Consider the following 57,671-nt stretch of genomic DNA (forward strand, 5'->3'; position numbering starts at 1 on the left):
AGGTAGCATAGTCATTATTGCACAAAAAAATGTTACAAATAATGCTCCTGATAAAATCTGATCTACTATACTTGTAAATAGAAGTGTTGTAGATACCATAATTAACATTGCCATAAATCCTATTGTTACATTCAATAAATACTGCTGTAAGTATGTTAAATTGTAAGGACAAAACAAATAACTTACACTACTTTGAATAGGTAAACTAGCCCCTTTAAATCCAAGTATTAATAGTTTTGAAAGTGAAAAAATTAATACAGCTGTAATATAAATCATAGCACCTACTTCAAATCCTGTTATTATTTTAATTTTAGCTAAAGTTTTCTTTCCATGTTTAGTTGCAATGTACAGTTGTCTCATTCTCGTCTTTGGGTCCTTTGCAAATACAGGTAAAATAATAAATGGTATAACAACTATAACAACTGTAACGAAGTCTACCATATCATTATTTAAGTTCTTCCACCCCTCTGCATATCCTAGTCTTAAAGGTGTATTAAGTTTTTCACCCTCGGAAGCTAACTTATCTATATCTTCTATATAACCTGCTCCACCTATATTCTTTTTTACATTTACTATTCTCTGATTGTAAAAATTTTTTATATCATCACTTGTAAGTTCTTCTATTTTTTTTTCATAATTCGAAGCAACAAGTATAAATAAATTTGAATTGTATAAATACTTACTTTTATCTTTGCTCTCTACAACATCTTTTATAGCCTTTTCATCTAATAATATTTTATGTTTATCTAGTTTTGATTCTTTTAAATTATCTTTACTAGACATTATAATATTTCCTTGTGAATCGTATACATTGTAATTATTTAGAGACATTATACTACTAAAGATAGAAAACATTAAAATAGCTGCAGAGAGTATAAGAAAGTTTCTCAAGCTTAATATTCTTTTTCTTTCAACTCTTATAATTTCTTTCATTTAATTTAACCACCTAATTTTTATTTTTAATATGCTGTTACTATAGGGTTCCAAGTTAAGTTTTAAAGTTATTCATTTACCAAATAAGAAAACTCAAATTAATATTTTATCAATAACTAACAGATTATTTTAGTTAAAAGTTAAGATTGAATAGTTAACAGTTATGGTTATTACTACTCACTTAGTTCCTAGTAATTCTCAATGTACCTTTTTATAAATTAGCAAAGCAAATTATATTGATATATTTTTTAAAATCATTTTCAGAAAGTGGTTGCTACTTTCATCCTAAATTATTAACTCTTATGTTTTAACTATAGTTGTATTTATTTTTCTCAACGTATAACAAAGATTTAATTTAAGCTTGTCTCTATATATGAATCAGTTAATTTAACTTATATCTCTTATACTGCCTTATTGTTAAAATTCTAATTACTAACATGTAAATAAATGCTATAGCTATAAATGCTAATGAATATGGTATCATTATATTTCCTATAAAATAACAAATATCAAACTCTTTAAAAAAACTAATATGTTTAGCGAAATAAATAGGATTAAGTTGTAATTGTAATGGATTAGTTGTATTCGCTAATTTTAGAAGTACCCATATACTAAATACAGATATAAACGTTGTTAATTTTGAATATTTAACTTTCAATGATATTAGCATAATTAAATTTGCAACTATTAATACCCCTAATAATCCTTGTAAAATCATAATTACTATACCTGTACCTACACTTATATTATATAAACAAGTGAACCATATAGTTTGTATAGATGTACTCCATCCATGTAAAGAAGCTCCAACTCCAATTTCTATTAAAAGTGTTCCTATAAATATAGCGTAAATTACTACTGAAAATATATTTCCTGCTATGATTCTTGCATTCATATTTTTCTTTCTTCCAAACTTAGAAGATAGTGTAAGCTCATCTATTCCATTATTGCTATTCTTTGAAAATAATGAACTTAAAGCAAACCCTATTACTATAAGAACAAGATAGTATTGTGTTCCATATTGCCATACAAAATAACTTAATCCTCCATTATAATCCACCTTGAAAGGAATTTTTAATTTATTTATTTTTTCATTTATATTATTCATATGGTTATCTGTGTATTTAAACCAATTATCACGCTGATTGTATTCTTTTATAGTATCACTTACAGATTTTTTATACTGATTATAAAACTTTTTTTCCGATTTTATAAAGTCAAAGTCTAGTCCCTTGTTAAGATTAGACGCCTTCGAACCATAATTAGCAAAGTTTATAATTTGATTTGTATAATTATATTTTGTAGAATATGCTCCAAGCAATTCCCCAGCCTTTTGTTTTTCTTTACTTGAATTGAAATTTTTAACTAAATTATCTAAATACTCTTGATTCATTACTCCTTGTATATCTTTTGATTCATTTCTTATTGCTCTACAAGATTTTAACCCATTAACTTCTTTACCTTCACTAGTAATAGCCTCAGAATTAAATAAAATTATAAAGACATTAATTGTAGATATTATAACAAGTAATACTACAGATACTATGGTGAGTTGAGTCCATATCTTTTTAAATTCATATTTTACTAATTCTTTCATATTTTTAACACCTACTCTTTATAACTGTTTCCATGATGTATTACTTTCCATGGACTATCCTTTGACTCTCTTACTAAAATTAAATAACTATATACATCCTCTTTTTCTGTTTCATATTCTTCAATATATATATTTTCATTATCATAGCCACTAGCTACTCCTTTATCTTCATCATCGTAAATTGCATTCATTCTTGGATCCATACACTGTGATACATTATGTATATATACTGGCTTTTCAGGAATTTTTAATTCATTTTCAATATAATTATTAGCAATACGTGAAAGTTCTTCCATTTTCTCATAACTTTCATTGCTAAAATCAGGCATATTTTTACTTTGACCTGGTACATTAATACATGGCTCTCCAATAGATAATGTACCTTCAGGAGTCTCTTGAATACTTTCTTTTCTTGCCTTTCTTCTTCTTGAAAGATCCTTATCAATTGCTGTATCCTTTTGTTCTTCTGGAAGTCTATCTATAGCATCTCCATCTATATTATTTACATCATTACTTCGTGAGCTGCTTATACCAGTACTTCGCGAACTACAACCTACAGAAAATGTCAAACTCATTAATATAGCTCCAATTATCATTAAACTTTTTCTTCTTTTCATTTTAAATCCCCTCACTTTGTTAATTTTTTAACTAATATAGTTATTATAATGGTTTTAAAATATACTTACCTTTACATTTAAATTATTATAATTCTATCTAAAGGCATGTAGATACATAATAATCTTCTAAGCTTGGTTCTAATGGTTTACTTGTAACACCTTCATATTTCTCACCTACATATCTTACACGTATGTTTTGTTTTTCTTGTTTTCTGTGAATCACTTTTCTATCTTGGCTTATTTTATTAAATGTATCTTGATTAACGATAGTTTCCCAAACTTTTCCTCTTATTTTTTCTACTAAGTTATCAATATTATCAGCTTCTACTAATTCCCCACTTTTTATTATTATCAAATCATTTGCAATTGCTTCTATATCAGATAAAATATGCGTTGATAATATAACTATCTTATCTTTTGACATTGAACTTATTATATTTGAAAACCTTATCCTTTCTTTTGGATCAAGTCCTGCTGTTGGCTCATCCAGTATTAATATCTTAGGGTCATTAAGTATTGCTTGTGCTATACCTATCCTTCTTTTCATACCACCTGAAAAAGACTTCACTTTTTTATCTGCTACATGTTCTAAGTTTACAAATTTCAAAACCTCTAGAATTTTTTTATCTAACTCACATTTTGGAATACCTTTTAATGCACCCATATATTCTAAAAAATCCTTTGCTGTAAAACTTGGAAATACATTATAATCTTGTGGCATATAACCTATAATATCTCTATACTTTTCATCTAAATTTATTATATTCTCACCATCAAAGGTTATCTTTCCTTTAGTTTGAAAATCAACAGTAGTTAAAATTCTCATAAGAGTACTCTTACCTGCTCCATTTTCTCCAAGTAATCCATAAGTACCTGACTCCATTGTAATGTTTATATTTTTTAATGCTTCTTTGTTTCTATATGATTTATATAAATTTTCAATTTTTAATTCCATTTGCTCCTCCTTTATAGATACTAAATAACTATTTAAGCTATTTAGTATCTGTATTGTTTTAATATTATAATGAGCTATGAGCTTGGCAATAATGCATATGCTAATGAAAAATTCGATCCAATTGTTACACTGCTATATTTGCCAGTTTTAAAAAGGACTAGCCCTAACTGCTTTTCTTCTTGAGTTAAATTCTCATACTCCCTATCTTCATAAAGATTTATAGTATTTCCACAAAGATTTATAACGTTTCCATTATTCATAGATTCACTACTATATAATGAAGTTTCACCTGCTTGAACTACAATTGTATTATTAAATGAAATTACTGATAATGCTGAAATAAATAATAAAAATACTACAATGAAAGTTCCTTTTTTTCTCTTTTTACAACTTAACATTGACTCAACTCTACCTTTAATAATGTCAACCCCATTTGTATTGAACTGAGATGAAAACATTGTAGTTTTAAGAGTATTTCTATATCTTAATGTATTTACTAAGACAAACGCATATTCCTTTATTTCATCTTTGCTAAATCTTTTAATTACTTTTTCATCACAAGACAATTCACATTGCTCACCAAAGTATACTTTTAATATCTTAACTAATGGATTAAACCAATGTATAGCACTAGCAATCATTAAAATTAACTTTAACAAATTATCTTTTCTTTTAAAGTGAATTAATTCATGTCTAAATATCCACTTTAATTGTTCTTTGTCATAATCATTATTAGGTATTATTATTTTATTTTTTATAATACCTATCAAAGCAGGAGAAGAAAGTCCATCTACTTTAGATATATTAATATATCTTCTAATATTTAAAGCCTTCTTTTCTTCTTCTAAGATTTTAATTATCTCAGTATCAATAACTATGTGATTTATATTTTGTATTTTCTTATAGAATAAAATTTGTTTGCAAATATTTTTTATAACAATATATATAACTCCAAATAGCCAAATACAAAATATTATTTTAATGTAATTTACTATATTATTAGTTCCTGACTTTTTTATAGAATGTACACTTTCTAAAATAATATTATTTTCAAAAGGCAAATATATTCCTATACTTGATATAAAAAGCATTCTTATAGTTATCAAAATACAGATTATATAGTTTAACCTATGAGTATACTTACATAAAATTTTATTTTTTAATAAGGCTATCAATATAATTGGTATACTAATACATATACTTGTTTTTAAAAGTTCAAACATTAAATAGTTCATAGCATCACCTATTTTTTATCCACTCTTCTAAATCTTTAATATCTCCTTCTGATATATCCTTAGAATCATCCAGAGCTGATATAATACTTGATAAAGAGTTATTATGCATAAAACTAAAAAAATCTTTAGTTTCAAATTTTAAATACTCTTCTCTATTAATTAATGGTAAATAAAATGTTTGTCTACCCTCTTTTTCTTGCTTTAAAAATTCTTTTTCAACTAATCTACTAAGAGTCTTAGATGTAGTTCCTTTTGACCAATCATATTTTTCACTCATAAATTTTGTAATATCTACAGAAGCAACTCTACAAACTTCTTGAGCCCATATAAACTTCATAACCTGTAGCTCTGTTCTAGGAATCTTTTTCAACTTTAACACTCTCCTCTTTGCGACACTTGTCTACTTAATGTTTAAAATGTATTGCGACACTTGTCTACCTTGTATATTTAGTATAATACGGCATTTGTCTACTGTCAATATATTCATGTAATTAATTTTATTGTAATCTTCCTAAAACCTTTAAATCTTTTATATTTATTACTTAAATAAACATAAAATGACGATATTAAACTATTTAATATCGTCATGAGTCTTTAAAAGTATCTCCTACTTATCATCTATTCTTCATATAAATTTATTCTAAATTCCTAACATTCCACTTAATAAACAATATAAGTGCAACATTTAACATTGCTATTACTAGTAAAATTATTCCTATTGGCACTCCACTTTCTATAACTTGTCCAAATAATAATTGTCCTGGTGCAACACTTATTGTGGCTACTGCTGTTGAAAATGCTGATACACTCCCTAACATGTATACTGGTAATTCTTTTTGCATGAATGTTAAAGTTAATACATTTGATAATGTTAATGATAGCATTATTGCCATACCACCAATTGCAAAGATTCCTACGAAAATATAATTATTTGCTTTTATAAACCCTATGGTAGACATTAAAATTACACCTACTATCATAGGTAAATATGTATAATATAATTTTTTCATTGAAAACATTTTAGGTTTCATGCTTATTAAAAAGCCCCCAAATATCATACCTAACACACATACTCCTTCTACCATTCCATAAACCTTAGAAGAAAGTCCTAGTAATATGTTTATAAAATATGGTGTAATTATTGATATTATTGGTACTAAAAATATATTGCAAAAGGCATAAGAAACTATAATTCCTAATATGATTTTCTTTTCTTTTTTCAAGTAAATAAAAGTATTTTTCATATCTAAAAAAGATTGTTTTATAAATTCCATTGATAATAACTTATTATTTTTATTATATTGTATATCTTCATGTTTACATACATCTGGAATGTCTAGGAATAGCTCCATTATTGCTGATATAAAAAAACTTATTGCATTTATTATTACTATTATTTTTATACCTAATATTCCATAAAAAATCCCTGCAAATATTGGGCCTACAAAGTTTACAATTGATCCTACTTGATTTATTATTCCATTGGCTGAAGTAAGTTCATCTTTCTCTACTATTTGTGGAATTGAAGATACTGTAGCTGGCCCATATAATGTGGAGCAGACTGATAGCATAAACATAACTATAGCAACTATCAATTCATTATCTCTTCCACTTAGCAACACAAAAGCATAACATCCAATTATTGCAAAGCAAAAGAAATCTAAATATACCATTATCTTTTTTTTATTTACATTGTCTGAAAGCCTTCCTGCTATTGGTGCAAATAAAACATAAGGTATTGTTGATATTGCTAATATGTTAGCAAAAACAGCTGCACTACCTGTAAACTCTAGTAAATATAAAGACATACTAAACCTTTGAATGGCATTTCCAAATAGGGAAATAACCTGCCCAATCACTATTATTATAAAGTTTTTATTTTTCATCTACCCTACCTAAAAAGCTCATACTCCATGCATACTGGATACTGACCATTTTCACTTTCTTTAATATTAGCATTTATTCCATATATCTCTTTTAAAGTACTATTATTAATTACCTCTATAGGCTTTCCCTTACAAACAATTTTTCCTTTTTTAAGACCAATTATATTATCTGCAAATCTACAAGCATTATTAAGCTCATGAAGAACTATAACCACTGTTATGTTCTTTTCTTGGTTAAGCTTTTGAAGCACTTCTAGTACTTCTAACTGATATGACATATCTAAATAAGTTGTAGGCTCATCAAGCATTATAATCTCTGTTTCTTGAGCTAATGCCATAGCAATCCAAGCTCTTTGTCTTTGTCCACCAGATAAATTTTCAATCTCTCTATCTGCAAATTCACTAAGAACAGTTTCCTTTATTGCCCAATCAATTATGTCTTTATCATGGTTATTAAGGCCACCTATAATCTTTTGATGTGGAAACCTTCCATAAGCAACAAGTTCCCTTACTGTAAGTCCACTTGGGCAACTTGGTCCCTGTGGTAGAAAAGCAACTTCTTTAGCTATATCCTTTTCTTTTATGCTTTTTATATTTCTATTATTTATAAAAATATCACCGTTTTTAGGCTTATTAATTCTTGCTATAGTTTTAAGTAATGTTGATTTTCCACAACCATTTGCTCCAATAATTATGCTGATTTTTCCCTTAGGTATGTCCAAATTCATATTTTCAATTATAGTATTATTTTCATATGCCACTGATAAATTTTTTACGCTAATAGCTTCCATAATTATTTCTCCTTCATCATTAAATAAATAAAATATGGTACTCCAAATATTGATACTGTTATTCCCACTGGAATCTCAATTGGAGAGAATAAATTTCTTGAAACTGCATCTGCCAAAATTACTATTATTACACTTATCATTGCCGATATTACAAGAAAATTTTTATGATACGGTCCAACTAACTTTCTTGCCATATGTGGTGATATAAGCCCTAAAAATCCAATATTTCCTGCAAAGGCTGTTGCTGTTCCTGCCAATATAACTACATAACTTAAAAGCTTTTTTCTTTCCTTTTCTAAGTTTAAACCTAATGATATGGCAAGTTCATCAGAAAGATTTAATACATCTAACTTTTTATGATTTAATAAAACTAATATAAACATTATTGATACTATTGGAATAACTACTTTTGCATAGTTCCATCCAGAACCCCAAAGACTTCCTGATGTCCAAACTAATATTCTATTATAATCTCCAACTCCACCTCTAAATGTAATAAAAGTTATAAAAGCATTTAATCCTGCATTTAGTCCAATTCCTATTAACAAAAGTCTTTTTGGTCTTATCCCATTTCTACTAGACATCATATATATTACAAAAGCAGTAATTCCTGCTCCCAATATTGCCATAAATGGCAGAACAAATATTGAAAACTCTCCAAGTTCACTATAATAACTTCCAGTTTGATATGTAATAAATAATACTGCCACCACTGCTGCACCAGCATTTATACCTATTATTCCTGTATCTGCTAAATCGTTTTTAGTTATAGTTTGAAGAATTGCTCCTGCTGTTGATAATGCAATTGCCACAAAAACTCCAACTAAAATTCTTGGGAGTCTAATATCTAATATTGCTGTATTTTGGGCTCTTGTTCCATTGCCTAGAAATGTGTTTATAACATCTATAGCAGAAACTTTGTATGTACCCCAACATAATGTAACTACAAAGGATATAGACAATAAAACTATTAGAATACTCAAAACTACTTTAAATCGTTTTTTATCCATTATCCTCTCTCCTTTCTAGCTACTGAAATAAAAAATGGTACTCCTATCAGTACTGTAAATACTCCAATTGGTGTTTCATAAGGATTAAATAACATTCTTGCTGCAATGTCTGCATAAGTTAAAAGAACTGCTCCAAATAAAAATGAACATGGTATATTTCTTCTATAATCTTCTCCTAATAACTTTCTAACTATTTGTGGAACTATAAGACCAACAAATGCTATATTCTTACCAACTGCAACTGCTGCTGCAATCATTGGTATCACTACCATAAGAGTTTTAAATCTTATTTTTTGTGGATTTTGTCCAAGCCCAATGGCAACATCGTCTCCTAAATTTAATATATTTATTTTTGATGATAATAAAATTGCTATAACAAGTCCTATAATTGCAAATATAAATACTAATTTAAAATCTGCCCAAGTGGCATTTCTAAAACCTCCAGATACCCAAAAGGCTATCATTTGAGATTGATTTGTTAATAATCCAATTATTGTAGTTAAAGAAATGAAAAATGTACTCATAGCTGTTCCTGCTAAAAGTATCTTTGTAATAGAATTATTATTTGCCTTTTTTGATATAAATGCTAAAACTATAATTCCAGTTATAAGTGCTCCTATAAAAGAAGCTATCATTACATTTTTAGTGTTTATTGTAACTCCTACTGCATAAAAAATTGCTATTATTAAAGTTGCTCCTTGGCTCACCCCTAATATAGACGGTTCTGCTATTGGATTTCTTGTAACACCTTGAACCATTGCACCTGTTACTCCTAAAATTCCTCCTGTTAATAAAACAGAAAGTGCCCTTGGAATACGTACATCTCTAACTAACATAAGTTCTAAAGTTTTATTATAATTAAAAATGCTATTCCAAATATCCTTAAAAGTAATATGGACAGATCCTAGTTTTATAGCTAGAATCAGTCCCACTATTAGAAGTAACAAACTACAAAACACAAAAATTATTGTACGTTTATTACTTAGTTTCATTTAACATCTCACCTATTTCATCTACTAATATGTCTCTTCCAATTGAGCTGTACCCTTGATTAAAATAAGGTGATGCTTCTAATACAATAACATTACCATTCTTAACTGCAGGTAAACTGTTCCAAATTGCATTGCTTTCTAATTGTGCTAAATCTTCTTTTGTTGCCATTAAAAATATGTAATCAGCTTTAATTGATGCTAATCCTTCATAAGTTACAACTGGAAGGCTTATATCACCTTGCTTTGGCATTCCTTCTGGTTTGTTAAGACCCATATCTTCATATAACACGCTACCAAAACCAGCTCCATCAAATATAAAAAATTGTCCTCCACTTGCCAAAAATGAAAGGTATGTTTTATCTTCTCCAAATTCTCCTTTAACTTTATCGCCAGCCTTTTTAGCCTTAACTTCGTAATCTGCTAGCCATTTATCTGCTTTATCCTCTTTATTAAATACCTTTGAAAAAGATTTAAGATCTGCTTTCCAATCTAATGCATCTAATTGAATCATAACTGTTGGTGCAATTTTATTTAATTGGTCATACATTTTTTCTTGAACTGTTGATATAACTATTAAATCTGGTTCTAAATTCATAACTCCTTCTATATCCATAGTATCTTGCATGCTATATCCTAAAATCTCTGCACCTTTTAATGTATCCTCTAAATACGAAGGAAACTTAGTGTAATCATAAGCATCACTATTTGCAGTTCCTATAACTTTATAACCTAAAATTGATAAAATATCGCTATTACCACTTAAATCTACTATTTTTTCAGGATTTGCTGGTATTTCAACTTCTCCTCTTACATCTGTAACCGTTACAGTGCTTTTTGCTCCGTTCTCTTCTTTTACCTCTTTATTTGTTCCGCATCCCACTAAAAATATAGTCGTTATGCAGATAATTATTGTACTCTTTAAAAAACTTAAATTCATATTATTCCTCCTTAGTATTGCTTCCTATCTACTTTTTGTGTTACTATTTATCTGAACTTATTGTATATGAGTTTCATTCTCATTTCAATCCTTGCATCTAATTTAATAATTTTATCATCTATTCTAATAATTATTATTTAGATAGCAAAAGCTTATATTAAAAAATATTATGTCCAAAACTAAGCATAAGATTTATAAAAATGAGGTATATACTATGATTTGCAAAACAACAAAGGAATTTCAAGATAAAGTTTTAAATAAAATGACCTTTACACCCTATCCAAATGAAAACTACACAATATATAAAAATGAAAATAGACCTGAACTAGGATATTTTATTAAATATAGTAGAGATAAGTATTATGAATTTGGAATTGGAGACTATACAATTCCAGAAAGTTTTTCGCTTGTTTTTGACCATAATGAAGAAATATTAAGGTTTGGAACTGTTTATAGTGGCGAAACTAAATTTAAAATTGAAAATAATCCAGTATCTTCTTTTAGTCCATCCTCATTTTTTGTATCTGAAAAAAACATAAAAGGAAATCAACATTGGAAAAAAGGTCAACACTTTCATGGTGCAGAGATAACAATTTATAAAAAATACTTTGAAGAAATAATACATTCAAACTTTCCAGAATCTATAGTTTTTGATAAATTCATTAACAACTATACCTATAATTATCTACCTCTTGAAGTAGCTTCTATTATTCAAAAATTAAGAAGTTTAGCTGAATCTAATAAATTGACTTCATTATACTTAGAAAGCAAAATTTTAGAATCAATAGCGTTACTTTATAATGAGATATCTTCTTCACCTGAAAATGTTTTTACTAATCAGCTTAATTATGGAGATATTAAAATAGGGAATAATAGATCTATTACTCTAACTGCATCAGATATAAATGCAATCCAAAAAGCCCATGATATCTTAACAAAAGAAATATGTAATCCACCTACAATAAAAAGCCTAAGCAAAATGGTGTTTTTAAATGAACAAAAATTAAAGGCAGGATTCTCTGCAAAATATCATATGTCAATTAGACAATATACTAATTCACTTAGAATGACTACAGCAGAAAACTTGCTATGTACAACAGAATTAAGTATTGATGAAATATCTAAAATGGTTGGATATAATTATAGCGGAAACTTTGTAAAAATGTTTAAAAATGTACATGGAAAAACGCCTTTAGCATTTAGAAAAATGAAGTTATAGAATTTATATAAAAAACCATCTTGATGCTTAAAATTCAGTTTTAAACATCAAGATGGTTTTTACATTCTCTTAAATAGTATATTCTACTTACTAAAATCTCTTATACAGGATTCAATGAAATACCTATCACTATCTTTGATTGACTTTCCAAAACACTCTAAAGCTTCCCTTAACCCCTTTATTTGAATATTACTAGGAGCTATAAAGGATTGATTATATTTCAATTTCCACCTTTCAAGTGTTCTTTGCCCAAGCATTGAAATTTCTTTTTCTTTATTATTACATAATTCTAAAATATATCTTATAGAGTTCCATTTACTTAATGAACATAAAAGAATGGCAGAGTTAACTTTCACATGGTAATATGTATCTTCTTTAAAGATTTTATATATATTATCTATATCATTAGCATTAATCTCTTTGCCTAAAACCTTTCTTGCAGTCTTAGATATGCCTACTCTTTTATGGTTTAAAAACAAAAGAATTTTATCCTTATAATCTTCCATATTTAATCCTGCTAAAGAAATAATTGATGCCTTTACTATTTTAGTGATATCCGAATCTATAAACTTAGCAATAAATTTTGAATCATTTTTATTACCTATTTCTCCAAGTCCACAAATACTAGAATATAGTTTATCATTTTTCTCTATTCCATCATGGTATATTGCTGCAAAATCATATTTTTTATTTTTTGAAAGCAAGTATCGTGATAACTCCCTAACTGCTTGATTGTTATCAAATAAACTCTTTTCTAACATATTTATAGCTTCTTTAGGTGCAAAATAATATAATAATTCAAGTCCAATAATTCTGATTTGTGAATGCTTATCATTAATCAATAACTGTGAAATATCAATAAATTCCTCACCTGTTATTTCATTTTTTATATTTCTAAGTACAAATAACCTATTGTAAGGATCACTATCCTTTATTAAATATTTTATAATACTTTTATTGTCTATAACTTTTCTTTCAAGGATTATCTTATAACAAGCTAACCTCATTTTTGAATCCGTTGATTGAAGTCCACATATTAATTTTTCAGAACCTTCTTTAGTAGTCATTATTGAAATAATTTTATCTATAATATGACTATGTTCATCCCTTGAACATTCCCTTAATCTTAATACTAAAGGTAAATTATCTACAAAATCCGTAACATATTCTAGAGTTGTGTATCTTGCTAGTTGTTCTTTTGAAGTGTCTCTAACTTGACTTACCCAATCATTAAGCCTAATTAAGATGTATGGTATTTCATTTCCTGTTTTTATATTCGAAAGAGCAAGTATTGCCTTCTCTCTAAAATATCCATTTGGATGAAAACTACTTAACCCTAATATTGTAATCTTCTCCTCTTGTGACATTAAAGGATGAATCAGATCATTAGGATTTTTATTATTCCAATCATAATACCATTCAAAGGAAGTCCTTTCCCTAAATATTGTATCCATCTTAACTAACTGACTAAAACTTAATGTCCTAACAAAATTATTGAGAATTTCTGCAACCTGCAACTCCATTTTTTCATTATTACTAAGCAATAACTTAAATACATCTGGAATAGCTAATAATGTTAAATCATTAGCTAATAAGTCTCTAAATATTCTCTCTTCCCTTATGTTAATTTTTTTAAAATCTATTGAGTCATCTACCTTTACTGATTTTCTTTTATTATAGTTGGTTATTCTTTCTAAAACTTTTTTAATCATATTTATAATCACTTTCTTTCAGCTCTTGTTAACTATTTAAATTCGTTATAATCTGGTACCATACACCTATTAATCAAATCATTCAAATCTTTATATACTTTAGTTTTAGGATATGCTTCACTTTCTTCTTTACCGGAAAATGTTAAATGCACTACTGCAAATTTAAAATCTATATTGTCAATTTCAAATAGAAAATCATCACAATCATAACGCCTTCCTATTATTGATACTTTTTTATTATATAAAATATGTTTTTTCCCTAATTCCTTATGTAGTTCTTCCTCAAATAAATTTTCGTTGATACATAAAGAATTCCATGGCTCTAACCATTTAATGTTCCTATACAAATTAATCATCCCCACTGTAAAAATATAATTTATTAATCTAAATGCACTACACTGTACTATTTATAATAAATTTAATTTATATCATAAACATATACATCTATACCCCTAAAGCATATATTTTTATTTATTAATTTCTCAATTTCTTCCCATTTACCACCTGCAAGCCCACATCCAATTCTAGGCATATGTATAGTGGCATTTAATTCTACAGCTTTTTCTCCTACTTTTTCTAGACATTTATCAACAGCTTCATATCTAATAGGTGGGCCTGATTTGCCTCTTTTTATATCTCTTTGTCCTATCATATTAGCAACATATATATCTTCTGAAACTTGTACATACTGAACTTCTCCAAGTTCAAAATTAGACTCATCTTTATACCACTTTCTATATTCCTTCTCAGGTTTATTCCATCTTTTAGAAAGAGCTAATACAAATCCTTTACCCCATGCACCAATATCATTGCAAATATGGGCAATTATTTTATTTCCGTCTATACTTGGAGTAGTAGCATCGCCTTTCAAATATATAATTTCTTTTTTCATTTTTCTTTCCTCCTAAATATATCTAGTGCATACTTCTATACACCCATTTATTTTACTTGCTTTCTACATAGACTATATAATCTATGTTAATGTAGTTATACACAGAAAAATTGCTGTATATAACTTATTAATACTTCAAAAAATAAGAATATTGCGTTTGTTAAAATTAATGCATATTATGATTATTTTATTGGCTTATACCTGTCACCATATTTTTCTTTTGCCTTTCCTGTATATTTTAAAATAAAATCAGACTTTGCGTTTGTATAGCCATCTCGGTCATGCTCATATTTCTCTATCAGCCCTAGTTTAAGTTTGCCATATTTATCAGCAACTTCTTTATGCTCTAAAAGGTAATCTCTGAAATATAATTCATTCCAATTGCCGTAGTAACGAATATGCAAGTGATATACTTTTTCAGCAAATCCTTTTTTTGTATACCCTTTACAGAATGATAGTTGGATGTAGGGATTTTTTTGAGAGGACATCAATCCCCAACCGTTTTGTGTTAGAATACTTGTCAACTTTTCAATGTCTGTTTTATTATCTATTTCTAATAAAATATCTACTGTTGGTTTAGCAATCAAACCTTCAACTACACTGCTTCCTATGTGACTAATTCGCTTAATATTTTTTATATCAATATAATTTAAAAGTTCTTGTTTTTCAATTTCATACCAGTCTTTATAATGAACATTATGTTCTTTTAAGATGATAGGAAATAATTGCCACAACTCTTCCAATGTCATTTCTGACAGTTCTTTTCCCATATATACCTCCATTAAATTTAACAACAATTATTTTTTAACACGTTTGTATCTGGTAATTTTGTTACATTGTTATATAGGTAAACTTCTTTCAAATTAAGTATCCTTTGAGAATTCTATATCTATGCTTGTACCAACATTTAGCTTACTTTTTACATTAATTTTTCCTTCATGTGCTTCTATTATTTGCTTTGCAATTGCCATTCCAAGTCCTGAACCTTTAACATTTACAGTGCTATTGGTACCCCTATAATATCTTTCAAAAAGCTTTTTTAATTCTTCTTCGCTCATTCCTTTTCCATTATCTTCAATTTTTATATATATTTTATCCTCTTCTTTTATAGAAACTTTTATTATAGTATCTGAGGCATTATGAATTACTGAATTACACAATAAATTAGTGAACGCCCTCTTTAAAAGTGTATTATCAAAATTAAAGTTTACCCTGCTTTCTGTACAGTTAAAAATAATATTTCTCTTATCATATTTTGGATTGTTCAATATACTTATAATTACTTCTTTTAATAAACGTGCTATGTTTCCTTCTTTACGATTTATAGGAAACATGCCATTTTTAAATTGATAAGTAAAATTCAAGTTTTCAACTATGGTTTCCACATTTTTCGCATTTCTAAGTATTATTTCTCCATACTTTTTTACAGCCTGAGGAGTAACAGTATATTCAGAATCAGTTAATATTTCGGCATAACCTTTTATTGGCGATAATGGAGTTTTTAAATCATGAGAAATATTAGCTATCCATTCTTCTCTTAAAGTTTCATTCATTTTTCTTTCATCTTCACTAGTTTTAAGCTTACTCTTCAAAAGATTAAGGCTATAAAACACATCACTATACATTCCTTTTTCCTTCATAGGAACATAATCATTTGAAGCAAGTCTTTTTATACCTACTATTATATTTGATAATGTACGATTCATCCATATACCATAAAATGCAACTAGGAGTATACTGAGTATAAATAAGCCCAGTATAACAAACTTAATATTTAAAAAGTTGTCGTAATTGAAGTACATAGTTACTTTTGATATTTTTGCAGGAAAACCAATAACATATGCCCAGTTTTCACCATTATCATTAACATTTCCAACAAACATAGTATAATTTGGAACGCTGCCTCCAGTTTTATATAACTGAACCATTTCTATAGGATCATAATGCTTTGAAGCCCCAGTAGGCTCATTATATCCTAAAGTTACATTCCCATCTTTATTAACAATTTGAAAACAAAGCTTGTACTTTTTTAAGTCGCTTATTGCTAAATCCGTTAACTGTGGTTTGCCTCCTTGGAAATTAATTTTTTTAGAGAAATTTAATGTAAAGTATACAGGCCAACTGCTCCAGTTAGCATAACTATTGTCGCTGCTAATACTAACATTTAATAAATAAAACCCTATTCCTATAAAAATTGAAATTAAAACAATAAAAACAATAAAAAATTTATAATATACATTGAATACTATTTTGTATCCTGATTTCTTCATTCTATTCACTACTCATTCCCTTTTACAAGTTTATATCCAAGTCCTATTACAGTAACTATTATTTCTGGTTTAGAAGGATTTTCCTCAAGCTTTTCTCTTAAATGTCTTACATGAACAGAAATTGTATTATCATATCCCATATAATCCTCTCCCCATACAACCTCACAAAGTCTTTCCTTATTAATTATTTTATTAGGATTTTCTGCTAAATACAAAATGAGTTTATATTCCTTTGCTGTAAGTTTAACTTCTACACCCTGCTTATATACCTGACTATGCAGCCTTTCAATAGTAATATTTCCAACATTTATCGTCTCATTTCTACTATCACTAACTTCCTTTCTACAGTCATACTGCTGTCTTCTGAGCTGTGCCTTAATACGAAAAGTAATTTCCCTTGGACTGAAAGGTTTAGTAATATAATCATCTCCTCCCATACTTAACCCAACAATTTTATCAATATCACTATTTTTTGCAGATAAAAATAAAATTGGACAATAAGAAAACTGCCTTATACTTTTACATACCTCTATCCCATCAATATCTGGAAGCATTATATCAAGTACTACTACATCGGGCTTTTCATCCTTACATAGGGTTATACCATCTAAACCACAATGTGCCTTTCTAACATTCTTAAAGCCTTCTTTTAATAAAACCTCCTCTATTAAGTCAGTTATATCTTTTTCATCATCTATAAGTAATACTTTTTTATCTGCATCATTTACTAAATTCACGTCAAAAACACCTCTTTATATTATTATATTCCAAATATTCTATTAACTTGGAATGTAATTTTCAAATTATATATCTAGTATACAGCATTTTTTGTTACAATTTTCATATAAGATTTAACAGAGATAAAATAAAAACATAAATAAATTAATGCATATACTCCCATGGTGATTCCAACCCATTCCATTTGTGACATTGAAAAACCAGAACAATATTTTATAAAGGCTATAAGTGGAAATATGCTATGAAGAATACCAAATAAAAGTGGCATTACAAAAATAAATCCTAATTGCTTTGATACGATTCTAAAAGTTTCTTTCTTAGTTAAACCTATCTTTGAAAGTACAGAATATATATTCTTATCCTCATAGGCTTCTGTTAATTGTTTATAATACATTATACTTCCAGTGGAAACAACAAAAAGAATCCCTAGGAATGCGCCTATAAATACATAGCTACCATACAAAGCATGAACCTCCCTATACATATCATAGTAAGAGGAAAAACTCCTGCCCCTTGGGATTGTTTGGGCAAGCTCTGTAACAACACTTCCACTTTTTAATGCATTATCAAAATTATATGCTCTTATAACAGTTGTATTATTTCTATTATCATCTAAAAGTTTATTAAAAAATGTATCTGGCACTACTATAGTTGCTTTTTGAAATTTAGTTCCTAAAACACATCTTACATCTGAATCGGAGATATCAAATTTATAATCTTTCTCACCAATAGTTGAATTAAGTTCATCGCCAGTTAGTCTTCCTCTTCCTTTAGCTAAACTACTTACTTCAATAAAAAAACACTGATTTTCTTTATTGATTTTAATATCCTTAGCTCTACCTGTAATATCTGTACCATCATTAAACCCTGAATTATTTACAATATTCTTATATTCAGATGCCGATATTACAAACATATCAAAAGGAGCTTTTAAATCTTTTCCAAAGGGACCTCTGTATTTTTGTGTAAGTCCACTTCCATTTATCATTACAATATCTGTTTTATAAGTTGTTTTAATTTCTTTATGATTATTAATAACAGTTTCAACCCTTTTATTCAAATCCTCATTGCCACCTTGATACATTATTGAATAAGGGCATCCATTTGGTGCAACTTTATCAAGTGTCAAATCAAGACTAAAAGTAAAACACAGTGCTGTGATGGCAACAGCAGAAATAACAGCTATGGTTGCAAGCAGATTAGAATTTCCTTTAATTCTGTATACTATTTGAGATACTCCTATTAAATTTTCGCCTTTATAATAAGCTTTTTTATTTTTCTCAAATAGCTTAAAGACATAAATTATTAAATTATTAAACAATATATAAGTTCCTACAACAACAAGCAACATTACAATAAGAGCCTTATACAACATTTGGATGCCTCCAGACTCTAAATTCATTTTTAATGTAAGGAAATATCCAGAACTCACCATTATTATGGATAACAATGCTAATATTTTAGAAAATTCAGGTCTCTTTTCTCCTTCTTTAGCCGCATGCATAAGTTCTATAAGCCTAAACTTATATATTATTCCATAGGCCTTTATAGAATTCATCAAGAATATAATCATAAAAATAAAAATTGTCATACCTACAGATCTAATATCAAAATTATACTGTATAGGATTATCCAACTTCATACACATAGTAAGTATTTTTAAAAATAATTTTGATGCAACTGCTCCTAAAGGCACACCAGCAATTAATGCAAGTATTCCTAAAAAGATATTTTCAAAGAACATTAATGTACCTATCTCCTTCTTTTTCATGCCAAGCAGTGAGTATATAGCAACTTCCTTCTTTTTATTTTTTATAAAAAAGCTATTGGCATAACCTATGAAAATAGCTGAAAATATTATAACTACAAAAGCTGCAGCTTTAAAAATAGCTCCAACCTTAACCTTCTCCGAACTAAAGGATTGTATTTGATGATTATAATAAATAGAATAAAATATCATAAGAATAAAAACTGAAGTCAATGTACTTATAAAATAGGAAACATAACTTTTAAAATTGTGTTTTACGTTGTTTTCTCCAAGGTTAAATAATGTCACTTTCAGCACCTCCTATGGTAGCAAGAGTGCTTAATATTTCATTGTAGAAATCTTTTCTGCCTTTTGTTTTTTCAATTTCAGTATGAAGTACCCCATCTTTTATAAATATAATTCTGTCACAATAACTTGCTGCAAAGGCATCATGAGTTACCATAACAATTGTTGCTTTATTATTTCTATTTAGTAAAGAAAGATTGTTTAAAAGTTCTGTCGAAGACTTTGAATCTAGTGCTCCTGTAGGCTCATCTGCAAAAATAATTTCTGGCTCTGTTATTATGGCTCTTGCTGCTGCTGCTCTTTGCTTCTGACCACCTGAAACTTCATAAGGATATTTTTCTAAGATATCTTCAATATTTAAAATGCTACTAATCTTTTTTAATTTTTCTTCCATAGATGCAACATCTACCTTAGATAAGGAAAGTGGTAAAATAATATTTTCCTTTATGGTTAGTGTATCAAGAAGATTGTAATCTTGAAAAATAAACCCTAGCTGTTTTCTTCTAAACATTGACAATTCATCTTCATTAAGATTTAAAAAACTTTTCCCTCTTAGTAAAATTGTTCCTGACGTTGGACTATCAATAGTTGATATTACATTTAATAATGTTGATTTACCTGATCCCGAAGGTCCCATAATTCCTAAGAATTCACCCCTTTGAACAAAAAAGCTTACTCCATTTAGTGCCTTTGATTCACTTCCAACCTGTTTTGAGCTATACACTTTTTTCACATCTTTAACTTCCATTATATTCATAAAAATATCCTCCTTATACTATACTGTAAAATTATTAATCTTACAGGCTACTAAATTTAACTTCAGTTAAATTATACATATATGATATTAATCTGGATTTAAAATCATCTTAAGTTCATCTTAAGTTTCCTTATAAATAAAACTAAATTTAATTACCACATACCAAAATATTTCTTTCTCTTTGAGTTAGCCACATATATGTTTCATTATTTTTAATCTTAAATATAAATAAACCTCTCTAGCCTAAAACCTATAAAACAACTTATAGTATTTCATTTGCTTGTATAATATTGTAAATTGAAATGAAAGTACACCTTGTGGGCCTATGCGGAAGTGGTGCTACACCTATAGCAATCATTGCAAAAAATAATGAATTTGATGTTTCAGGATATGATTTAAATATCTCAATCTATTATAAAGATGCTCTTATAAAAAATAATGTAGAAATTTTAAAATTACTTGTTCTAAAACTTGGATACTCAAAATAGCAAGACATGCTAAGAAGTGCCTTAATTTCAGTAACAATATTTCCTTGCTTTGTAATACTTCTAATGAATAATATATTAAAATTGAGAGCTAATTAAAACCAACTGTGATGATAAGAATTTTTTTCACAACATAATCATCTTCAAAGGACACTTTTCCTTTTATTAAAGATGTGATATGTTATATAATGTCGAAACTTGTATGGTGTTTTTAAAGGAGTGATTATTATTGAAAACAGATATAGTAACTGAAAAAGTAATAAGAGGAAAGAAAATTTATATTGTAGCAAATCATCATGAAGTTATAATTCCATGGTCAGAATATGCTTCTAATAATGAAACTGCACCAGTATTATTAACTTTTGACCATCATATGGATACCCGTAGTGCATTTTACAGGCATTCTTGTAAGGTTGCTGGCTTAGAATGGAAATCTGTAAGAGAGAATTTGATAGCAAATGCACATATAAATGAATCAAGTACAATTGCATCATCATTAGACAAGCTTTGCAATGATGAACATATAGATTTTGCATTACAAACAGGAATGATATCAGATGCAGTAGTATTTAGCCTACTGAGTGCAGGCATTTGCAGAGATTATGCCAATAATAAAATATACTACATAGATCCTTGCTGCACTAGCAAATGTAAAAAGGGTTCACATGATGATAAGTGCCAAATTGATGTATATGATAATGTAATAGAAGATGGGGAACTATTGTTTAAATTAAATCAGATAAATAATTTTATTCCTGGTTTTTTTATCTCAAATGAAATAAATAAGAAATTTATTTTAGATATTGATTTGGATTGTTTTCATACTAAAAAAGCTATCAATGCCGTGGACATGTCTGTTTTTAACTATTTAGTAAACAATGCAGAAATAATTACTATAGCAACTGAAGGAGATTATGTTGAGTTAGAAAAAAAGGATAATGATATAAATGAGCATTATCTTTTAGAAAAGTTATTAGTACATATAGAAAATGCTATAGAAATAGAGGAAGATAAATTCTCTACATACACTAACACAATAGAACTTAATACAGTATCTTAAATAAGTTATTGTATTACAATGTATTGTTATTAAAATCACAAGTGAGGTGAAGAAAAATAGATTTTTAAATTGAAAAGTCTATCCTCACTGTGAAAACAAACTAACATAACCTAATTCATTTTTCGGTATTTAATTTAACTATTCTTAACCTTAATAACCTCTACTCTAGTTTAATTTATAATTATAGTGGTTTTATCTAATACATTATCATAAATCCATTCAGCATTTTCTACAGCTAATCGAATACATCCATGGCTCAACGCCATCCCAAGTCTATCATCAATTATTTTAGTTCCTGCTGCATTAAATAAAATTGAATGATAGTAGTAACTGCCTCGAATTCTAGTAGCGTATTTTACTCTATAAGTATCAGAACCAAAATAAGGCTTTCTACCGCTAACATAAAAAGTACCCTTAATAGTTGGTGTATTAGGTTCACCTATTGTACATGGCCACTTATACAGTAAATTCCATGAACCATCATAATTTTTTTCAAATATATAAGTAAGCTTATTTTCTAAATCTGTTGTAATTAAATTTATAGTGGGACTTTTAATTTGATTATCATTTACAAACTTTGTCATATCCGTATAAAAGTACTTAAAATCATATTCTTCAGGTGGATTTCCATCATCAGAAAGGAAATAACTAAATATATATCCTTCTTGATCATCGTACATAGCATGACTCCAGTCTCTATTTGTAGATAACACTTGTACTATAGATTTTGGAGGAATTATAGTTACTAGATTTGACTCAGCAGATGGATAAGACCTTAAAGTAACATCTGTCCATGTATATTTTGTTTTGGATAAATAATTACTATATACATACCCTGTTTGTCCATTATATGATACTTCATACCAATCTTCTTCAGCTTCGATAACTTGAACCTTAGACCCTGACGGTATTATAGTAATTACATTTGAAGAAGTAGATTTTTCTTCTCTTAAATTAGTATTAGCCAAGGTATACTTATATGAACTTTGTTGTTGTCTTTCATATGTTTTCATGCTTCACCTCTAAATTTACTTTTTATAATATCCTATGAGACTTTTTCTTTATTTAGCACTATTATACTCAAGACTAGCTAATACACCATTTTTAATTATTCAATAAATCTCCTATTAGTGCAAATTACGAAATAATGTTTAATTTATTTTAATTATAATGGATAAAATATCTTGTATTGAATTTGCACTTCCGTTACTTAATTTAGGATTGTCAGAAATCATAGTATCAATACTACACTACTCTACCCTTTATATATTTTCTTTTTAAAATAAACTATTGATTAAATTTTTTATGTAACAAACAATATAGAAATGTTTCTTCTATATTTAGATAAAGGAATTACTATTATATTTAGCAATTCCAATTTATTTTCGCTGGATTAGGCTCATCTATTATAGCAACTTTACGTAAAGCATTCTCCATATTCTTACATTCTCTTGCTGCAATTTCATCATAAACCTCAACATTCTCATTCACACCAATAGATGAGTATGCTATAGCTGCAGCACCATAAAATGCAAGTCCTAAAGAACTTGTTAAAGTATTAATTGTTGCTGTTGTTGCTCCAATTGCCCTAGCGGCAGCTTGTGCAGCTGGATTTCCTTCTGCTTCCCTTGCAGCTATTTGAGCTTCCTTAATAATTTTCTTTGCTTCTATTAATTTCATATTTCCTTCTAACCATTCATTACTCGCATTTAATGCGTTTCGTAAACGAAAATCCTTAGGATAATCTTTTTCATAAATAGGTAGGATGTACTCTCTTGCATATTCATTACACCATTTTACAATTGTATTTTTACTTTGTGTTTCTATTAACCTCATAAGAGAAACAATATATGGTGAATCTGCTTTTCCAAGCATTTTTCGTACTTTAGCCATAATATCTCCTTTTTTAAGCATATTTTTCAACTAAATAATAAGTCAAATATGGGAAGTATATTTGAGTTAGATAAGGAAACAGGTTCTGTTGCCGAAATATAACACAAAATAGACGAGCGTTCTAACTTATTTGTTTTTTGAAGCTGCCCTAAATTATAATACCTTCAAAATGATCCACTTCATGCTGAATAATCTGTGCAGTAAATCCAGTAAATGTTTGTTTATGCTTCTTAAAATTTCTATCAAAATATTCTACATCAATAGTTTCATATCTCATTGTTTTTCTAAAACCAGTTAATGATAAACAGCTTTCCTCTGCCTCATAACTGTCCTTTTTCTTTAATATAATTGGGTTTACCATAGGAACTATAATATCACCTACACTAAATACCAGTATACGTTTTTTAACCCCTATCATATTAGCTGCCATGCCAACACAATACTCTAAATTTGCTCTTAATGTATCTACTAAATCATCTATAACTGCTACATCATCTTTAGTTGCAGGTTCTGATTTTTGTTTTAAGAATAATATATCCTTTACAACTGGTCTTATCATAATTAATCCAACCTTTCTAATTTCTTTGTCTAAACAATCTTAGTCATATGAATCTATAATTTATCTTCTGACTTTACACACTACAATTATACTCTAACATAAATAATTTCAAAACTACTTTATGTAAAAATGCACACCTTTTAATGAAAAACTCACTAAAATGTGTGCACAAATACTCATTTTATAACTATCTATTATTGTCTACTTTTACTTATTAAATATTTTATTCTTACGTTGTATTTTGTTTTACACCCATTCCCTCTAGCCTCACTCTATTTAATTATTTTTAAACATATTAGGATGTTCTTAATACATATGCTACCATTTTAATCATAAAAAAATCTAATCACTGCATAACTCGTAGAATATCCTATATCTTGCATAAATTCTACATACCCATGCAAATGATTAGACTTTATATTATTAAAATTTTGCTTTTTAAATACATCAGCCATAAACCTACCAAAGTTCTTTATTACAAACTCATACCTATCCATTGTTTTATAAGACCCTTGGTTGCAGCACCTAAACTCCTCTTCTATTTGTACATATAAATTTTCGTAAATATTTTGTGTTTTATCATCCAACTCCCAATTGTATTTATGTATATGTTTCCTTATATCCTTAGAATCATAATTTATAGAAGATAGTATGTCTACATCTTACCCAATATCAAATTAACAGATAAGATTTTTAAATTTTCCACTAAAAGTTCATCTATTATTTTTCATTTCAGTATTTTTTCAAAAAAACATCTTTCTTATCCTTTGCCGGATAAGGATTGGCTATGTACATAAACTTGGCTAGTAATAAGCCCATATACTTGCCTTTGCAAGTGTAGCTGTCAAAATTACAGCTACACAGAATTGCAGTATAAACACCATAGATGTTGCTATTAACGCTAACATTGTATTTTTCTTTAATTCCTATTTATAATATATATAATCTCTTTTTATAAAGATTTGTTCTGTTTAATATTACAAAACTAATTCTAAGTAAAAATAAAATTCCAAATTCCTTCTTAAAAAATAAAATATCCTTAGATATAATTAAAATATATCTAAAGATATTTTATTTTTTCAAGATTCTTTTTAATTTAATTTTAACTTGGATTTATCTATCCCCAATATTTAAAAGCATAACCTTCTTCTGGTTCTCCAATTTCGTATCCGAGTGATTCTGTTAATTTATGTTTAAGACTACTATACCATTCATTCCAAATATAATGTGGCATAATACCTGAGATTTGAATTCCACTAGGCTCAACAGAAGCCCATAAATCAACATCTTTCCCAATCCATTTTACTTCATTATCATTTCCTGCCCAGTATGTCATAGATTTATAAACTTTATTTATTTTATCCCATATTTCTTCAGGTGCAGAATAATGAATGTTTAAATTTATATCTTTATACATAATTTATCCTTTCATCAAATTACTATTTGTACTTTTATCTTTATCCATAAAATTCACTTTATTTAAAGATTATAAATTATCCAATTACTTAAAATTAGATATATGACATATGTGTTAATCATAATAAAATATTTAAGGTGTGTTCTTTTCAACATCGATACTACCAGTAACTTTGTCTATCAAATGGAATATTAATTTATAAAGTGTTTCATATTCTTTAGTTCGTGCAAATTTGCAGCATTCAGCAGTTATAATATCCTTTTTATTCCAACACGTTTTCCTAATATAAATTCACATGAATTACCCTTATAGACTTTATTTTTACCACTCATCTTCAGCACGCCTTCTTTCAGCCTCAGAATCATAATAATAACTCTTATATAAGTCATCATAGATTTTAGCGCTTTCAGAATATAGTATTCTTATTTGCTCTGCATTTTCTTTATATTTTAACGCCATCTCTTTTTCTGTTTTTCCTGCGTCCGGTGAATATACTCCCCTTTTATTATGCTCTGTTATTACATATGAATTTCTTAGTCTCTCATCAGCAAGTTCTTCAATGATTTCTCTTACTGACTCATGTGGATAGTATCCATCATTACCAACTGGTGAATATGCAAATAACCTACCCAACTCGTGTCCTAATAGCTTTGATTGCTTTTGTTCATCTAGCTTATCTTTAAAATTCTTAACCCACTCTTTCAATTCATCTAAATCTATATCACCATTATCCTCACATGGACAAAATAATGCTTTATAATAAAATTCAAATAGATTTTGTGATATATTACTTTGTTCTGTAGTTCTGCTACCTTTCTCTTCTCCTTCATGTAAATAAATCGAATCAATTATTTGAGAATAAAAAAGAGGATTCTTTTTTAAAATGTATTGTGTACATTTCATTTTTTTCCACTCAATTATACCTCCAAAAAACATTTCTAATGACATTATTTCATAATATTTATCATATTGTCCCTCAAAGACATTTTCAATAATACCCATTATTTCCTCAACATAGTAATCAGTTATTTGATCAATATTTTGGATAGTTCTGAATTGTTTCAAATTAATCATATATTGAAACAATTCTTCTGTTTCAAATATTTTCAATCCTTCATATAAGCATTCTATATAACCTATCATATTATTATAATTTTTTAGTTCCCTCAAAACCCATTGTAAAGTATCCTTATCATTAGATATTGCAAATTGTCTAATTTGCTCACTCCAGTATAACTGTTTAATATGCTCATCCTCATCCATTATCTGTGGATGATCCTTATAAATTAAGTCCTCTATTTTTAAAATATTTACATATAATACATCTTTACTATCATAGTTTTTACTTAAAGATTTAGCTTGACTAATAACCGATTTGTCACCATTTCTATAAATCCAAGATACATAACTCCACATAATCTGTTCTATACCCTTAATGTCAATCATTTTCTTATAAATGTTAGCATCAAATTTTCCATCTGTATAATATTTTGCAATATACATTCCAAAATTATTATAGTTCTCTACATCTAATAGCTCTATTAGATGTGTTAAGTCTAAATTACTGATTTTAAATCTTTTTAATCTGTCTTCAATTTCAGTCTCTTTTAGTTTTTCATTTTCATCTCTTGCAGTTCCATTTTCTTTATCATATGGAATTGGATGCAATATTGACATATCGAAGCTATTTTTAAATAAATAAAGATAATCGTACACTTTATCATCAAAGTCAATTAATAGGCATAATTTTTCAAGTTTTTCCAAACGTTTTTCATCCATAGCCCATGCAGATTTTGAAAAATATCTATTTCTATATATTTCGCTTCTTAACCCATCTTTGATTATCTTTTTACTACAATCACTCATTTTATCAAGTTCCTGCACTAATTTGCTCAATAAATCATCTAACATTTCATCTGGAAATATAGAAAATTCATTAGTTATCTTTATCCATTTATCTATATCGTTATTAATATTATTTATGCACAAAATTGCATATTCATTATATAAATTGTACATATCTGCATTAGTGACTTGTTCAATTTCATCGAATTCACGATACTTAGGCTTATTGCCGCTTCCATGAACAACTTGATGTTTGCCAGGTAATTCGTTAAATATCAAATTCCAAGCATTTTCATATTTTTTAATAGCATAGTTTGATAATAAAATTTTTTCTTTTGATGTAAGTACACTTATATTATACCAAGCGCAAAATACATCTCTTAAGGTACTTCCAGGACTATTTGATATGTTATATTTTAAATTCATATTATCAATAGCAAATAGCCACTTCACTGCTCGAACAACATATTCTTTATGCAATAATAATTGTTCTACAGCCCATAAAACATGTGTATAATAATTTCTTGCTGTAAACGTATCTTTACTATTTGCATTAAAAAGTTCCCTCAACCCTGTCGGATTTATAAGTTCAAATTCAAGACGTTCAAGTACTGATTTAGGTGAAGCTTCACATAATTCAGTAAAAAATTGCGAAAAGTATCCCCAGCGTTCTACAGAATCAATTAATATCAACATATCTTTTACAATTTTATCAATTTCATACTGATATTCAAATTCTCTATAAATTCCTCTAAAAATCAAGCTTCTAATAATTCCTAATTTTAATACATTTGAATTTTCAGGTTTTTCCGTATAAAAAGAAGCCTTATAATGTTCTTCAAATGGTTTATAAAAGATAGGATCCATTTTTGTTATTACTTTATATGCCAATACTATAAACTTGTCCCATATTTTTTTCTGAATTCTCTCATCTAAATACTCCCATGCAATTTCTATATTAGCTAACTGATATCTTTTTTTCCCATAATCTAATATTTCAATGATAAATGGTTCTCCACCTTTGATAAATGGTAATAAATCATTCATAAATTCATCATATGATTTTCCTGATAATTCCTCAATAACATCCTTATCTCCTTGGCATTCTGTCCACTTTCCACAGAGAAGTGCTGTAACAAATGAATCACTCTTTTCTCTATACCATACAGGAGATATGTTATATTGTCCATTAAATAATTTTCTCTTAAGAGGTACAAATAAGCCATTTGTATTTTCTACATAATTATAGGCAACTTGGCTATCCAAACCTGCTTTTTCTAATTTATTAATAATAGTTCTTCTAGTTCTTCTTTTAAGTTCAATTTTTTTTTGTTTTGTACAATGTTCGTCCTCACCATAGATAAATATATTTATATTATTCTTTATTGCTATTATTTCACCTACATAAAAGTCTGGAATTAAAATGGAACCACTAATCTTATCTCTTAAATATTCCCATGTATCTTTATCACCAGCAATAACAACCTTATTATAATTCGTATTATATTTTAATTCATTTAAAATACAATATAGAGTTTCTTCACGCGACTTGCCTACTACATATATATTTTTATCCAATTCCTTTCTAAATGTTTCTTTAAATTCTTCATCATCTATCTCAAAAAAGTCTAAACTGATAGATGGTTCTGTACTCTCTTTTAATTTCTTATCCATATCATCAATTGTAAAGATTTTCTTTTTATCAATATATCCAAGTTTTTGAATAAGTAATATATCATCATATTCTTTACAATACTTGTCAGGAATAAATTTCTTCATTATTTCTACACTTGACATACCTATAGATATAGCTTTTCCCTTTGCATCTGATTCGGTTTGTGCTATACCTACTAACATATTGTTAATAATTATAGGCGAACCTGAAAGTCCTTTGAAGTCCTCTAATCTTTCAACTGTTAAATTTAAATCCCAGTTTGCCTTTTTAGATTGATTTTCATTTATAGTTGTTGCAACTTTATTTTCTACTGGGCATCCTACCATTCTTTTGCTTTGTGGATGGCCAAAAGTAAAATATCTATCATCTCTTTTAATGGTGTATCCCAAAGTAAATTTTAATGGATCAATGTTTTCTACATTTTCTTCTAATTCTAAAATAGAAATAAAGTTGTTTCTCTCGTTTTCTATTAGATTAACTACTTTTATATCCCTATCTATATTGGCACTAATAGGTATTACATTAATAAAATAATCTAAAGGATTTGTATAATACTTATCAACAACATGACTAGCAGTAACGATAATATTTTTTTCAACAAAAAATCCTGTACCTAGTTCTTTATCCTTGTCATTTGTTTTACTAATACCCTCAATCTGAACAACGCATCTTTCGATCCTTTTCTTTTCTTCATCATTCATCATTTATCATTCACCTCAATTTGTAAACTAGATATTCCATTTCCAACTATAATAGAATACTTATAATTTTCTTTTAGTAAAGTTTCATCCATGACTTTACATATACCTAATGGATAGTTAAAATAAAAAGTTTTATTTTTATTATTACACTGTAATATTCTTGCAATTACTTCTTCATTAGGATGTCCATGTTTTTCTCCATTTGTTGAAATTAAATATCTTTTAGCTCTTATCATCTTTATCCAATTAAAATTATTTTTTATACTTCCATGATGAGAAACTTTTACTACATTAAAATCTAATGATTTTCCGCTATTCTTATATTTTTCTAAGTTATCTATTATTATATCTTCATGTGAATCTCCCAAAAACAGGAGTTTTTTATCTTTATACTCTAATATAAAGGATATAGATGCCCCATTACTTTTTGATTTGTCTTTTTTAACTTGTTTCAATTCTTCATTAATGAGCATTTTAAAATCTGTTGGACTATACGAAATATCCATACTTTCATCTATATCACTAATTGGTTTAAGTTTCTTCATATACATCTCATATGCATCATCAAAAATTTCTTCATCGCTAATGGAAAAGTCAATATCTATTTTTCTCAATTTTTCAATCCACAATTTTGATAAATTATTTAATTTGCTTGTATTAGGGGATAGTATATATATTTTAATATCATCTAATTCAATTTCATTATTTCTGTCTAAATTTACAGCTTCATCGTTGAATGATGAATTCCATTTATTATTTACATATCCTAAACCATATAAATATCCAGCTAATGTACTCCCCTGTGCTGCACTAATTAAATTTGATTCATTTGTTTCACTTCTAGATATTCCCGAATTGTTCAATTTTATCTCTTCTAATTGTTTCGTTTCAAATCTTGATACATTATAAACCTTATCTTTATTAAATTGTAAGTGTCTGTATGAATTATGCCATACTTCTTTTATTTCTATTATTTGAGGATTATTAGCATTTCCATTATCTTTTAAGAATTCTATAGCACCTTGTATATGATCTTCATCTATGTGTGTTATAACTAATAAATCAATACATTGATGTTTGTTTTTCAGCTCTACTAATCTATCCTTTATGTAAGTTTTGTATGTATCTATATAACCCATATCTATAAGTATATTTTTGTTATTATCTAGCCTTATTAAAAATGCATCTCCATTTTCAGCTGGAAACATTTCTATAACCATTATATTCACCCCTATCAATATCTTTATAATCATATAATGCCGCTTAATATATGGTTTTTAAAGTTATTATTCATTGTAAAAGATAATTTCAAATTATTTGTTATGTAAAAAACACCATTTATATTTCTATTTTTCCCCTCACCTAATTAATTTAATCTAAATATACTTAAGATTAAATTAGTATACTCCTTCATAAAAGATCTTTGCAGTAATCTACTAATGATTGAATCTAACATTACCTTAAGTTTATTAATAAAATTATAAATTTACTTAGAATCTACCTATTCTTTTTTATTCAGGTTAACTTCCCATTATAGACATAATGGACATACTAAAATCAAAAAACAATTATTCTAATTAACTAAAGTATTTATATCCATTATACTACAATTTTTGTAATTTAACCCTCGTTTTCTCTATAATAATTTATCTAATCTTGTTCATATTCTAAACAAAATTTATTCATCAATGGAAGCAGAACAAAAAGATAGTAGAACTTAATATAAAAATTCACTATCTTTTTTTAATTATCATATTTCTATTTTTCTCTATTTATTTTGGTTCTCCATAGGTACGCTTCACTGCACCTTAAATGAAAAAATCTAGTTTTCTCAATATACAATATGATTAATAATATTTTAATCTCAACTTTTAATTATATATTCTTATAAAAAATAACAGTTTGTTGAAAAAAACTGTTTTAAAACGAGGGTACTGAAAACTTAAACTTTTTCAGTACCCTCATATTTTCATATCTTATTTTTTAGACTAAATCCAATATCATTTAATTAGCTAAATGATATTGGAATATTGCCTCCATCCTCTTTCCTCCTATCCAGAAAGAGTTTACATATCCTAATATCTTAATTACTCCCTATTTTTTCTTTACTGGAATCCAAATTTCGCTATAGTAATTTTTATCTAAAATCCCCTTTTCATACTCATTTGGATCACTATACATTTCTATATTATAACCTGCAGCAATTTCATAATCTCTACAGTTTGGTAACCACTCTGAAAATATTTTTTTATTAGTTTCTTGAATTGATGCTGGACCTGGTCCATAACAAGGAAAAACAGCCCAAGTAAACTTAGGAATTGTTTTAACTATATATCCTTCCATACCTTCTTTCTCTTTGGAATAATCCTCTGCAATAAGGTATTCAAATTCATTACCACCCATTTCTTCATCAATGTTAATACCATACATTCCACATATATCCTTTAACTTTCCTTGTGAAATATGATCATTCCAAAATGAAGGTACCTCCATAAATGCTGAATCATATTTAAATTTCTTATAGGCTCCTACAACCTTAAATTCATCCTTATCTATTATTTTATAGTCCATAATATATCCACCTTCCAATGAAAATTTGATTTTAAGGGCAACAAAAGACTTTATCATTGCACCCTCTTTACGAACCGCAGATGGTGTAACTCCATGAAATCTTGTAAAAGCTTTAGTAAAGCTATCTGGAGAATCATATCCATACTTTATTGCAATATCTATTATTTTTCTATTAGTAGATAAAACCTCACTGCCGGCAAGTGCAAGTCTTCTTCCCTTAATGTACTCACTTAAGGAATATCCACATAACATTCCAAATCCTTTTTGAAAATAAAAAGGAGAAATATTTACCCTATCTGCAATTTCTTTTATGGATAAATCCTTGGTAATATTATCTTCAATATAAGAAATAGCTTCTCTAATACTTTCAATCCAGTCCATAATTTTTACCCCCATCACAATTCGTTAATCTAATGTTATCATCATCAAAGATTGATATCCCGACTTTTTAAGCTTTCTTTTGTCCTATAATTATTATAACAAAAAGTGGATAGTCTACTTAGGTTATTTAAATTATTAAAGGTAATGAACTTATATAATTTGCTAAACGTTAAAAATAGAATAGTTTTTCACCTATCCTACTAACTATTCTTTCTTAAATAATTTAATTTCTTCTATTTTGGAATTATCTCTTTAATTAATTATAAATCATATAATTTACGCTTTTATATACCCTAAACACTTCTGAATCGTTTTTTATATAAAATATTAATACATTTCAGTACTATAGGGTTGCAAGTTAATTGAATTAAGAATTATTTTACTGTATTATTATAAATGTACTTTTTTAAGATTTGAAGTCTTTTGTAAATGTTTACAATGCATATTAAGAATTCTGTAGAGGAGGTGATTTATATCCATAATTATAAGGCTACTATTATAGTATTTGCAGTAAATATATTTCTTATAATAGTAAATTTATTATTGTTTCCTATATTAGTAAAAATCAACAATTTAAGTAAAGCAAAAAAAATATTATTACTTTTAAATACACTTTTTTTCATCTTAAATGTTATAGTTTTATTTATATTAATTACATCAACACTGTTTGATTATTTCTTAATTTGATAGATTACAATATTAAGTTCATGATTAATCATCTAAATACATAACACTTTAAGTAAATTTTAAAACTATTAATGGATGTTCTTTCTTTAATCACCTTAATTAACTGCCATAATTTGAATACCTAATATGGAATAATGTCATATCATATACTATATTTATATATTTAGGAGGTATATTTATGAGTTCTAAATTTTATAATTGTAGAGATTATTGTATAGATTATGAATATGATAATTGCCCTAGAGAGCAAACCCATACTCATGAATTTTTAGGAAGCACAAAACTTGCCGAAGAATGTGATGAAAGGCATAATCACCGTTTCGCTGGAGTTACAGGACAGGCTATCAGACGTGAAAATTCTCACGTTCATGAAATTGAAGTAAGAACAGATTTTTTTGACCATTTCCACAAAATTTGTATTCTTACTGGACCAGCTATACCTGTAGGAAATGGAAAACATGTTCATTTAGTAACAGGAATGACTACTTTTGTAGATGGTCATAGACATGATTTCATATTTACTACTTTAATTGAAAGTCCTTTAGTATAGTATAAATCAACACACACATATAAATTTATTTTAATATGTGTGTGTTTTTAATAATTACCATTATAAAAGCAGCCTATAAACCTACTCATTTTGTTTTATCTATAATTTAATTAATTCCCATAATCTGAATATCAAATATACTGTAATGTCATATTATAATATATAGATTTATTTATATATATATCTATTATATTTGTTTATATTTGGGAGGTATATTTATGTCATGTAATAATCGTAGAAATAATTGTAATAATGATAGAGATGATAGAGATATTTGTAGGGATTTTTGCAGAGAAATTTGTAGAAACTCTGGATGTAATAGAGATTTTTGTAGAGCTGTTTGTAGAGCTATTTGCAGAGACAACAGAAATAATAGGAATGACAGAGACGATAGAGACAATTGTAACAATATATTTTAGTAATAAATACTACAATTTTGCAAACAATAACAAATATAATTTTATATTTTCTACCTTAATTAAAAGTTATCTAGTATAATTATATGTCTTAATATAAAGCACTCACATATAAAACTATTTTAGCTTACTATGTGAGTGTTTCTAATATCACTTATTTAATGTGTATTCTTATCTTATAGAACAACTTGTTTAAGCTTGGAAATATTCTTTTTAGCTATATTTAATTTAAATTTATAGTTTTGTTATACTACTTAAACTTATGCTCTTTTATAGGAATGGTCCTTATCAATACTTATTGTACTTCTACTGTTTTAAATATTTTTAATAACCGTAAATAATGATTTGCCTCACGTAAAGTGTGGTCGGCTAATAATGGTATTATTATAGATTTAATTTTACAATCTAATAATCCCTGTGTACCTTGTTTTTTAAATTCTTTAATTTTTATAGTTGCTTTTAGACTGTCATCTGTAATTTCTGAAATTGGCAGTGTCATATTCATGGCTTTTATTGCTTTTTCAGTAAGTTTATCAAATTCATTTCCAAAGTTATTTGCTGTATCTATAAGCTCATTTTCTGTCGGGTCCAAAAGTCCACGAATAAATTTTGAGTGCTCAGCCATAATTCTATTCCAGAAAATTTCTTGATCATAAGCATCTTTCTCTAAGTTAATATCTTCATTATCTTGAAGCCTTTCAATTAATCTATAATAAAATGTTGCTTCTCTTAAAATATGGTCTATAAGTAAAGGATAATTATTGGTAAACATATTACAATGTATAACTCCTGATAATATATCTGACTTAAATTGTACCAATTTTAAAACCAATTCCATTGCTCTATTATTAATTATTGATACCCTTTCTTCAAGTAGTGCACTACTTCTCATAGAATCATACCCCATAAGCCCTGACTCTGATTTTGTCAAATTAGTTGGAATTTCTACTCCTGTAAAATATGATGAAGCCATTTCAGCTTTTAACGTATATGGTGTGAACACTTCACCGGATTCTAATATACTATTACTTACAACACCATTAGAAATAGATATAACATCTGCTAAAAGCTTATCAAATTGCATTCTAAGAGAATCTGCTTTATGTGTGAAACCTAAGTCTTTTTGCGTAAAACCTATTTCTAGGAAAAATGAATGTTCTTTCATAATTCTTGCAAAAAAAAGATGTAACTCTAGGGACTGTCGTATAAATTCATTATTAGATAACATATTCAACCTTCCTTAATATAACAATTATTTCTTATATCATTATATTTATTATACACATTAGTGTTACCATTAACATTTATCAATTACATATAAGATATATTTCATTGATGAGTTATCTATTGATTTATTATTTTCAAAAATATTTTTATACCAAATTCCACATAAATAATTAAGAATTTACATTCATTAATACATCATGTATATCCCAACCTAATGAACCTGCACACCATCCCTGATTAGCTAATATCACTACAATTACATTAGTACTAGGATAGTAATATAATCTGCAGCTAACTCCATACTCTTCCCCAGTGTGTCCACACCTAACTATCTCTTTACTTTCTTTATCTAATATAAATTCATTTGCGTAGCCATACATCCATATATAATTTCTTGGCGTATCATCATATTCAAGAACCTTTGGTATAAACATCTCCATTGACATTTTTTCACTAAGCAATTTATTATTCCTTAAGGCTTCTATAAATTTTATTAGATCATCTGCAGTTGAGGTAGCTCCACCATCGGAAGCAGCATTAGGTGTTGTTGTATATATATTTCTTTTCCATCCTATAATTTTTTTATTACTATCTAAAGTAGCTTCATAGCCTTCAGCAACTAAATCATCAACATCATCTAGTGAAATAAAATCAGAGTCTTTCATATTTATCTTTAAAAAAATGTTTTGTCTAACATAATCAAAATAAGATAAACCTGATGCTTTTTCTATTATAAGACCTAATAATATATATCCTGCACCATTATAATAATATTTCTCATTAATTTTACTAACTGGTTCTTTATGAATAAATAATTCCAAATAATCTTCCAATCTACGCATTTTGTAAATTGGTATATCATACCAAAGTTTTTCCCATTCATTATCATCCTGTTCTTCATCAAAATAATCTGCAATACCAGAAGTATGTGTTAGCAGACTTTCAATTGTTACATCATTAGGAATTTTACTATTTTCAAGGTTTAAATATTCAACAACTTTAGTACTAAAAGATACCTTCTCCAATTCAATTAGTTGAAGAATAGATACTGCTGTAAACATTTTGGAGATTGATGCAATCCTAAAGCGAGTTTGCAAACTATTATTCACTCTCCAAGTTCTATTTGCATATCCATATGCTCCTGAGAAAATTTCTTCATTTCCTTTCTTTATTAATACAGCACCTGAAAATTGATTTTTATTAACCCTATCAAAAATTAATTCATTAATTTGTTTTTGTAAATTCATGACCATTCCCCCTAACCCTAAAGTTTTAAGATAAACTTTAAAATTATTCATTTTAAAGCTTGAATACTGAAAATAGTAATCTATTCCTTTAATTAGCTAAATTAAACACTCTATTTCCTATAAAAATATTTTTAAGCTATTAAATAAATTTAAACTCAATCCTATTTTTCTATATTACATTAATTATAGCTCGCCTAATATGCATTTTTATATACCCTAAACTTTTCTGAACTGTTTTTTATATAAAAATATTAATACATTTCAGTACTATAGGGTTACAAGTTAATTGAATTAACACTTATTTTACTGTATTATTATAAATGTACTTTTTTAAGATTTGAAGTATTTTTGTAAATGTTTACAGAGGTTTTGTAATCTATATTAAGAATTCTATAGAGGAGGTGATTTATATCCATAATTATAAGGCTACTATTATAGTATTTGCAGTAAATATATTTCTTATAATAGTAAATTTATTATTGTTTCCTATATTACTAAAAATCAATAATTTAAGTAAAGCAAAAAAAATATTTTTACTTTTAAATACACTTTTTTTAATATTAAATGTTATATTTTTATTTATATTAATTACATTAACACTGTTTGATTATTTTTTAATTTAATAGATTACAATATTAAGTTCATGATTAATCATCTAAATACATAACACTTTAAGTAAATTTTAAAACTGCTAATAAATGTTCTTTTTTTAATCATCTTAATTAACTCCCATAATTTGAATACCTAATATGGAGTAATGTCATATCATATACTATATATATTTTAGGGGGGAATATTCATGAGTTGTCCATGTAATAATTTTAAAAATAGTTGTAACAAGTGTCATCCAGATTATTATAGACCACCTAAATATCCTGATTATTATATAAAACCTAACTGCTGCAACCATTGTAAAAAAGATGAATATGATAATTGTTATTCAAATTAGCCTATCCTCATAAATCTTTAAGGTTAATAAAGCCTTGCTAAGGAATCTGATAAAAGGCATAATCACCGTTTTCCTAGATTTATAAGACAAGCTATCATAGGTGGAAGTTATCACGTTCATTTAGTAATAGTCATGACTTGTGTTGTTTACTACTTTAATTGATAATCCTTTATTATAAAAATCAAGTACTCATATATAAACTTATTTTAGTTTAATATGTGAGTACTTTTAATATCTTTTATTTTTATCTTATAAAACAACTTGTTTAAACCCGAAAATATACTTTTTAGCTATATTTAAATTCATAATTTTGTTATACTACTTAAACTTCTACCCACACTGTCTCTACAATTTATTATTTTTCTTCGCTAATGATACCACTTCTGTAGAATTAGCATCAGCCCATAATTTTTGAATAAAACCCCTGCCATCATTTTGTAGAAGCTTTTTTACCTATGACCGAAAATTACTCTTTTATACACTTTTTTATTGCCATATTTCAACTTCTCATTATATAAAAAAATTTATGTTTGCATTTGGATATATACACTACAATTTCATGATTAGAAATATATTTCTTTTATGTTTCTAAAATCCTTTAATTTTGTGTCAGTATAAGGTTTACTTTTAGAATCCTTTTTAAATGAATGTTAATATATGAGCATAATAAAAGTGGACATATTATTTAATTTTATTATACTTGTTTTGCTGATTTTTTATGCACCATATAATATCTGCAATTAACAAACCAAATGATATACCAAAACCTGTACCACTTATTGCAAAGAAAATGTTATCGCGCATAATTATTGAAAAAATAACACCTACAAGCAAGCCAATTATCATTCCAATTACAAGATAGTTGGAAAGGTCATTATGTTTATTATTTTTCAAGTCAATACCTCCTATTATATAAATAATCTCCACTGCGAATTCTAATTTGTATGATAAACAATTATAACACAATTGTTTATTATTTTTATTATAAATAATATATTCATTATAAATTCAGCCAAAATATGAGTTTCAATTATACAAATCTTAATTATCTTAGATTACATGATTTATATTAATTTATTATTTATACATAATTTACAACTTAATGATATAATTGTAATATAAATTAATCATATTGAATTGGAGAATTATTATGATTGTTAAAATATTAATTATTATTCCATTTATCATATTGGGTATTTTTCTTATTGCAGGATTTAATGCAATGCCTAAAGAACAGCAGCAAAAATATGATGTTATCTCATTATGCAAATTTATGGGTAAACTTATGTTTATGATTTCTTTTTGTATGATTTTTTTGCTTTTAAGTGATACTTTCATAATGAAAGCATTAGGATTTACATTATTATTAGTTTCAATTATATTTTCTGTAGTATATTTAAATACTAGAAATAGCTTTAAGAAATGATTTTAAACTATAATAATATTTACGGTTTGATAACTAATTTGTAAACTATATACCTCAAAACAGAAGAAGAAAAGAACTAAACATATACAAAGGAGAAAAACTATGGAGTCACTTGCAATCATTTTATATTTAATTGGGAGTTTTGGAAATATCATCACATATCTTTTCACTCCTACACTTATTATATATGAAAAAGATAAAAAGAAGAGAAATTTAATACTAGGATTTACTGCATTATTAATAATATCACTTATTATAATGCCTAATAAACCTAAGGAAGAAGACATAAAAACAAACACTTGTATAGGAAAACAATTTACAATTTTAAAAGTAGATAATTTTTAAAATCAACTTGGGATTCTATAATACGAGCAAAATAAATAGAAATTTAGGAGAAAATTTAAAATGGATATACGAGAATATAAATCAAGTGATTGTGAGCAAATCGCAAATCTGTTTTATAATACGGTTCATTTGATTAATGCAAAAGATTATACACAAAAGCAATTAAATGTATGGGCTACAGGAAACATTGATATTGTTCAATGGAATAAATCTTTTTTAAATAACTATACATTAGTTGCAGAAGAAAATAATATGATAATTGGCTTTGGTGATATTAATAATGAAGGGTACTTGGATAGGTTGTATGTACATAAAGATTATCAAAATCTTGGTATCGCTACTGCCCTTTGCGATAGATTAGAAAATCACTACTCTGTAAGACATATCATAACTCATTCATCTATAACTGCAAAACCATTTTTTGAGAAACGAGGATATAAAGTAATAAAAAAACAATTTGTTGAGCGAAATGGTGTACAACTATCAAATTATATAATGAAAAAATACGTGAATTCCAATTCATCCTATAAATTAAATAAATAATCTTAAATTTCTAAGAACTAAATAGCAAAGTGGACAAGTTAACTTATCCACTTTTATTATGTTAATATATCAGCATTGATTTAAAACAAAACCTAAAATTAAATTAAGTGTATATGTTTTAATGCTTTCTTTTTTTAAAAAACTATCCATATAAGAAATAATACAGCCTTTATGTAATTTAAGTAATAATCTTTCTATCTATTATCTTAAAACATACTCTGCTAACACACTTTGAAGCTCATATATATTTAAACTTTTATTAAATTTTTTTTCTATAACTGAGCTCGTTCCAGAAATCCATATTTTAAGTTCTGCATCTAAATCAAAATGTCCTGCAGTTTCTATGCTAAAATGAGTTATAGATTTATACGGAATAGAATGATATTCTATTTTCTTAGCTGTTAAACCTTGTTTATCTACTAAAATTAATCTTTTATCTGTAAAAATAAACATATCACGAATTAACTTATAAGCTTTTTCTACACTTTCATTTTTTGATAATATATTGCTGTAATCCTTTTCTACTTCATTTATACTAACTTCTGAAGCGTTACCTATTAATCCATCAAATACTCCCATTTACTGTCCCCCTAAATATTATTTAATTCATATTTTTATAAGTTTTCTTTAATACTATTTTATAATACTAAATTTTTTTACAATAAACAACTATTTTTTAACTATTTTAGATTATTGTACTATTTTTTCATTTTATTTTTAAATTTTATTAATATTTTTAATTAAAATTTTATATTTTCCATTTCCTATCATCATAAAATATGTATTTAATCTTTTAATTTTAATATTAAAAATTAGTCTTATAATACTAAAAGTTTTATAAGACTACATATATTAAATATTAAACTATTTTATTATTTCTACTAGCCAAGTAAAATTTATAATATGGTCAGTTTTAATTTTATACCCTAACATTGTAATATGATTTTTAAATTCATCTAAAATTGTATAGTATTTATTATTAATTACATCCCATAACTGATTTTTATTTTCGCTAAGTAGTTTTTCTCTACATTTATCTTTTTCTTTATTGTTTATAAACATAAAATCTATAATAATAATTTTCCCATCATCATTCAAGTATTCTAGCATATTATTAATTGCTTTTTTCTTTTCTTCATGATTCAAACTATGGAAAGCATAAGTAGTTACTACAATATCAAAATAATTTTTTTGAAATGGTTTATCTAAGAAATTACCTAATTTTAAATTCATGTTACTATATTTATTTTTAGCCTGTAAAATCATTTCTAAGCTTTGATCTATTCCTAATACTTCTATTGAACCACTTAATTCTCCACATAAATTTCCTGTTCCACACCCAATATCAAAAACCTTTTTTGCACCATATTTGATTATTTCATTTCTTACCTTTATTAAAATATCATCATATTTTTCAAAAAGACCTAATTCATCATTTGATTTATCTCTTACCATTTTATCAAATTTAACTGCTTTATTATCAAATCCCCACATATCAACCCATTGCTTTCTATTTGATTTGTTTTCTTTTAATATTGTGTCTATATCATTTATAAAATAATTATTTTCTATGTCATCTTTTTTACTAACTAAAATTTTATCAATACTTTTAGTTAATGTACTTTTTATATTTTCTAATTCATAAATTTTTCTTTCAATAGCTTTTGATTGAAGGTATAAACTTCTTATAAACTGTGTACTTGAACAGTTATTATTATCTATAAGAACTTTTATATCTCTTAAAGAAAATCCAAGCTCTTTTAATAATTTGACAGTTCTTAATTTTAATAAATCATCTTCACTATAGTTTCTATAATTATTTTTTTCTCTCTTAGGTATAACTATTCCATAATCTTCGTATACCCTTAAACTTTTTGAAGATATATTAATTAAATTACAGACTTCGTTAGTATTCATTAAACCGCCTCCAATAAAAGTATAAAGCCTGCCTATGGGGCAGAGTCAATAACTTTTACTTTTAACTATCTAAAAAACTCCTAAACAAGCAACTATTTAAAATTCTACCTCCATCACAAGAGGGACAGGTTCATTTTTGGATAGTTTCTTTGTTTTAGCTGTAGATTCCACAAATGCTGTATTCCCATCACCTAATAAGCAAAGAACCAGTACCCGATACTTTGGTTTTAGTGAATAATCTAAATAAGTAATTGTTCACAGTATTGCTCCATCATGAATGAAACTTTTCCAGTTAAAAATTAATAGGGAGCAGTTAATAGTTGTGGTTATTTTATCTAAAAATCTAAATAATCAATATTATATAGTTTTTCTTCCATCACAAATGGGACAGGCACGATAAGTTTTATTTTCTTTGCTACCTTTTGATGCTCCCCTAATTTTACATTACTAACATAATAGTTCAAAGCCAGTCCCTAACAACTACGCTACTTTGCAGCTCAAGTACTGGTTCTTTGCTCGATATTTTACTTTATCTAGCCCGTTTTATTGAGTACTAAATTTTTTATGGTCGTACAATCTAAGTGAACCTGTCCTTCTTGTTACGGTTATACACCTTAATTTTAACTTTGACTAATTTTACTTCTCAAACTTAAACTTTATCTCCTCTAAATTCACAGAAACTGGTAGTCCAGTTTCAACCAACATTGCCAATTGTCCTTTGTCCATTGTTAATTTCTAAAAAGCTATCTAAAAAACTCCTAAACAAGCAATTAACCAAAATTTTTACACCATTACAAGAGGGACAGACGCGTAATTGGCTACTTTACTATACTTTAGACTTGATACTTTTGTTGATTTTAGTTTCTCTCCACTATTACTCGAAGTCGGTCCCGAACATCTACGCAGCAAAGCTGCTATTTTAGGACTGGCTTTGATTAATTTAGGTTTTATTGATAATCTTTCGATTTCACTGAAAAAATAAATTATGGAAAACATGCTTTGGTACGCCTGTCCTTCTTGTTACGGCTGTAGACTTTGAATATAGCTTTTGTTTAGTTTTATATCTTAAACTGAAATTTTACTCCCTTAAATTTAAAGAAACTAGTGGCCCAGTTTCCTCCTTAATTCATAATTCCTAATTTTTCAAATTGTCCTTTGTTCATTGTTAATTTCTAAAAAGCTATCTAAAAAACTCCTAAACAAGCAACTATTTAAAATTCTACCTCCATCACAAGAGGGACAGGTTCATTTTTGGATAGTTTCTTTGTTTTAGCTGTAGATTCCACAAATGCTGTATTCCCATCACCTAATAAGCAAAGAACCAGTACCCGATACTTTGGTTTTAGTGAATAATCTAAATAAGTAATTGTTCACAGTATTGCTCCATCATGAATGAAACTTTTTCAGTTAAAAATTAATAGGGAGCAGTTAATAGTTATGGTTATTACTACTCATTTTATTCCTAGTAATGCTAAACGTAGTTTTATCTAAAATATTTTTGTTTCCAGTAGTTCTAAGTCATTTATTATTATTTTTTTAGTACCTATAAGCTTTATTATATTTTCATTTTCTAATAAAGCTAATTTTCTGCTCAATGTTTCTCTTGCTATTCCACAGTAATTAGCCATTCCCTCTCTATTAAGTGGTAAATTTATTTCTATCTTCATATTAGTTTTCTTTCCATATTTCGCTGAAAACTCTAAGAGCATACAACATATTCTTGCTTCTGGACTGTTATTGGATAGATTTTTTGATAGATTTTCTACTTCTATTAATCTTTTGTTTAATTCAGAAAGAAGTTTTAAACAAATTGAAGGATTCGAAAATAATATTTCTTTTAAATCATTTCTTGAAATTGTACATAATTCAGTATTTTTAATAGCAATTGCAGATACATTGCTTTCAGAAGTTTCTCCTAATATATTACTCTCTCCAAGAAAATCTCCAACACTTAATATGTTTAATATTTGTTCTTTTCCAGAAGCAGTATTTTTACTTAATTTAACCATTCCTTCACTTATAATAAATAATTTTGAAACTTTATCCCCTTCTAAAAATAAGCTTTCTCCTTTTTCTAAGCTCATATGCTTTCTTATATCTATTATTCTATCTAATTCTTCTTTAGAAAGAGATTCAAATATAGGTATTTCCTTTGCATATAATTTACTTGCACACTTTTCACAGCAAAAATCACAATCCAAAATAAACACCTCCTAATAAAAATTACATACTTAATTCATATTTAAAAATACAAAAAGTATTAATATATTTGTAAACATATTAATACCTTTTATTATAAACTAATGGAATATATTTTATTACTTGCAATCCTCAGGAGTAAAACTACAATATCCTATGTTATCACATTTTACTTTCATTTCATCCCACTTAGTTTCACTTTTAATACTTTCTAAAGCTGTGGGATATAATATGTAATTTTCTTTAAAGATATGGTCCTTTAATTCAAAACAAATATCATTTGAAAGTTTTTTCAGCTTCATTTTATATTCATTAAAATCCATATCATAAACTGATTCACTTAACTTTTTTAATTCCTTTTTCTTTTTTCTTAACTCTTCATGTTCAAGTCTCATTATTCTAGTTGGTCCGGTAACTTCTCTTACTTCAAGTTCTGGAAATAAAACATCTTCCTCTCTTTTATGATGTAGTTCAGCATCTAATATATTATCAATTAATTTAGTTACTTTTTCAAATTCTACTCTATTTTTATTAAAACTGCCCATGTCTAGTATTGTCTTTGTTACTTCATCTAGTTCTCTTAAAAAGCTTAAAATCAATTCATGCTCTTCTATTAATGTATATAAAACATGTCCTTTTGATATATTACTTTGTAACTTTTCAAGTTCATCTTTCAAAACCATCATATGAATTTCGCATAGATGCCTTAACTCACTGGGATTCATCCCCTCTTCTATTAAACTTTGTTCTGCTATAGACAGTTCTAGAGGTGTTATTGACTTAACTAAATTTAATCCCTTTTCTTTTAACTCTTCTGTTATTCCATGTTTATTTAACTCTTTTAAAACAATAGTCAATTCCCTTATTTTTTCTTCATTAGCAGTTTTGCTTGCTCCTATATTTAATATAATTGTGTTTTTTTTCAATTTAACCACCCCTTATTTATGTCTTTTAAATAAAATATTATTCTCTTTATGAATATGAATAAATAAATCTTTTTCAAGTTCATGCAGTTTTGAATATAATAATTCGAAGCTTGTACACGCCCATTCTGGAGCAGTATAACCATCTGTAATAGTATCTAATTCTTTGATTATATCTCCAGCTACTTCATGTTCTTCTATAAAACTTTGTATTTCTTCTATTAACTGTTCTCTTTCATTCTTATTAATTATTTTTCCAAGTTCAATTATTTTTGGAAACAACTCTTTTTCTTCCTTTATTAAATGTTCTTCCAATTCAAATTTTAGTGTTCCAAAAAGTTTATTAACTCTTTTTAAAACTTCTGGTAAATGATTATAATGAACTTTAAATACTTTTAATAACAAAGGACTAATGTCATTTAATAATTCAAAGGTTTTAGTGTGATGAACATTTATTATATGATTTATTAATTCTTCTGAAGATTTTTCATTCCAGTTTACATATGAAGAATTATTAGCTACAAATTTATCAAATTCTATATTTACATTTTTAATAAACTTATCTACATCAATTCCTTTTTCATTTAATGCAACCTCTAAATTTTTATTTCCACCACAACAATAATCTAATTGCATATTGTTAAATTTCTCTACAATTCCTGGATAAATGATAACACATTCACCTAAACTTAAATTTTTATTTATGTTTTTATTTTCATTTATATTTTTTATCATATTAATTTCCTCCAAAATTTAAAATTTTTATTATAGAACTTTTCAAAATTAAATTCAAAACTTTTACTCTGTGTTTATGACTAAATTATATATAAAATAAAAAAATAAAAATGTGATTATAATCAAGTTTTTTAATAAATATATTTAAATTCTAAAACTATTAAAATTTCTACTAAGATTGTCATACTAATTTTATAAATGAATATTGTTAATTATGTTACCAGTAACTATATGTATCAGTTCAATATAATATAGTTCACACTCATAAAAATAGCAATTTTTAGAGAATAAATTGAATATTTATTTAATTGCGCAAAACTTAATGTTATAATTAGGAAATGATTGCACTATGGGATTATAAGATGAATTTTTAAATTGTGCATTTATCAAATGAGGAAATTTAAGGTTAACATCATACTAATAGTTGATAACTTATTTTAATTAATAGTTATGTTTATTATTACTCACTAATAATGCTAACCGTATTTTTTATAATATAAAATAAATTTAAAACAAGGAGGAGTACAATGAAATTCTTAAATCCAATGATAGTTGTTTCGGATATGGAAAAATCAAAACAATTTTACTATAAGGTGCTTGGTTTAGAAGTTGTTGTTGATTTTGGTGCAAATGTAACTTTAACAGGTGGGATTGCATTACAAACAAAAGATACTTGGTCGAATTTTATTCACAAACAAGATAGTGAATTTTTTTTTGGTGGAAATGTAGCAGAGTTATATTTTGAAGAGGATGACTTTGATGGCTTTATTCAAAAAATAAATAGTATTGAAGGTATTAACTATGTTCATACTATTGTAGAACATTCTTGGGGACAGCGTGTTATTCGTTTTTATGATCCTGATAAACATATTATTGAAGTAGGAGAAAATATTATAATGGTTGTCAAAAGATTTTTAAATAGTGGTCTATCAATTGAAGAAACTGCTATCAGAATGGATGTATCCGTTGATTATATAAAATCTTGCTTAGAATAAATTATGAGACTGTAGAAATTAAAGAATCTTACTTATCATTTTTATTTTTATATAAATTAAATTTTAAACATATTAAAAAATACCTATATCCAACAGATATAGGTATTCTTAAATTTAAATAGCCGATAATGATAATACTTATCCCCTATTTTACTATTCAATCTTATTTAAGATTTTATTTTATTAACTTCTTCACTATCTATACAAAATAATACTAGTATCTTCAGAAATAGGTATAGATTTTCTAAGTAATTAGCTTATATAGTTTCTATTTCAACCTGTATTGCTGTAGCCCCTTCAAGTTGAATCCAATTTAAATTTGCTTTAAATTCTAAACCAACCTTATCTAAATTACATATATTTTCAACAACATAAGCACCATTATTTTCAACATATTTATCTATTACAACATGGTCCTTTCCATGTTGTATTCCACCTAAATCAATTCCTATTAATTTTACATTATAATCTAATAATTTATCTACAATCTTATTAGTTAAATATGGCCTTGTATCAGAATTAAAATATTCTTCACTTCCGTATCCATACTTTTCTAAATATCCTGTTCTGAAAATTATAAAAGAGTTTTCTTTAATAGATATACTATCTATTACGTTAATATCTATAACTTCTATATTTCTAACATCTATTATTTGCGTCTCTATTTCTGATGGCAATTCTATATTTGTTAGATTATAGCAATCTATATGTGTTCCTATATGCTGTCTTTGATGTGCTGGTTGTGAATCACCCCATTTTAGTATTTTATCTGGAATATTAAATTCTTTTAAATGTAAATTCATATTATATATCTCCCTTTGATTTTATTATTTCTTCTAAATAGTTATTAAACTTTATTAAGAAATTAGCTACAACTTCTTGTTCTTTTTCTGATACATTTTTAAAAAACACATCATTTCGTTCTTCCCATTCTTTATGCTTTATCTCATGATGTTTATATAATTTTTTACCCAAATCTGTTAATTTAAAATATATTTCCTTATCATTATTAGGTTTTTTATATGTTTCTATCAGCTTAGCATTTATAAGCTTTTTACTAATCTTGCTTATTGCCCCTCTTGTCATATTCATACCTTTAGCTATTTTAGTAACATTAGGATTTTCTATTTTACCTATTAAATCTATGCAGTGTATTTCTGAAATTCCGTAGTTTTCATATTCTCCTTTAAAAACTAGCTTACCTAATAATTCTTCTTTCTCATATATCTCTTTAAATTTATTTATAATTATATCATTCATTTTAATCACCTCTTTGCTGATTTTTAAAACAAGATTTTTATTTTTGTTTCCTTGGAAATAATATTATATTATTTTTGTTTCCTTGTCAACAATATATTCTTTCAAAATTAATATTAATAAATATAATTTATTTAAAAATAGATTGTACAAGTAACCAAGGAAGTTTGATTTATTTTATACTTTTAATAGAATTCTAATTCAAAAATTATGTATACTATAAATACAAACTATTGAATAATAGTTAAATACTTTAAAAGAAAGTTAAAAGGTGTCAAAATGAACATTACTATTAAATTAGCAGATAAAAATGATTTTTTTATAATTAAAAACTTTATTCCACTTTTTAGACAATATGTAGCGAAAGTATACAATGAACTTCCCAATAAATATGGTGTATTTTCCTACGATAATTGTAAAACATTACAAGAATTATGTGATAAAAGAGAATCTTGGACTAAAAAACCTAATGAGTTATTTCCATTTATTATTTATGCCTTTGATAGACCTGTTGGGTATGCTTTGGTATCGAAAGTTAAACCAAATTCCTTTGAAAAAAGTGATTATTTTATTAATGCATTATTTGTAGTTGAACCAGTTAGAAGGAAAGGGGTTGCTTCCGCTGCGGTAAAAAACATTTTTGATATGTTTATTGGAAAATGGGAATTACATACAAGCCCTGCAGAGAATAATATCCCAACACAAAACTTTTGGAGAAATTTATTAAAAGATTATACTAACAATAATTACACTGAATTCATTAATAAAACAACAGATGGAGATGAAAAAATAATTTTTAGATTTAGCAATAACTCTTAATATAGGGTTCCAAGTTGACTCTTAAAATTATCCATTTCAACACTTGGATACCTAAAATAGTGAGACATGCTCCGAATTACTTAGAATTCAACACTGCATCTTGTATAAAAATATTTTAAGGTTATTGAATAAATTTAAGTTGGAGCTTGTTTCCCTATAATTATTTATAACTTAATTATGATTACTTATTAACATTAATAAAGCAGAAGGTCTAAACCCATAAAAAACTGCCCCAAAATAGATTCATAGTCTATTTTGAGGCAGTTTTATTTCTTAATTTTAAAATTATTATTTTCTATAGAATTCTCTTATTTTTTCACAAACATACTCTACTTCTTCTTCTTTTAATTCTGGATAGATTGGAAGTGCTAGTATTCTTTCTGATACTCTTTCAGCTACTGGGAAATCTCCTTTTTTGTATCCTAAATAGCTAAAGCAGTTTTGAAGGTGTAATGGTATTGGATAGTATATACTTGTTCCTATTCCATTATCTTTTAAATATTGATTTAATTCATCTCTCTTATCACATGTTACATTAAATACATAATAAACAGGTTTTTGATCACCTTTAACTTTTGGTAAAGTTATTTCAGGTATATCTTTTAATCTTTCAACATATAAATCGTGTATTTTGTTTCTCTTTTCAATTGAATCATTGATATATTTTAATTTTATACGTAGTACAGCTGCTTGAATGTTATCAAGTCTTGAGTTATATCCTATATACTCATAATGATATTTCTCTTTTGCACCGTGTACTCTAAGCATTTTTGTTAAATCAGCAAGTTCATCATTATTTGTAACGATTAATCCACCATCACCATAAGCTCCTAATGTTTTTGTAGGGAAGAAAGAATATATTCCCATATCACCTATAGTTCCTGCGTGTCTATAAGTGTCTCCTTTTCCTTTCCATTGCATTCCGAAAGCTTCTGCTGCATCTTCTAATACAGATAAATTGTGTTTTTTAGCTATATCCATTATATCATCCATATTAGCCATTTGGCAGAATAAGTGAATTGGAAGAATTCCAACTGTTTTATCAGTTATTGCTTCTTCAATTTTTGTAGTATCTATATTAAATGTTTCTTCATCTATATCTACAAATACTGGTTTTCCTTTGTGTTTTGCTAAGCATGATGTTGATGCTAAGAAAGTAAATGGTGAAGTTATTATTTCATTTCCATCTTTATAATTTAATATATCTGATGCCATAACTAATGCATCTGTTCCTGAAGCTACCCCAATAGCATGCTGTGCAGCTGTATATTCTTGTATTTCTTTTTCAAAAGCTTTTACATCATCACCTAGAGTTTGAACTCCGTTTCTTATTGAATTTAGTATAGCTTCATTAAATTCTTCCATTTTTTCATCATATTCTCTTTTTGAAGTATAAAATCCTACTTTCACTAATATCTCTCCTTTTTTATAAAAAATATTTATTTTATTTTACTGATTCTACTGCCTTGATAAGTTCTTCTACTACATATTTTGCATCTTCCAAATCTAGTGTTGAATACACTGGAAGTGTTATTTCATTTTTATATTGATTATATGCATTTGGATAATCTTCTATTTTATATCCTAATTGCTTATATAGTGTAAACATTGGAAGTGGTGTAAAGTGAACATTAGTTGCTATGTCTTTTTTAGCTAACTCTTCTATCACTTTATTTCTATCATCCTCTTCAAATCCTTTTAATCTTAAAGGATATAAATGATATGATGTTTCCATTTCTTCATTTTTAGAAAATGGAATTATAGCCCAGTCTTTGCCTTCTAAGGCTTTATTATAAATATCAAATATTTGTCTTCTCTTTTCTAACATGCCTTCATATCTATCTAATTGAACAACACCTATTGCAGCATGTAAATCAGACATATTGCACTTAAATCCATCAGTTACTATGTCATATTTCCAAGCTCCAGCTTTCATTTTAGATAATGCATCTTTTGTTTGTCCGTGTAATGAAGTATATTTTAACTCACGGAATATATCTTCTTTTCCATGTAAGTGGTTGTTATTGAAAGTTACTCCACCACCTTCAGATGTAGTTAAATTTTTAACTGCATGGAATGAAAATACATGAAAATCATATTGTGTTCCAACTTTTTTTCCTTTATATGAAGCACCAAAAGAATGGGCAGAATCTGCTATAAGTAATATATCTTCTCTATTTAATTTTTTAAGTATAGCTCTTACTTTATCATAATCTACAGGAACTCCTGCAAAATCTACAGTTATTATCGCTTTTGTTTTTTCAGTTATAGCTTTTTCTAATTTATCTAAATCCATTATAAAACTGTCTTTTGCAACATCTACAAATTTTGGTTTTATTCCTCTATGTAGAATAACACTTGCACTTGCTGTGTAAGTATATGGAGTTGTTATTACTTCATCGCCTTCTTTTATATCAAAAACTTTTAGTATAAGCTCCATACCAGCAGTTGCACTACCTAATGCTACTGCATTTTCAGATTCACAATAAGTTCTCATTTTTTCTTCAAATTCTAAAACTTTAGGACCAGATGTAATCCATCCTGATTTTAAAACCTCAACTACATTTTCTATTTCTTTTTCTGTAATATCTGGTGGTGAAAATGGTATTTTTTTACTCATTTTAAAATCGCTCCTTTTATTTATTATTTTATCTATTTAAAAAGTTTTTAATACTATTTAAAATCTTTATTTTCTTCCTTTAAAATATCCCGTATCTTTAGTTATATAAATATATCCTTTTTCTTCTTTTTCTTTTTCAAGTATTTTTTCTAATTCTATAAGCTTATTTTCATTAAGTCTTTTGACTATATCACTTTCCATAGAAATTATATAATCAATTAGTGCCTTTTCTTCTGTTATTTTAAGATTATCCATATATCTTTTGCTTTCTACATCTTTAAAAACCTTTGATAGAATATCATATCCATTTTCAATTTGAAATTTATTAGTCAAATTAAAACTTTCAACTTCTAATATTTCTTCATCAACTTTTGATAGAAAATCTCTCATTTCCATCATATGACTTTTTCCGACAGTAGATGCAAATATATATCCATCTTTTTTAAGAACTCTTTTTATTTCCCCTAAAGCCTTTTCTATATCATTTAAATGATATAACATATGGTTTGCTATAACTATATCAAAAGTTTTATCTTCATAGGAAATATTCTCAGCATCTTCAACATTAAAATGAAATCTTTTAAGTTTTCCTTTCAAATTGGACTTAGCATCTTTAAGCATACCTTCTGAAAAATCCGTTATATAAATTTCCCAACCTTTAGGTATTTTATTATAATTTTTAGCCCATAAGCTACCATCACCGCAGCCAAGTTCTAGAACCTTACAATTTTCCTTTAATGGTAGTTCTTTAAAGAACCATTCCATCCAACCTTCTTCGTTAATACTAAATTTTTCATGGATGTTTATTCTAGCTTTTAAATTTGAAGCATCTTTATATTGCTTCATCCACTTATTATCCTTATTTATTAAACTTATTATGTTTATAAACTTGTTCCAATTTAAATTTTTATCTTCTTCTATCATATTTAATGTTTCATCGATTGCTTGAATTACATTAAATTCGTGGTTTATCTTTTCTTTAATTATTTTCTTTTGTATTTTTAGAGACTTTTTAAAATCATTATCCTTTAAATCTTCTGTCATAATATCTTTTATCTCATCTAATGATAATCCAATAAACTTTAAAGTTAATATCTTTTGTAACTTAGGAAAATCTTCTTTGCTATATAATCTATGACCAGCTTCATTATATGAAGAAGGTTTTAAAAGATCAATTTTATCATAATACCTTAAAGTTCTTAAAGTTACACCTGCTTTTTTAGCAAACTCACCTACAGTAAATTGTTCTTTTAAATTATCTTTCATTTAGCATAAATCCTTTCAATTTCTCTTTTTAATACAAGATAATAATTTATATTTAGTAACATTATACAATTATATATTAACTCATGACGTAACGTCAACGTCAATACTTTTTTATAATATTTTTTTAATAATGATATTATTATAAAAAATAATGAGGTTTTTAATTTATTATATTATTTCGTTAATAAATTAACTTTTAAAGCTATTTTTATATAATATATAATTGTAATCATTACATATTATATTGTAGAGTAATGTTTTTTGTTCTACAAAACTTTATCTTTTTCAGCATTTGTTAATTTCTAAAAAGCTGTCTAAAAATCTAAGAAAGCAATTCACCAAAATTTTTACACCATTACAAGAGGGACAGGTTCATTTTGGGCTAGTTTCTTTGTTTTAAATATAGATTCCATAAATGCTATATTCCCATCACCTAATAAGCAAAGAACCAGTACCTAATACTTTTGTCTTAGTGAACAATCTAAGCAAGTGATTGTTCACAGTATTGCTCCATCATGAATGAAACTTTTCCAGTTAATAGTTGTGGTTATTACTACTCATTCTATTCCTAATAATACTAAACGTAGTTTTATCTAAGCTCTTTAGCAAGTAATAAATTATAGTTTTTCTTCCATCACAAATGGGACAGGCACGGTAAATTTATTTTCTTCTTTACCATTTGATGCTCTACTAATTTTACATTACTAACATAATAGTTCAAAGCCAGTCCCTAACAAATACGCTACTTTGTAACTCAAGTACTGGTTCTTTGCTCGGTAATTTATTTTATCTAACCTGTTTTATTGAGTACAGAAATTTTTATGGTTGTACAACCTAAGTGAACCTGTCCTTCTTGTTACGGCTGTAGACTTTGAATATAGCTTTTGTTTAATTTTATATCTTAAACTGAAATTTTACTCCCTTAAATTCAAAGAAACTGGTAGTCCAGTTTCCTCCATAATTGTCAATTGTCCATTATCAAATGTCAATTCCTAATTGATTGTCCTTTGTCCTTTGTTAATTTCTAAAAAGCTAACTAAAACTCCTATACAAGCAATGCTTTATAATTCTACCTCCATAACAAGAGGGACAGGTTCATTTTCGGCTAATTTCTTTGTTTTAAATATAGATTCCATAAATGCTATATTCCCATCACCTAATAAGCAAAGAACCAGTACCTAATACTTTGGTTTTAATGTATAAGTGTATAGTTTAAGTATTGAATTTATTATTCAGTGGTATAAAATGTAATATAATACTTATACATTTAAATTAATGTATTGTTAAGGAGGAATTATGGAGATTTTTTTCTGGTTTATAGATTTATTAATACCTGTGACAATGATAATTCTAGGTAAAATAATTAATACTAATCCACCTAAAGAAATTAATAATGTTTGTGGTTATAGAACAACCCGTTCTATGGAGTCAAAAGATGCGTGGAATTATGCTAATACTTTATGTGGTAAGCTTTGGTTTAAAATAGGCATTATATTGTTTATACTTATCGTTATATTAAAATTAATTATTCCTATAGAATCACAATATTTAAGTCTTGTAAATGTAGGAATAGGATTAGTTGCTTTAATTATGCCTATACCATTTATTGAAATGAAACTAAAATCTAAATTTCACAAATAATTATTTAGATAATTTAAATTATACAAATTAGGGGGGATAGTTATGATTAAACTTATAGAAGCAAATGAAAAGTATTTGAAATCATATATTGAAGCATATGACGAATATGAGGATAATCACGTCACAACATATGCATTTAATGATGCAAGATCCTATGATATATTTGTGAAATATGATAATTATAAAAATGAACGTAATTTAAAGCCCAATAGGGTTGGGGCAAGTTATTTTTGGTTGGTTGATGATGAGAAAGACTTGTTTATAGGGGAAATTAGCATTAGACATAATCTCACCGATGCACTACTACAATATGGTGGTCATATAGGGTATGGCATTCGCTATTCTGAATGGAATAAAGGCTATGGAACTTTTATGCTTAAACTGGCGTTAGAAAAAGCAAAGGAGATGGATATTTCAAGAATTCTAATCACTTGTGATGATGATAATTATGCTTCTGCTAAAATAATGGAAAATAATGATATGGTACTTCAAGATAAAGTAGAGAACCTTATAGATGGACAAAAAATACTTACAAGAAGGTATTGGAAAACTTTATAGGCGTTAACTTGAAATGCTATAGAAATTAAATAGTAAAGTGGACAAAGATAAACTTGTCCACTTTAGTTATAATAATTATAAAATTTGAAACAAAACCTTATAATAAAGTTACTTCATAAAAGCACTCATCATGGCAACTCCATCAGCTCCTGAGTTGTAAATTTCTTTCATGTTGTCTTGTTTTATTCCACCTAATGCAATTACTTTGCAAGAGACATGTTTTTTTATCTCTTCTATGAATTTTACACCTTTTCCTTTTAAACCTTCCTTACATTTTGTCTCATATATATTAGATGCTAAAATATATGTAGCTCCAAGTTTATCTGCTTTTATTGCTTCTTCTAAAGAATGAATGGACACTCCTACTATTTCATCCTTATTCTTTTCATACCCTAAAAACATTTCAAAAGGTAAGTGTATTCCATAAGGTTTCACTTTTTTATATACAAATTCATTAGAATTTATTATTAATTTACAGTTAGTATTTTCTATTATTTTTGTAATAGCCTTTGCATATTTTAATAAGACATTATCAGAAACATTTTTTTCACGCAATATTATTCTACAAACGCCATATTTTACAGCAGCTTCTATCTTTTGAAAATACTCTTCATCACTTTGTGCAAGCTGTCTATTTGTTATTAAATATATCAATTTCTTTTTCCTTCAATACCTTATTCATATTCCTAACGGCACACATTTTACCACACATTGTGCAGGTATCTGAATGTTCAGGCATAGATTCTTCTCTGTATCTTTTAGGTTTTTCGCTATCTAAAGCTAATTTAAACATCATATCCCAATCTAAATCTGCTCTTGCCTTGCTCATAGCGTCATCTAATTCTCTAGCCCCATTAATGCCCTTAGCTAAATCTCCTGCATGAGCTGCTATTTTAGTTGAAATTATACCTTCTTTCATATCTTCTATATTAGGTAATCTTAAATGCTCTGCTGGTGTAACATAACATAAAAAATCTGCTCCTGCCGCTGCTGCTATAGCTCCACCAATTGCTGAAGTAATATGGTCATAACCTGGTGCTATATCTGTTACTAGTGGTCCTAAAACATAAAATGGAGCATCATAACAAAGTTTTTTCTCTAAAAGCACATTTGTTTTAATTTCATCTAATGTCATGTGTCCAGGACCTTCAATTATAACTTGTACATTTCTTTCCCATGCTCTTAGTGTAAGTTCTCCTAATGTTATTAACTCCTTGATTTGAACCGCATCAGTAGAATCTGCATTACATCCTGGTCGGCATCCATCTCCAAGACTTAAAGTAACATCATACTCTTCACAAATGTCTAATAATCTATCATAATATTCATAAAATGGATTTTCTTTATTATTAACTTCCATCCATGCAAATAATAATGAGCCACCTCTTGAAACAATATTAGTTAATCTTTTATTTCTTTTAAATGTATCAGCTGCTTCTTTATTTAATCCAGCGTGGATTGTAACAAAATCTGCACCATCTTTAGCATGTTTTTCAACAACATCTAAAAATTCTTTCGCTGTTATTTCATCTAATTCCTTATCATAAAAACCAATGGCATCATAAATTGGCACTGTTCCTATAATAGCTGGTGAATACTCTACAAGATTTCTTCTAAATTCAGCAGTTTTTCCATAGTTAGAAAGATCCATTATAGACTCTGCCTTCATCTCTATTGCTTTTTTTACCTTTTCCATTTCTTTTTCTATAAAGTAACAATCCTTTGATATTCCTAGATTAACATTTATTTTTGTTTTCATTCCTTTTCCTATACCCTCAGGACTTAAAGATTTATGATTTTTATTAGCTGGAATTACTACTTGTCCTTTAGCAATTAAATCTCTTAGAGCTTGTACATCTATCTGTTCTTTTTTTGCTACTATTTCCATTTCTTTTGTAATTATGCCTTTTTTAGCTGCATCCATTTGTGTTGTATAATTCATTTTTATTCCCCCTAAATTCTTTCCCAATCTTTTAAAATTGGTTGATACCCTAATCCCTTTATCATTTTTTTCACATCTTCTGTACTACTTTGGTCACTTATTAAAAATTGTGATTCCCCTTTGCCCTTTGTGTCTTTACAGTGTCCTCCCACTTCTGTTAATACGCCAGCTGACATTTTATTAACTCCTAGTGGAATCAATTTTTCTCTAAAACCTGCTGATTCTCTT

General features: G+C 26.9%; 56 protein-coding genes (2 of these 56 cut by a window edge). 13 read left to right on the top strand and 43 right to left on the bottom strand.

What is annotated here, in order from left to right:
- The 11 genes from KQI36_RS15185 to KQI36_RS15235 all read right to left on the bottom strand — a co-directional run.
- Positions 1-933, bottom strand: partial view of a hypothetical protein gene (locus KQI36_RS15185; protein ID WP_216451632.1) — the 5' portion only. The gene continues 219 nt to the left of window position 1, outside the view; the window shows 933 of its 1,152 coding nt (coding positions 1-933); the start codon lies at positions 931-933; the stop codon falls past the left edge of the window.
- Between the two features lie 382 nt (positions 934-1,315).
- Positions 1,316-2,530: a hypothetical protein gene (locus KQI36_RS15190; protein ID WP_216451633.1), complete on the bottom strand. Its 1,215-nt coding sequence runs from the start codon at positions 2,528-2,530 to the stop codon at positions 1,316-1,318.
- A gap of 11 nt (positions 2,531-2,541) precedes the next feature.
- Positions 2,542-3,147 (bottom strand): hypothetical protein, encoded by a 606-nt coding sequence (locus KQI36_RS15195; protein WP_216451634.1) that lies wholly within the window; start codon positions 3,145-3,147, stop codon positions 2,542-2,544.
- 97 nt (positions 3,148-3,244) lie between these two features.
- Positions 3,245-4,102: an ABC transporter ATP-binding protein gene (locus tag KQI36_RS15200; RefSeq protein ID WP_216451635.1), complete on the bottom strand. Its 858-nt coding sequence runs from the start codon at positions 4,100-4,102 to the stop codon at positions 3,245-3,247.
- 74 nt (positions 4,103-4,176) lie between these two features.
- Entirely contained in the window at positions 4,177-5,337 is a 1,161-nt protein-coding gene (locus KQI36_RS15205; RefSeq protein ID WP_199870152.1) for a M56 family metallopeptidase, read from the bottom strand.
- Positions 5,338-5,341: 4 nt separating this feature from the next.
- Positions 5,342-5,707 carry a BlaI/MecI/CopY family transcriptional regulator gene (locus tag KQI36_RS15210; RefSeq protein WP_199870151.1) on the bottom strand — a complete coding sequence of 122 codons (366 nt, stop codon included), beginning with the start codon at positions 5,705-5,707 and terminating at the stop codon, positions 5,342-5,344.
- A 265-nt stretch (positions 5,708-5,972) separates the two neighbouring features.
- Positions 5,973-7,223 carry an MFS transporter gene (locus KQI36_RS15215; RefSeq protein ID WP_216451636.1) on the bottom strand — a complete coding sequence of 417 codons (1,251 nt, stop codon included), beginning with the start codon at positions 7,221-7,223 and terminating at the stop codon, positions 5,973-5,975.
- Positions 7,224-7,228: 5 nt separating this feature from the next.
- Complete coding sequence (locus tag KQI36_RS15220) at positions 7,229-8,014, bottom strand: ABC transporter ATP-binding protein (RefSeq protein WP_216451637.1); 786 nt, start codon at positions 8,012-8,014, stop codon at positions 7,229-7,231.
- A gap of 2 nt (positions 8,015-8,016) precedes the next feature.
- Positions 8,017-9,024 carry a FecCD family ABC transporter permease gene (locus KQI36_RS15225; protein ID WP_216451638.1) on the bottom strand — a complete coding sequence of 336 codons (1,008 nt, stop codon included), beginning with the start codon at positions 9,022-9,024 and terminating at the stop codon, positions 8,017-8,019.
- A complete protein-coding gene (locus KQI36_RS15230) occupies positions 9,024-10,016 on the bottom strand; it encodes a FecCD family ABC transporter permease (RefSeq protein ID WP_216451639.1) in 993 nt (330 codons plus the stop codon). Before KQI36_RS15230 ends, KQI36_RS15225 begins: the two co-directional genes overlap by 1 nt.
- Complete coding sequence (locus KQI36_RS15235; protein WP_216451640.1) at positions 10,003-10,953, bottom strand: iron-hydroxamate ABC transporter substrate-binding protein; 951 nt, start codon at positions 10,951-10,953, stop codon at positions 10,003-10,005. Before KQI36_RS15235 ends, KQI36_RS15230 begins: the two co-directional genes overlap by 14 nt.
- Positions 10,954-11,167: 214 nt before the next feature.
- Here KQI36_RS15235 and KQI36_RS15240 point away from each other — a divergent pair, with 214 nt between their 5' ends.
- Positions 11,168-12,172: a helix-turn-helix domain-containing protein gene (locus tag KQI36_RS15240; RefSeq protein WP_216451641.1), complete on the top strand. Its 1,005-nt coding sequence runs from the start codon at positions 11,168-11,170 to the stop codon at positions 12,170-12,172.
- An 83-nt stretch (positions 12,173-12,255) separates the two neighbouring features.
- Here the strand turns inward: KQI36_RS15240 and KQI36_RS15245 are convergent, their stop codons facing one another.
- From KQI36_RS15245 to KQI36_RS15280, 8 genes are all read right to left on the bottom strand, one after another.
- The gene (locus KQI36_RS15245; RefSeq protein ID WP_216451642.1) at positions 12,256-13,884 is read right to left on the bottom strand and encodes a HEAT repeat domain-containing protein; all 1,629 of its coding nucleotides are present in this window, start codon (positions 13,882-13,884) and stop codon (positions 12,256-12,258) included.
- A gap of 32 nt (positions 13,885-13,916) precedes the next feature.
- Positions 13,917-14,231 (bottom strand): hypothetical protein, encoded by a 315-nt coding sequence (locus KQI36_RS15250; protein WP_216451643.1) that lies wholly within the window; start codon positions 14,229-14,231, stop codon positions 13,917-13,919.
- Between the two features lie 71 nt (positions 14,232-14,302).
- Complete coding sequence (locus tag KQI36_RS15255) at positions 14,303-14,776, bottom strand: macro domain-containing protein (RefSeq protein ID WP_216451644.1); 474 nt, start codon at positions 14,774-14,776, stop codon at positions 14,303-14,305.
- A gap of 182 nt (positions 14,777-14,958) precedes the next feature.
- Positions 14,959-15,546 (bottom strand): GrpB family protein, encoded by a 588-nt coding sequence (locus tag KQI36_RS15260; RefSeq protein WP_216451645.1) that lies wholly within the window; start codon positions 15,544-15,546, stop codon positions 14,959-14,961.
- Between the two features lie 93 nt (positions 15,547-15,639).
- Entirely contained in the window at positions 15,640-17,046 is a 1,407-nt protein-coding gene (locus KQI36_RS15265) for a sensor histidine kinase (protein ID WP_216451685.1), read from the bottom strand.
- A gap of 8 nt (positions 17,047-17,054) precedes the next feature.
- Positions 17,055-17,783: a response regulator transcription factor gene (locus tag KQI36_RS15270; RefSeq protein WP_216451646.1), complete on the bottom strand. Its 729-nt coding sequence runs from the start codon at positions 17,781-17,783 to the stop codon at positions 17,055-17,057.
- 74 nt (positions 17,784-17,857) lie between these two features.
- Positions 17,858-19,840, bottom strand: coding sequence for an FtsX-like permease family protein (locus KQI36_RS15275; RefSeq protein ID WP_216451647.1), 1,983 nt, complete (start codon positions 19,838-19,840; stop codon positions 17,858-17,860).
- Positions 19,827-20,594, bottom strand: a complete 768-nt coding sequence (locus KQI36_RS15280; RefSeq protein WP_216451648.1) for an ABC transporter ATP-binding protein — start codon at positions 20,592-20,594, stop codon at positions 19,827-19,829. Before KQI36_RS15280 ends, KQI36_RS15275 begins: the two co-directional genes overlap by 14 nt.
- Positions 20,595-20,911: 317 nt before the next feature.
- Between KQI36_RS15280 and KQI36_RS15285 the strand changes: the two genes are divergently transcribed.
- Both KQI36_RS15285 and KQI36_RS15290 read left to right on the top strand, forming a co-directional pair.
- Positions 20,912-21,082 carry a hypothetical protein gene (locus KQI36_RS15285; protein ID WP_342357399.1) on the top strand — a complete coding sequence of 57 codons (171 nt, stop codon included), beginning with the start codon at positions 20,912-20,914 and terminating at the stop codon, positions 21,080-21,082.
- A gap of 226 nt (positions 21,083-21,308) precedes the next feature.
- Entirely contained in the window at positions 21,309-22,139 is an 831-nt protein-coding gene (locus tag KQI36_RS15290; protein ID WP_216451649.1) for a UPF0489 family protein, read from the top strand.
- A 170-nt stretch (positions 22,140-22,309) separates the two neighbouring features.
- Here the strand turns inward: KQI36_RS15290 and KQI36_RS15295 are convergent, their stop codons facing one another.
- The 8 genes from KQI36_RS15295 to KQI36_RS15330 all read right to left on the bottom strand — a co-directional run bounded on the left by KQI36_RS15295 (position 22,310) and on the right by KQI36_RS15330 (position 33,181).
- On the bottom strand, positions 22,310-23,152 hold the full coding sequence (locus KQI36_RS15295) for a L,D-transpeptidase family protein (protein ID WP_216451650.1): 843 nt from the start codon (positions 23,150-23,152) through the stop codon (positions 22,310-22,312).
- A 352-nt stretch (positions 23,153-23,504) separates the two neighbouring features.
- Positions 23,505-24,032 (bottom strand): putative immunity protein, encoded by a 528-nt coding sequence (locus tag KQI36_RS15300; RefSeq protein WP_216451651.1) that lies wholly within the window; start codon positions 24,030-24,032, stop codon positions 23,505-23,507.
- A 148-nt stretch (positions 24,033-24,180) separates the two neighbouring features.
- The gene (locus tag KQI36_RS15305; protein WP_216451652.1) at positions 24,181-24,591 is read right to left on the bottom strand and encodes a peptide deformylase; all 411 of its coding nucleotides are present in this window, start codon (positions 24,589-24,591) and stop codon (positions 24,181-24,183) included.
- A gap of 326 nt (positions 24,592-24,917) precedes the next feature.
- Complete coding sequence (locus KQI36_RS15310) at positions 24,918-25,178, bottom strand: hypothetical protein (RefSeq protein WP_216451653.1); 261 nt, start codon at positions 25,176-25,178, stop codon at positions 24,918-24,920.
- A 530-nt stretch (positions 25,179-25,708) separates the two neighbouring features.
- The gene (locus KQI36_RS15315) at positions 25,709-26,008 is read right to left on the bottom strand and encodes a hypothetical protein (protein WP_216451654.1); all 300 of its coding nucleotides are present in this window, start codon (positions 26,006-26,008) and stop codon (positions 25,709-25,711) included.
- Positions 26,009-26,329: 321 nt separating this feature from the next.
- Positions 26,330-30,232 (bottom strand): S1 family peptidase, encoded by a 3,903-nt coding sequence (locus tag KQI36_RS15320; protein ID WP_216451655.1) that lies wholly within the window; start codon positions 30,230-30,232, stop codon positions 26,330-26,332.
- A complete protein-coding gene (locus KQI36_RS15325; protein WP_216451656.1) occupies positions 30,229-31,449 on the bottom strand; it encodes a ComEC/Rec2 family competence protein in 1,221 nt (406 codons plus the stop codon). Before KQI36_RS15325 ends, KQI36_RS15320 begins: the two co-directional genes overlap by 4 nt.
- Before the next feature lie 874 nt (positions 31,450-32,323).
- Entirely contained in the window at positions 32,324-33,181 is an 858-nt protein-coding gene (locus KQI36_RS15330; RefSeq protein WP_216451657.1) for an AraC family transcriptional regulator, read from the bottom strand.
- An 865-nt stretch (positions 33,182-34,046) separates the two neighbouring features.
- Here KQI36_RS15330 and KQI36_RS15335 point away from each other — a divergent pair.
- Both KQI36_RS15335 and KQI36_RS15340 read left to right on the top strand, forming a co-directional pair.
- Complete coding sequence (locus tag KQI36_RS15335; protein ID WP_216451658.1) at positions 34,047-34,418, top strand: YmaF family protein; 372 nt, start codon at positions 34,047-34,049, stop codon at positions 34,416-34,418.
- A gap of 218 nt (positions 34,419-34,636) precedes the next feature.
- Entirely contained in the window at positions 34,637-34,837 is a 201-nt protein-coding gene (locus KQI36_RS15340; RefSeq protein WP_216451659.1) for a hypothetical protein, read from the top strand.
- Positions 34,838-35,129: 292 nt separating this feature from the next.
- Here KQI36_RS15340 and KQI36_RS15345 read toward each other — a convergent pair whose 3' ends face one another.
- The gene (locus KQI36_RS15345; protein ID WP_216451660.1) at positions 35,130-36,062 is read right to left on the bottom strand and encodes a DUF2935 domain-containing protein; all 933 of its coding nucleotides are present in this window, start codon (positions 36,060-36,062) and stop codon (positions 35,130-35,132) included.
- A gap of 169 nt (positions 36,063-36,231) precedes the next feature.
- Positions 36,232-37,308, bottom strand: coding sequence for a serine hydrolase domain-containing protein (locus KQI36_RS15350; RefSeq protein WP_216451661.1), 1,077 nt, complete (start codon positions 37,306-37,308; stop codon positions 36,232-36,234).
- Positions 37,309-38,107: 799 nt separating this feature from the next.
- Between KQI36_RS15350 and KQI36_RS15355 the strand changes: the two genes are divergently transcribed.
- A complete protein-coding gene (locus tag KQI36_RS15355) occupies positions 38,108-38,257 on the top strand; it encodes a hypothetical protein (protein ID WP_216451662.1) in 150 nt (49 codons plus the stop codon).
- 681 nt (positions 38,258-38,938) lie between these two features.
- Here KQI36_RS15355 and KQI36_RS15360 read toward each other — a convergent pair.
- Positions 38,939-39,151 carry a hypothetical protein gene (locus tag KQI36_RS15360; RefSeq protein ID WP_216451663.1) on the bottom strand — a complete coding sequence of 71 codons (213 nt, stop codon included), beginning with the start codon at positions 39,149-39,151 and terminating at the stop codon, positions 38,939-38,941.
- A 256-nt stretch (positions 39,152-39,407) separates the two neighbouring features.
- Between KQI36_RS15360 and KQI36_RS15365 the strand changes: the two genes are divergently transcribed.
- The 3 genes from KQI36_RS15365 (at position 39,408) to KQI36_RS15375 (ending at position 40,571) form a co-directional block, all read left to right on the top strand.
- Entirely contained in the window at positions 39,408-39,683 is a 276-nt protein-coding gene (locus KQI36_RS15365; RefSeq protein WP_216451664.1) for a DUF3784 domain-containing protein, read from the top strand.
- 102 nt (positions 39,684-39,785) lie between these two features.
- A complete protein-coding gene (locus KQI36_RS15370; protein WP_216451665.1) occupies positions 39,786-40,028 on the top strand; it encodes a hypothetical protein in 243 nt (80 codons plus the stop codon).
- Positions 40,029-40,088: 60 nt separating this feature from the next.
- Positions 40,089-40,571, top strand: a complete 483-nt coding sequence (locus tag KQI36_RS15375; protein ID WP_216451666.1) for a GNAT family N-acetyltransferase — start codon at positions 40,089-40,091, stop codon at positions 40,569-40,571.
- A gap of 201 nt (positions 40,572-40,772) precedes the next feature.
- Here KQI36_RS15375 and KQI36_RS15380 read toward each other — a convergent pair whose 3' ends face one another.
- The 5 genes from KQI36_RS15380 to ric form a co-directional block, all read right to left on the bottom strand.
- Entirely contained in the window at positions 40,773-41,150 is a 378-nt protein-coding gene (locus tag KQI36_RS15380) for a PH domain-containing protein (protein WP_010296672.1), read from the bottom strand.
- A gap of 285 nt (positions 41,151-41,435) precedes the next feature.
- Positions 41,436-42,488, bottom strand: coding sequence for a MerR family transcriptional regulator (locus KQI36_RS15385; RefSeq protein ID WP_216451667.1), 1,053 nt, complete (start codon positions 42,486-42,488; stop codon positions 41,436-41,438).
- Positions 42,489-43,975: 1,487 nt separating this feature from the next.
- The gene (locus KQI36_RS15390; protein ID WP_216451668.1) at positions 43,976-44,689 is read right to left on the bottom strand and encodes a Crp/Fnr family transcriptional regulator; all 714 of its coding nucleotides are present in this window, start codon (positions 44,687-44,689) and stop codon (positions 43,976-43,978) included.
- Positions 44,690-44,806: 117 nt separating this feature from the next.
- Positions 44,807-45,613 carry a DUF438 domain-containing protein gene (locus KQI36_RS15395; protein WP_216451669.1) on the bottom strand — a complete coding sequence of 269 codons (807 nt, stop codon included), beginning with the start codon at positions 45,611-45,613 and terminating at the stop codon, positions 44,807-44,809.
- Between the two features lie 12 nt (positions 45,614-45,625).
- Entirely contained in the window at positions 45,626-46,345 is a 720-nt protein-coding gene (ric, locus tag KQI36_RS15400) for an iron-sulfur cluster repair di-iron protein (RefSeq protein ID WP_216451670.1), read from the bottom strand.
- A 527-nt stretch (positions 46,346-46,872) separates the two neighbouring features.
- Here ric and KQI36_RS15405 point away from each other — a divergent pair.
- Positions 46,873-47,340 (top strand): VOC family protein, encoded by a 468-nt coding sequence (locus KQI36_RS15405; protein WP_216451671.1) that lies wholly within the window; start codon positions 46,873-46,875, stop codon positions 47,338-47,340.
- A gap of 257 nt (positions 47,341-47,597) precedes the next feature.
- Here the strand turns inward: KQI36_RS15405 and KQI36_RS15410 are convergent, their stop codons facing one another.
- Both KQI36_RS15410 and KQI36_RS15415 read right to left on the bottom strand, forming a co-directional pair.
- Positions 47,598-48,143: a cyclase family protein gene (locus KQI36_RS15410; RefSeq protein WP_216451672.1), complete on the bottom strand. Its 546-nt coding sequence runs from the start codon at positions 48,141-48,143 to the stop codon at positions 47,598-47,600.
- A 1-nt stretch (position 48,144) separates the two neighbouring features.
- Positions 48,145-48,600: a MarR family transcriptional regulator gene (locus KQI36_RS15415; RefSeq protein WP_216451673.1), complete on the bottom strand. Its 456-nt coding sequence runs from the start codon at positions 48,598-48,600 to the stop codon at positions 48,145-48,147.
- Positions 48,601-48,876: 276 nt separating this feature from the next.
- On the opposite strand from KQI36_RS15415, the gene KQI36_RS15420 reads away from it, so the two are divergent.
- Entirely contained in the window at positions 48,877-49,416 is a 540-nt protein-coding gene (locus KQI36_RS15420) for a GNAT family N-acetyltransferase (RefSeq protein ID WP_216451674.1), read from the top strand.
- A 288-nt stretch (positions 49,417-49,704) separates the two neighbouring features.
- Here KQI36_RS15420 and KQI36_RS15425 read toward each other — a convergent pair whose 3' ends face one another.
- From KQI36_RS15425 to KQI36_RS15435, 3 genes are all read right to left on the bottom strand, one after another.
- The gene (locus tag KQI36_RS15425; RefSeq protein WP_216451675.1) at positions 49,705-50,826 is read right to left on the bottom strand and encodes a DegT/DnrJ/EryC1/StrS family aminotransferase; all 1,122 of its coding nucleotides are present in this window, start codon (positions 50,824-50,826) and stop codon (positions 49,705-49,707) included.
- 34 nt (positions 50,827-50,860) lie between these two features.
- A complete protein-coding gene (locus KQI36_RS15430; RefSeq protein WP_061994595.1) occupies positions 50,861-52,036 on the bottom strand; it encodes a DegT/DnrJ/EryC1/StrS family aminotransferase in 1,176 nt (391 codons plus the stop codon).
- A 66-nt stretch (positions 52,037-52,102) separates the two neighbouring features.
- The gene (locus KQI36_RS15435) at positions 52,103-53,302 is read right to left on the bottom strand and encodes a MerR family transcriptional regulator (protein ID WP_061994594.1); all 1,200 of its coding nucleotides are present in this window, start codon (positions 53,300-53,302) and stop codon (positions 52,103-52,105) included.
- 1,296 nt (positions 53,303-54,598) lie between these two features.
- Between KQI36_RS15435 and KQI36_RS15440 the strand changes: the two genes are divergently transcribed.
- Together KQI36_RS15440 and KQI36_RS15445 are read left to right on the top strand one after the other, a co-directional pair.
- Entirely contained in the window at positions 54,599-54,943 is a 345-nt protein-coding gene (locus KQI36_RS15440; RefSeq protein WP_216451676.1) for an SdpI family protein, read from the top strand.
- A 42-nt stretch (positions 54,944-54,985) separates the two neighbouring features.
- Positions 54,986-55,501 (top strand): GNAT family N-acetyltransferase, encoded by a 516-nt coding sequence (locus tag KQI36_RS15445; protein ID WP_216451677.1) that lies wholly within the window; start codon positions 54,986-54,988, stop codon positions 55,499-55,501.
- A 108-nt stretch (positions 55,502-55,609) separates the two neighbouring features.
- On the opposite strand, the gene KQI36_RS15450 is transcribed toward KQI36_RS15445, so the two are convergent.
- The 3 genes in view from KQI36_RS15450 to thiH are tightly spaced (at most 11 nt apart) and all read right to left on the bottom strand, a layout consistent with a single transcriptional unit that may run on beyond the window.
- Positions 55,610-56,155: a thiamine phosphate synthase gene (locus tag KQI36_RS15450; protein ID WP_244991618.1), complete on the bottom strand. Its 546-nt coding sequence runs from the start codon at positions 56,153-56,155 to the stop codon at positions 55,610-55,612.
- On the bottom strand, positions 56,133-57,443 hold the full coding sequence (thiC, locus tag KQI36_RS15455) for a phosphomethylpyrimidine synthase ThiC (RefSeq protein ID WP_216451678.1): 1,311 nt from the start codon (positions 57,441-57,443) through the stop codon (positions 56,133-56,135). The genes KQI36_RS15450 and thiC overlap by 23 nt, the downstream gene beginning before the upstream one ends.
- Before the next feature lie 11 nt (positions 57,444-57,454).
- On the bottom strand, positions 57,455-57,671 hold the 3' portion of the coding sequence (thiH, locus tag KQI36_RS15460) for a 2-iminoacetate synthase ThiH (protein WP_216451679.1). Its footprint extends 893 nt past the window's final position; the window shows 217 of its 1,110 coding nt (coding positions 894-1,110); its start codon lies off the right edge, out of view; it ends in the stop codon at positions 57,455-57,457.

Source organism: Clostridium senegalense, assembly GCF_018916625.1.
In the GTDB taxonomy this organism is placed as follows: Bacteria; Bacillota; Clostridia; order Clostridiales; family Clostridiaceae; genus Clostridium_J; species Clostridium_J senegalense.

Coding starts and splice junctions, on each gene's coding strand:
- KQI36_RS15190 (WP_216451633.1), bottom strand. CDS start 2,530: ATGAAAGAATTAGTAAAATATGAATTTAAAAAGATATGGACTCAACTC.
- KQI36_RS15195 (WP_216451634.1), bottom strand. CDS start 3,147: ATGAAAAGAAGAAAAAGTTTAATGATAATTGGAGCTATATTAATGAGT.
- KQI36_RS15200 (WP_216451635.1), bottom strand. CDS start 4,102: ATGGAATTAAAAATTGAAAATTTATATAAATCATATAGAAACAAAGAA.
- KQI36_RS15205 (WP_199870152.1), bottom strand. CDS start 5,337: ATGAACTATTTAATGTTTGAACTTTTAAAAACAAGTATATGTATTAGT.
- KQI36_RS15215 (WP_216451636.1), bottom strand. CDS start 7,223: ATGAAAAATAAAAACTTTATAATAATAGTGATTGGGCAGGTTATTTCC.
- KQI36_RS15220 (WP_216451637.1), bottom strand. CDS start 8,014: ATGGAAGCTATTAGCGTAAAAAATTTATCAGTGGCATATGAAAATAAT.
- KQI36_RS15225 (WP_216451638.1), bottom strand. CDS start 9,024: ATGGATAAAAAACGATTTAAAGTAGTTTTGAGTATTCTAATAGTTTTA.
- KQI36_RS15230 (WP_216451639.1), bottom strand. CDS start 10,016: ATGAAACTAAGTAATAAACGTACAATAATTTTTGTGTTTTGTAGTTTG.
- KQI36_RS15235 (WP_216451640.1), bottom strand. CDS start 10,953: ATGAATTTAAGTTTTTTAAAGAGTACAATAATTATCTGCATAACGACT.
- KQI36_RS15240 (WP_216451641.1), top strand. CDS start 11,168: ATGATTTGCAAAACAACAAAGGAATTTCAAGATAAAGTTTTAAATAAA.
- KQI36_RS15245 (WP_216451642.1), bottom strand. CDS start 13,884: ATGATTAAAAAAGTTTTAGAAAGAATAACCAACTATAATAAAAGAAAA.
- KQI36_RS15255 (WP_216451644.1), bottom strand. CDS start 14,776: ATGAAAAAAGAAATTATATATTTGAAAGGCGATGCTACTACTCCAAGT.
- KQI36_RS15260 (WP_216451645.1), bottom strand. CDS start 15,546: ATGGGAAAAGAACTGTCAGAAATGACATTGGAAGAGTTGTGGCAATTA.
- KQI36_RS15265 (WP_216451685.1), bottom strand. CDS start 17,046: ATGAAGAAATCAGGATACAAAATAGTATTCAATGTATATTATAAATTT.
- KQI36_RS15280 (WP_216451648.1), bottom strand. CDS start 20,594: ATGAATATAATGGAAGTTAAAGATGTGAAAAAAGTGTATAGCTCAAAA.
- KQI36_RS15295 (WP_216451650.1), bottom strand. CDS start 23,152: ATGAAAACATATGAAAGACAACAACAAAGTTCATATAAGTATACCTTG.
- KQI36_RS15300 (WP_216451651.1), bottom strand. CDS start 24,032: ATGGCTAAAGTACGAAAAATGCTTGGAAAAGCAGATTCACCATATATT.
- KQI36_RS15305 (WP_216451652.1), bottom strand. CDS start 24,591: ATGATAAGACCAGTTGTAAAGGATATATTATTCTTAAAACAAAAATCA.
- KQI36_RS15315 (WP_216451654.1), bottom strand. CDS start 26,008: ATGTATAAAGATATAAATTTAAACATTCATTATTCTGCACCTGAAGAA.
- KQI36_RS15320 (WP_216451655.1), bottom strand. CDS start 30,232: ATGATGAATGATGAAGAAAAGAAAAGGATCGAAAGATGCGTTGTTCAG.
- KQI36_RS15325 (WP_216451656.1), bottom strand. CDS start 31,449: ATGGTTATAGAAATGTTTCCAGCTGAAAATGGAGATGCATTTTTAATA.
- KQI36_RS15330 (WP_216451657.1), bottom strand. CDS start 33,181: ATGGACTGGATTGAAAGTATTAGAGAAGCTATTTCTTATATTGAAGAT.
- KQI36_RS15335 (WP_216451658.1), top strand. CDS start 34,047: ATGAGTTCTAAATTTTATAATTGTAGAGATTATTGTATAGATTATGAA.
- KQI36_RS15340 (WP_216451659.1), top strand. CDS start 34,637: ATGTCATGTAATAATCGTAGAAATAATTGTAATAATGATAGAGATGAT.
- KQI36_RS15345 (WP_216451660.1), bottom strand. CDS start 36,062: ATGTTATCTAATAATGAATTTATACGACAGTCCCTAGAGTTACATCTT.
- KQI36_RS15350 (WP_216451661.1), bottom strand. CDS start 37,308: ATGAATTTACAAAAACAAATTAATGAATTAATTTTTGATAGGGTTAAT.
- KQI36_RS15355 (WP_216451662.1), top strand. CDS start 38,108: ATGAGTTGTCCATGTAATAATTTTAAAAATAGTTGTAACAAGTGTCAT.
- KQI36_RS15365 (WP_216451664.1), top strand. CDS start 39,408: ATGATTGTTAAAATATTAATTATTATTCCATTTATCATATTGGGTATT.
- KQI36_RS15370 (WP_216451665.1), top strand. CDS start 39,786: ATGGAGTCACTTGCAATCATTTTATATTTAATTGGGAGTTTTGGAAAT.
- KQI36_RS15375 (WP_216451666.1), top strand. CDS start 40,089: ATGGATATACGAGAATATAAATCAAGTGATTGTGAGCAAATCGCAAAT.
- KQI36_RS15380 (WP_010296672.1), bottom strand. CDS start 41,150: ATGGGAGTATTTGATGGATTAATAGGTAACGCTTCAGAAGTTAGTATA.
- KQI36_RS15385 (WP_216451667.1), bottom strand. CDS start 42,488: ATGAATACTAACGAAGTCTGTAATTTAATTAATATATCTTCAAAAAGT.
- ric (WP_216451670.1), bottom strand. CDS start 46,345: ATGATAAAAAATATAAATGAAAATAAAAACATAAATAAAAATTTAAGT.
- KQI36_RS15405 (WP_216451671.1), top strand. CDS start 46,873: ATGAAATTCTTAAATCCAATGATAGTTGTTTCGGATATGGAAAAATCA.
- KQI36_RS15410 (WP_216451672.1), bottom strand. CDS start 48,143: ATGAATTTACATTTAAAAGAATTTAATATTCCAGATAAAATACTAAAA.
- KQI36_RS15415 (WP_216451673.1), bottom strand. CDS start 48,600: ATGAATGATATAATTATAAATAAATTTAAAGAGATATATGAGAAAGAA.
- KQI36_RS15420 (WP_216451674.1), top strand. CDS start 48,877: ATGAACATTACTATTAAATTAGCAGATAAAAATGATTTTTTTATAATT.
- KQI36_RS15430 (WP_061994595.1), bottom strand. CDS start 52,036: ATGAGTAAAAAAATACCATTTTCACCACCAGATATTACAGAAAAAGAA.
- KQI36_RS15435 (WP_061994594.1), bottom strand. CDS start 53,302: ATGAAAGATAATTTAAAAGAACAATTTACTGTAGGTGAGTTTGCTAAA.
- KQI36_RS15440 (WP_216451676.1), top strand. CDS start 54,599: ATGGAGATTTTTTTCTGGTTTATAGATTTATTAATACCTGTGACAATG.
- KQI36_RS15445 (WP_216451677.1), top strand. CDS start 54,986: ATGATTAAACTTATAGAAGCAAATGAAAAGTATTTGAAATCATATATT.
- thiC (WP_216451678.1), bottom strand. CDS start 57,443: ATGAATTATACAACACAAATGGATGCAGCTAAAAAAGGCATAATTACA.